This is a genomic window from Flavobacterium sp. Arc3, assembly GCF_041431375.1.
Classification (GTDB): domain Bacteria; phylum Bacteroidota; class Bacteroidia; order Flavobacteriales; family Flavobacteriaceae; genus Flavobacterium.
The window spans coordinates 1-57,671 of record NZ_JASMRI010000021.1; the positions used below are offsets into that span (position 1 = coordinate 1).

At 34.9% G+C, this 57,671-nt stretch carries 45 protein-coding genes and 2 riboswitches (1 of these 47 running past the window's edge); of the genes, 6 read left to right on the plus strand and 39 right to left on the minus strand.

Going from position 1 to position 57,671, the window contains the following annotated elements:
• Positions 1-120: transposase (locus tag QO200_RS14515; protein ID WP_371541448.1), on the plus strand; the 120-nt coding region annotated here is incomplete at its 5' end.
• 174 nt (positions 121-294) lie between these two features.
• On the opposite strand, the gene queA is transcribed toward QO200_RS14515, so the two are convergent.
• The 10 genes from queA to QO200_RS14565 form a co-directional block, all read right to left on the minus strand.
• Positions 295-1,344, minus strand: coding sequence for a tRNA preQ1(34) S-adenosylmethionine ribosyltransferase-isomerase QueA (gene queA, locus QO200_RS14520; RefSeq protein ID WP_371541273.1), 1,050 nt, complete (start codon positions 1,342-1,344; stop codon positions 295-297).
• A gap of 184 nt (positions 1,345-1,528) precedes the next feature.
• Positions 1,529-2,758, minus strand: coding sequence for a 3-phosphoshikimate 1-carboxyvinyltransferase (gene aroA / locus QO200_RS14525; RefSeq protein WP_371541275.1), 1,230 nt, complete (start codon positions 2,756-2,758; stop codon positions 1,529-1,531).
• 99 nt (positions 2,759-2,857) lie between these two features.
• Complete coding sequence (locus QO200_RS14530) at positions 2,858-3,184, minus strand: nucleotide pyrophosphohydrolase (protein ID WP_016988618.1); 327 nt, start codon at positions 3,182-3,184, stop codon at positions 2,858-2,860.
• 1 nt (position 3,185) lies between these two features.
• Entirely contained in the window at positions 3,186-3,638 is a 453-nt protein-coding gene (dtd, locus tag QO200_RS14535; protein WP_371541278.1) for a D-aminoacyl-tRNA deacylase, read from the minus strand.
• 37 nt (positions 3,639-3,675) lie between these two features.
• Positions 3,676-4,653 carry a ribosome small subunit-dependent GTPase A gene (rsgA, locus tag QO200_RS14540; RefSeq protein ID WP_371541281.1) on the minus strand — a complete coding sequence of 326 codons (978 nt, stop codon included), beginning with the start codon at positions 4,651-4,653 and terminating at the stop codon, positions 3,676-3,678.
• Positions 4,654-4,840: 187 nt separating this feature from the next.
• On the minus strand, positions 4,841-5,923 hold the full coding sequence (locus QO200_RS14545) for a chorismate mutase (protein WP_371541283.1): 1,083 nt from the start codon (positions 5,921-5,923) through the stop codon (positions 4,841-4,843).
• Positions 5,924-5,991: 68 nt separating this feature from the next.
• Positions 5,992-6,849, minus strand: coding sequence for a prephenate dehydrogenase (locus tag QO200_RS14550; RefSeq protein WP_371541286.1), 858 nt, complete (start codon positions 6,847-6,849; stop codon positions 5,992-5,994).
• Entirely contained in the window at positions 6,850-7,998 is a 1,149-nt protein-coding gene (locus tag QO200_RS14555; protein ID WP_371541288.1) for a pyridoxal phosphate-dependent aminotransferase, read from the minus strand.
• A gap of 92 nt (positions 7,999-8,090) precedes the next feature.
• Positions 8,091-8,918, minus strand: coding sequence for a prephenate dehydratase (locus QO200_RS14560; RefSeq protein WP_371541290.1), 828 nt, complete (start codon positions 8,916-8,918; stop codon positions 8,091-8,093).
• A gap of 390 nt (positions 8,919-9,308) precedes the next feature.
• The gene (locus QO200_RS14565; protein ID WP_371541292.1) at positions 9,309-10,562 is read right to left on the minus strand and encodes a dicarboxylate/amino acid:cation symporter; all 1,254 of its coding nucleotides are present in this window, start codon (positions 10,560-10,562) and stop codon (positions 9,309-9,311) included.
• Positions 10,563-10,724: 162 nt separating this feature from the next.
• Here QO200_RS14565 and gldA point away from each other — a divergent pair, with 162 nt between their 5' ends.
• Positions 10,725-11,624, plus strand: a complete 900-nt coding sequence (gldA, locus tag QO200_RS14570) for a gliding motility-associated ABC transporter ATP-binding subunit GldA (RefSeq protein WP_371541295.1) — start codon at positions 10,725-10,727, stop codon at positions 11,622-11,624.
• A gap of 113 nt (positions 11,625-11,737) precedes the next feature.
• Here gldA and QO200_RS14575 read toward each other — a convergent pair whose 3' ends face one another.
• From QO200_RS14575 to QO200_RS14640, 14 genes are all read right to left on the minus strand, one after another.
• Positions 11,738-12,343, minus strand: coding sequence for a hypothetical protein (locus QO200_RS14575; RefSeq protein ID WP_371541298.1), 606 nt, complete (start codon positions 12,341-12,343; stop codon positions 11,738-11,740).
• A gap of 107 nt (positions 12,344-12,450) precedes the next feature.
• Positions 12,451-13,872, minus strand: coding sequence for an aspartate aminotransferase family protein (locus tag QO200_RS14580; protein WP_371541300.1), 1,422 nt, complete (start codon positions 13,870-13,872; stop codon positions 12,451-12,453).
• Positions 13,873-13,956: 84 nt separating this feature from the next.
• The gene (locus tag QO200_RS14585; RefSeq protein WP_371541302.1) at positions 13,957-17,034 is read right to left on the minus strand and encodes a T9SS type B sorting domain-containing protein; all 3,078 of its coding nucleotides are present in this window, start codon (positions 17,032-17,034) and stop codon (positions 13,957-13,959) included.
• Positions 17,035-17,238: 204 nt separating this feature from the next.
• Positions 17,239-18,195 (minus strand): methylenetetrahydrofolate reductase [NAD(P)H], encoded by a 957-nt coding sequence (gene metF / locus QO200_RS14590; RefSeq protein ID WP_371541304.1) that lies wholly within the window; start codon positions 18,193-18,195, stop codon positions 17,239-17,241.
• Between the two features lie 98 nt (positions 18,196-18,293).
• Complete coding sequence (locus QO200_RS14595; RefSeq protein ID WP_371541306.1) at positions 18,294-21,401, minus strand: vitamin B12 dependent-methionine synthase activation domain-containing protein; 3,108 nt, start codon at positions 21,399-21,401, stop codon at positions 18,294-18,296.
• 383 nt (positions 21,402-21,784) lie between these two features.
• Complete coding sequence (locus QO200_RS14600; protein WP_371541309.1) at positions 21,785-22,786, minus strand: homocysteine S-methyltransferase family protein; 1,002 nt, start codon at positions 22,784-22,786, stop codon at positions 21,785-21,787.
• 271 nt (positions 22,787-23,057) lie between these two features.
• Positions 23,058-23,178: riboswitch (SAM riboswitch) on the minus strand.
• 93 nt (positions 23,179-23,271) lie between these two features.
• Positions 23,272-24,324 carry an NAD(P)/FAD-dependent oxidoreductase gene (locus QO200_RS14605; protein ID WP_371541312.1) on the minus strand — a complete coding sequence of 351 codons (1,053 nt, stop codon included), beginning with the start codon at positions 24,322-24,324 and terminating at the stop codon, positions 23,272-23,274.
• 205 nt (positions 24,325-24,529) lie between these two features.
• Complete coding sequence (locus QO200_RS14610) at positions 24,530-25,120, minus strand: bifunctional precorrin-2 dehydrogenase/sirohydrochlorin ferrochelatase (RefSeq protein WP_371541315.1); 591 nt, start codon at positions 25,118-25,120, stop codon at positions 24,530-24,532.
• Complete coding sequence (gene cobA, locus QO200_RS14615) at positions 25,107-25,901, minus strand: uroporphyrinogen-III C-methyltransferase (protein WP_371541318.1); 795 nt, start codon at positions 25,899-25,901, stop codon at positions 25,107-25,109. The genes QO200_RS14610 and cobA overlap by 14 nt, the downstream gene beginning before the upstream one ends.
• Positions 25,894-27,984, minus strand: coding sequence for a nitrite reductase (locus QO200_RS14620; RefSeq protein ID WP_371541321.1), 2,091 nt, complete (start codon positions 27,982-27,984; stop codon positions 25,894-25,896). The genes cobA and QO200_RS14620 overlap by 8 nt, the downstream gene beginning before the upstream one ends.
• 166 nt (positions 27,985-28,150) lie before the next feature.
• Complete coding sequence (locus QO200_RS14625) at positions 28,151-29,395, minus strand: sulfate adenylyltransferase subunit 1 (RefSeq protein ID WP_371541323.1); 1,245 nt, start codon at positions 29,393-29,395, stop codon at positions 28,151-28,153.
• Between the two features lie 120 nt (positions 29,396-29,515).
• Positions 29,516-30,319, minus strand: a complete 804-nt coding sequence (locus QO200_RS14630) for a DUF2490 domain-containing protein (protein ID WP_371541325.1) — start codon at positions 30,317-30,319, stop codon at positions 29,516-29,518.
• Positions 30,249-31,148 (minus strand): sulfate adenylyltransferase subunit CysD, encoded by a 900-nt coding sequence (cysD, locus tag QO200_RS14635; RefSeq protein ID WP_371541328.1) that lies wholly within the window; start codon positions 31,146-31,148, stop codon positions 30,249-30,251. Before cysD ends, QO200_RS14630 begins: the two co-directional genes overlap by 71 nt.
• 114 nt (positions 31,149-31,262) lie before the next feature.
• Positions 31,263-31,964: a phosphoadenylyl-sulfate reductase gene (locus tag QO200_RS14640; RefSeq protein ID WP_371541331.1), complete on the minus strand. Its 702-nt coding sequence runs from the start codon at positions 31,962-31,964 to the stop codon at positions 31,263-31,265.
• 327 nt (positions 31,965-32,291) lie between these two features.
• Here QO200_RS14640 and QO200_RS14645 point away from each other — a divergent pair, with 327 nt between their 5' ends.
• Positions 32,292-33,080, plus strand: coding sequence for a sulfite exporter TauE/SafE family protein (locus tag QO200_RS14645; protein WP_371541333.1), 789 nt, complete (start codon positions 32,292-32,294; stop codon positions 33,078-33,080).
• A 93-nt stretch (positions 33,081-33,173) separates the two neighbouring features.
• Here QO200_RS14645 and QO200_RS14650 read toward each other — a convergent pair whose 3' ends face one another.
• From QO200_RS14650 to QO200_RS14690, 9 genes are all read right to left on the minus strand, one after another.
• Positions 33,174-33,584 (minus strand): Rrf2 family transcriptional regulator, encoded by a 411-nt coding sequence (locus QO200_RS14650; protein WP_371541335.1) that lies wholly within the window; start codon positions 33,582-33,584, stop codon positions 33,174-33,176.
• Between the two features lie 123 nt (positions 33,585-33,707).
• Positions 33,708-34,556: a GIY-YIG nuclease family protein gene (locus tag QO200_RS14655; RefSeq protein WP_371541336.1), complete on the minus strand. Its 849-nt coding sequence runs from the start codon at positions 34,554-34,556 to the stop codon at positions 33,708-33,710.
• A gap of 131 nt (positions 34,557-34,687) precedes the next feature.
• The gene (locus QO200_RS14660) at positions 34,688-35,860 is read right to left on the minus strand and encodes a PLP-dependent aspartate aminotransferase family protein (protein ID WP_371541339.1); all 1,173 of its coding nucleotides are present in this window, start codon (positions 35,858-35,860) and stop codon (positions 34,688-34,690) included.
• Positions 35,861-35,946: 86 nt separating this feature from the next.
• On the minus strand, positions 35,947-36,381 hold the full coding sequence (locus tag QO200_RS14665) for an OsmC family protein (protein ID WP_371541342.1): 435 nt from the start codon (positions 36,379-36,381) through the stop codon (positions 35,947-35,949).
• A 116-nt stretch (positions 36,382-36,497) separates the two neighbouring features.
• Positions 36,498-39,884 carry a bifunctional aspartate kinase/homoserine dehydrogenase I gene (gene thrA, locus QO200_RS14670; protein ID WP_371541345.1) on the minus strand — a complete coding sequence of 1,129 codons (3,387 nt, stop codon included), beginning with the start codon at positions 39,882-39,884 and terminating at the stop codon, positions 36,498-36,500.
• 80 nt (positions 39,885-39,964) lie between these two features.
• Positions 39,965-40,073: riboswitch (SAM riboswitch) on the minus strand.
• 180 nt (positions 40,074-40,253) lie between these two features.
• Positions 40,254-40,457, minus strand: a complete 204-nt coding sequence (locus QO200_RS14675; RefSeq protein WP_371541348.1) for a hypothetical protein — start codon at positions 40,455-40,457, stop codon at positions 40,254-40,256.
• A 545-nt stretch (positions 40,458-41,002) separates the two neighbouring features.
• Positions 41,003-42,277 (minus strand): O-acetylhomoserine aminocarboxypropyltransferase/cysteine synthase family protein, encoded by a 1,275-nt coding sequence (locus QO200_RS14680; protein WP_371541351.1) that lies wholly within the window; start codon positions 42,275-42,277, stop codon positions 41,003-41,005.
• Between the two features lie 572 nt (positions 42,278-42,849).
• Positions 42,850-43,047 carry a hypothetical protein gene (locus QO200_RS14685; RefSeq protein WP_371541354.1) on the minus strand — a complete coding sequence of 66 codons (198 nt, stop codon included), beginning with the start codon at positions 43,045-43,047 and terminating at the stop codon, positions 42,850-42,852.
• 208 nt (positions 43,048-43,255) lie between these two features.
• Positions 43,256-43,561, minus strand: coding sequence for a hypothetical protein (locus tag QO200_RS14690; protein WP_371541356.1), 306 nt, complete (start codon positions 43,559-43,561; stop codon positions 43,256-43,258).
• A 654-nt stretch (positions 43,562-44,215) separates the two neighbouring features.
• On the opposite strand from QO200_RS14690, the gene metK reads away from it, so the two are divergent.
• Positions 44,216-45,466, plus strand: a complete 1,251-nt coding sequence (gene metK, locus QO200_RS14695; protein ID WP_371541358.1) for a methionine adenosyltransferase — start codon at positions 44,216-44,218, stop codon at positions 45,464-45,466.
• A gap of 251 nt (positions 45,467-45,717) precedes the next feature.
• Here the strand turns inward: metK and QO200_RS14700 are convergent, their stop codons facing one another.
• Together QO200_RS14700 and QO200_RS14705 are read right to left on the minus strand one after the other, a co-directional pair.
• On the minus strand, positions 45,718-48,453 hold the full coding sequence (locus QO200_RS14700) for a carboxypeptidase-like regulatory domain-containing protein (protein ID WP_371541360.1): 2,736 nt from the start codon (positions 48,451-48,453) through the stop codon (positions 45,718-45,720).
• 56 nt (positions 48,454-48,509) lie between these two features.
• Positions 48,510-49,388 (minus strand): GLPGLI family protein, encoded by an 879-nt coding sequence (locus tag QO200_RS14705; protein ID WP_371541363.1) that lies wholly within the window; start codon positions 49,386-49,388, stop codon positions 48,510-48,512.
• Between the two features lie 121 nt (positions 49,389-49,509).
• Here QO200_RS14705 and QO200_RS14710 point away from each other — a divergent pair, with 121 nt between their 5' ends.
• Together QO200_RS14710 and QO200_RS14715 are read left to right on the plus strand one after the other, a co-directional pair.
• Positions 49,510-50,301 (plus strand): hypothetical protein, encoded by a 792-nt coding sequence (locus QO200_RS14710; protein ID WP_371541366.1) that lies wholly within the window; start codon positions 49,510-49,512, stop codon positions 50,299-50,301.
• On the plus strand, positions 50,301-50,915 hold the full coding sequence (locus tag QO200_RS14715; protein WP_091088809.1) for a deoxynucleoside kinase: 615 nt from the start codon (positions 50,301-50,303) through the stop codon (positions 50,913-50,915). Before QO200_RS14710 ends, QO200_RS14715 begins: the two co-directional genes overlap by 1 nt.
• Positions 50,916-51,036: 121 nt before the next feature.
• Here the strand turns inward: QO200_RS14715 and QO200_RS14720 are convergent, their stop codons facing one another.
• The 4 genes from QO200_RS14720 to QO200_RS14735 all read right to left on the minus strand — a co-directional run.
• Positions 51,037-53,496, minus strand: a complete 2,460-nt coding sequence (locus tag QO200_RS14720; protein WP_371541368.1) for a sodium-translocating pyrophosphatase — start codon at positions 53,494-53,496, stop codon at positions 51,037-51,039.
• A 112-nt stretch (positions 53,497-53,608) separates the two neighbouring features.
• Positions 53,609-54,142, minus strand: a complete 534-nt coding sequence (locus tag QO200_RS14725) for an inorganic diphosphatase (RefSeq protein ID WP_371541370.1) — start codon at positions 54,140-54,142, stop codon at positions 53,609-53,611.
• A 408-nt stretch (positions 54,143-54,550) separates the two neighbouring features.
• Positions 54,551-57,037: a DUF5686 family protein gene (locus QO200_RS14730; protein WP_371541372.1), complete on the minus strand. Its 2,487-nt coding sequence runs from the start codon at positions 57,035-57,037 to the stop codon at positions 54,551-54,553.
• A gap of 71 nt (positions 57,038-57,108) precedes the next feature.
• Positions 57,109-57,671 carry the 3' portion of a pyruvate dehydrogenase complex E1 component subunit beta gene (locus QO200_RS14735; protein ID WP_371541374.1) on the minus strand. 415 nt of this gene lie beyond the right edge of the window, so the window shows 563 of its 978 coding nt (coding positions 416-978); the start codon falls outside the window, past its right edge — the gene reads right to left on this strand; the stop codon is at positions 57,109-57,111.

A 57,671-nucleotide genomic window follows, 5' to 3' on the forward strand; every position in this document is an offset into this window, starting at 1 on the left:
AGGAGCACAAACGCTTCAGCTGAATCTTTCAATGCTAAAATAAAAGCATTTAGATCTCAGTTTAGAGGTGTTCGAAATGTGGAATTCTTTCTTTTTAGGCTAACTAATATTTATGACTAATTTTTATCGCTCCACAGGTTTTCGACTTGATCCGTGGAAATCCTTTTTTATAATGTAGCGCTAGCGAAATTGTAAAAAAGATTGTAACAAATAGCCCACCCTTTTGGGGCACGCGCAAAAAAAATCTCGCCATTACTGACGAGATTTGTATAGAGAATCTGAAACTAGTTCAGATTAAATAATCAACATTGCATCACCATAAGAATAGAATTTGTAACCTTCTTTGATTGCTTCTTCATAGGCTCTTTTCATTAAATCATGTCCACAAAATGCAGAAACCATCATTAATAAAGTAGATTTTGGCGTGTGAAAGTTGGTGATCATACAAGTAGGAATTGTAAATTCGTGAGGAGGAAAGACAAATTTGTTTGTCCAACCGTCAAAAGGATTTAGTGTTCCATGTGAAGAAACCGAGCTTTCTACAGCACGCATTGATGTCGTACCTACAGTACAAATACGTTTTTTATGCACTTTTGCATCGTTAACAATATCACAGGCTTCTTGAGTAATCTTTAATTCCTCAGAGTCCATTTTGTGTTTTGATAAATCTTCAACCTCAACAGGATTGAATGTCCCCAAACCAACGTGTAGTGTAACTTCGGCAAATTTAATTCCTTTGATTTCCAGTTTTTTCAATAAATGTTTAGAGAAGTGCAATCCTGCAGTAGGCGCCGCTACAGCTCCTTCTTCTTTTGCATAAATCGTTTGGTAACGCTCTGCATCTTCTGGAGTAACGTCTCTGCTTATGTATTTTGGAATTGGAGTTTCTCCAAGTTCCGTCAATTTTTTTCTAAATTCTTCATAGGAACCATCGTAAAGGAAACGCAATGTTCTTCCACGAGAAGTAGTATTATCAATAACCTCAGCGACTAATGAATCATCGTCACCGAAATACAATTTGTTTCCGATTCTGATTTTACGTGCTGGATCTACTAAAACATCCCAAAGACGTTGTTCAGCGTTTAATTCTCTAAGTAAAAAAACTTCGATTCTCGCACCCGTTTTTTCTTTGTTTCCGTACAAACGTGCTGGAAAAACTTTAGTATTATTCAAAATTAAAACATCGCCATCGTCAAAATAATCGATAACATCTTTGAACGTTTTATGTTCGATAGTTTGTTTCTTGCGATCAATAACCATTAAGCGAGCTTCATCTCTGTGTTCAGACGGAAATTCTGCCAACAATTCCTTAGGTAAATCAAATTGAAAATGTGATAATTTCATCTTTATATTTTTGTTTAAAAGTTTCGAATATAAGGCCTACTTATTTAGCCGTATAGTAAAACTTATTTAAGAATGCAAATATACGACTGTGAGATAGGCGTTGTCAAGTGTTTTGCGATTTAATTTAGATACAAAATTGCAAAGTGACAAAGCGACAAGTGTTTACCCCCGTAAACATTGATAATTACGCTGTTATTTCAGCAACATTAAAACCTAAATTTTTCAAATCTTCCCAAAAATCAGGGTATGATTTTGAAACAACTTCGGCATTTTCGATTATTATTGGCACTTTTAGCGCCAAAGGAGCAAATGCCATTGCCATTCTATGGTCATTATAAGTCGCAATTTTGATATTAGGATTGATAGAACTTGAAGCCACGAGCGTCAAAGTATCGTTTGTTACCGAAATAGTGGCGCCCAATTTTGTAAGCTCAATTCTAAGTGCTTCTAGTCTGTCTGTTTCTTTAATTTTTAAAGTATGTAGTCCTGTAAGATGACAACCAATTCCTAAACCAAGACAAGTCACAACAATAGTTTGTGCGATATCTGGAGTGTTGTTTAACTCAAGGTTTAACGTTTCAGGTTTAAAGTTAATATCCTTTGTAAGTGTTAACGAGCTATTTTCGAATCGAGAATCAACACCCATCTGTTTGTAGATTTCCACCAAAGCAGAATCTCCTTGCAGGCTATTTTCTTTGTAACTACTTATAGTAACTGAAGCTGTATCGGCAAGGGCTACCAAACTAAAAAAGTAAGATGCAGAACTCCAGTCGGATTCAACCACCATTTCTTTAGCTACTACTTGCTGTTTTGGATATACTTTGATCACATTTCCTTCAAAGCTCGTTTTAATATCTAAATCATTCAACAATGCCAAAGTCATCTTGATGTACGGTATAGAAGTTATCTCTCCAACCAAATTTATTTCGATTCCGTTTTCTAATTTTGGCGCTACTAACATTAGAGCCGAAATATATTGACTGCTTACATTTGCTGCAATATTTACCTTAGAAGCTGTAATTTTTTGTCCTTTGATTCGAATAGGCGGATAGCCCACTTCTTTTTCATAGGAGATTATTGCACCCAGTTGTTCTAACGCTTCTACTAAAACTTTTATTGGGCGCTCTTGCATTCTGGCCGAGCCAGTCAAAACAACTTCACGTCCCTCGTTTACTGCGAAGAAAGCGGTAAGAAATCGCATCGCAGTTCCTGCATGATGAATATCTACGATTTCTTCATTTCCTTTTAACGCTTTTTGCATCACTTCACTATCATCAGAGTTAGATGTGTTTGCTAAAGTAATATTAGGAAACAAAGCTTGTAGCAATAACAACCGATTGGTTTCACTTTTTGAACCAGTTACGGCGATTTGCGCTTTTAAATTAGAATGGGTGGTTTTTAACAGTAAATTCATGTTGTACTTATGAGTGATGAGGAATGAATTAGGATCTTTATAATTCAAGCTCGCAATTTACTACTCCTCAATTATAATTCATAATTTATAAATCACAAATTATTTCAGCTTTTCATTGTTTTTGTGACGATCTTTATCTCGCACCGATTTAAAATCCATTTTCTTATCGAAAGCAGCTTGTAAATCGATTCCGGTTTGATTTGCAAGACACAAAACCACAAAAACAACATCGGCTAATTCCTCGCCAAGATCTTTGTTTTTATCACTTTCTTTCTCTGATTGTTCTCCGTAACGTCGGGCAATGATGCGTGCCACTTCACCTACTTCCTCGGTAAGTTGCGCCATATTGGTCAGTTCATTGAAATATCGAACGCCGTGTTCTTTAATCCAATTGTCTACGTCTAGTTGGGAATCTTTTAAGTTCATGTTATTCTCTATTTTTGCTGTCTATAATAATCGTGACTGGTCCATCATTTAAAAGACTCACTTTCATGTCAGCCCCAAAAACACCAGTTTGAATTTTCTTTTCTAATTCTTTTTCCAACTGCTTAACAAAATTCTCATACAACGGAACTGAAATATCGGGTTTTGCTGCTTTGATATAAGAAGGGCGATTTCCTTTTTTAGTAGCGGCATGAAGTGTAAATTGACTCACTACAATTATATCACCGTCTATGTCTTTTACCGATAGATTCATCACCTGATTCTCATCTTCAAAAATTCGGATTTTAGTGATTTTCCCAACTAACCAGTCAATATCTTCTTGACTATCGCTGTTTTCAATTCCTATCAGTATCAATACCCCTTTTTGAATATCAGCTACTACTTTATTTTCAATGGCTACAGATGCGGAGGAAACTCTTTGGAGAACTACTTTCAAATTAATGGTGAATTATAAATTATGAATAGTTGGATTACTATTTTCTATTTTCGTCACTGATTGCTCGATCTTCATTATGAATGTCAGTACGATAATTTTCATCATCCCCTTCCAGCAGTTTAAGGTAGCTATTGTAACGTGACCAAGCTATTTCATCTCTTTCTAATGCTTCTTTCACAGCACACTTTGGTTCGTCTTTATGCAAACAATTGTTGAACTTACATTGCTCTTTCAGTTTGAAAAACTCAGGAAAATACCCGCTAATTTCTGCAGGCTCCATATCTACAACTCCAAAACCTTTAATTCCGGGTGTGTCGATAATTCTGGCATCAAAAGACAAATCATACATTTCGGCAAAAGTCGTTGTATGCTGCCCTTGTTTACTAGCTTCAGATATTGTCTTTGTTTTTAAGTGCAGCGAAGGCTCCATAGCATTAACTAAAGTCGATTTCCCAACTCCAGAATGCCCTGAGAACATACTCACTTTACCTATCATCATTTCTTTCAACTTCTCTATCCCTTTCATTTCAGTTGAGGAAACACGAAGGCATTTGTACCCAATTTCCTGATACACATGCTGCATGTACAATTGTTCATCTAAGGTTGCCTCGTCAAAAGTGTCAATTTTATTAAACACTAAAATAGTTTCTATGCCGTAAGCCTCGGCAGTTACTAAAAACCGATCGATAAAATTGAAAGTCGTAGGCGGGTTGTTTATAGTAACCAAAAGGAAAACGCGATCAATATTAGACGCAATAATATGCATCTGATGAGATAAGTTCACTGATTTTCGAACGATATAATTCTTTCTTTCGTGAATATTATGAATCGTCCCTGTTACGGTATCCGAAGATTCTTCTAGTTCATAATCCACAATATCCCCTACAGCTATAGGATTGGTGCTTTTAATTCCTTTGATTCGGAATTTCCCTTTCATACGGCATTCAATAAAATCGCCTTGTTCTGATTTTACGGTGTACCAACTTCCTGTAGATTTATATACGAGTCCTGTCATTTTTATTATTTACGATATTCAGCGTTCAATATGTCTTCAAGCACCTATTAAATGCTTTGCAAAGATAATTCTTTGTTTCACGTTTAAAGTATGAAGTGTAAAGTTTTTGCCCCCGTATAATTATAGATAAAAAAATCCCCACAATTTTTAAAAAAAGTGGGGATCCATTTGCTATAATCAAATAAAATTATGCGTTCAATACTTTGTCTTGATGACCAATACTTTCCTGATGGATTGCTTTGAACATTCTAAGAACAAACTCTTCAGTTAATCCTTTTTTCTCCCCTTCAAGAATCATTTTTCCAAGAATTTCATTCCAACGTTGATTTTGCAAAACAGCAACGTTAGCATCTTTTTTCACTTGACCAATTTCGTCAGCTACTTTCATTCTTTTTCCTAATAATTCTAACAAATTAGCATCAAGAACATCGATGTTTGCTCTTAACTTTGTCATTTTATTTGTAAAATCATCCGAAGCGTCATTTACTTTTCTAACTTTCAAATCTTTGAAAATTTGTTTTAAAGCGTCTGGAGTTACTTGTTGAGCAGCGTCACTCCAAGCATTATCTGGATCAATATGTGTTTCAATGATCATACCATCATAATTCAAGTCTAATGCCTCTTGCGTTACTTCAAGAATCATTTCACGGTTTCCTGTGATGTGAGATGGATCAATGATTAAAGGTAAATCAGGGAATTTATTTTGCAATTCAATAGCAATTTGCCATTCTGGAATATTTCTGTATTTTGTTTTTTCGTAAGTAGAAAACCCTCTATGAATTACTCCTAGGTTTTTAATTCCTGCATTATATAAACGCTCTACTCCACCTAACCATAAAGCCATATCTGGATTTACTGGGTTTTTGATTAAAACGATTTTGTCAGTTCCTTTCAATGTATCTGCAATTTCCTGAACTGCAAATGGATTTGCTGTTGTACGAGCACCAACCCATAAAACATCAATATCATGCTCCAAAGCTAATTTACAATGTGCCGAAGTTGCTACCTCAGTCCCCATCAATAAACCAGTTTCTGCTTTTGCTTTTTGCAACCATTTCAATCCTATTTCTCCAACACCTTCAAATCCTCCTGGACGTGTTCTTGGTTTCCATATACCTGCTCTAAAAACACTAACGTCTGAGTCTTTCAATTCATGAGCAATTTTCAATACTTGATCTTCTGTTTCAGCACTACAAGGTCCTGCAATCACAAATGGATGAGTTAAATTAAATTCATTCAACCAATTTCTCATTTCTTTCTTGTTTTCCATCTTTCTAATTATTTATTTTATTATTTTTTTAATGTGTTGTTCTTGTTTTATTTAATCCTGCGTATTTATTATTTTTTAACGGTCATGCCGTTTAATATTTCTTTAATCTTATTTACACTTTCCATTTCGTCAAAAATAGCGTTGTATTCTTCTTTTACTAACAAGTCTTTAAACTGTGTCAAATTAGCTATATATCCTTCTAGCGCTTCTACCACTTCTACCTTGTTCTGTTTAAAAATTGGTGTCCACATCGCTGGTGAGCTTTTAGCTAAACGCACTGTGCTTTCAAATCCAGAACCCGCCATATCAAAAATATCTTGCTCGTCTTTCTCTTTATTTATTACTGTTTTCCCAAGCATAAACGAACTTATATGTGACAAATGCGACACATAAGCAATGTGTTTGTCATGCGATTTGGGATCCATATAGCGAATTCTCATTCCCATTGCTTTAAAAAGGTCCAATGCTTTCTCTTGTAATTTAAAAGCAGTGCGCTCTACCTCACAAATTATATTTGTCTTGCCATCGAATAAATTCGGAATCGCTGCTGATGGACCTGAAAATTCTGTTCCTGCGATCGGATGCGTTGCAATAAAGTTTCTTCTTTTTGGATGATTGGCTACTGCTTCGCAAATAGGTGCTTTTGTAGAACCCACTTCAAATACAATAGATTTTTCCCCAATAGCATCTAATACAATAGGCAAAAGACTTATGGCCACATCCACAGGAACCGAAACAATTACAAAATCAGCATTTGATAAATCTTCAATTTGCGCCTCTGCATCAATAACCCCTAAATCGAGTGCTTGTTTAACATGCCCTTCATTAGTATCAATTCCGTAAACAGTCGCAGTTGGATGTAAAGCTTTAATATCTAATGCCATCGAACCGCCTATTAATCCTATTCCTATTATGTAAATTTTCATTTAGTTAAATCTATCAATTGCTTCTTGTACTTTTTCTACTTTTACACATAATGCAAAACGAATGTATCCTTCTCCGTTACTACCAAAAATAGTTCCCGGGGTAATAAAAATATATTTCTCATGTAAAATCTGATCAATAAACTTTTCTGACGATACTATTCCTTCTGGTAATTTAGCCCATACAAATAAACCAACGCCTTCTTTGTATACTTTACAACCTAATTTTTCGGCTAACTGTTCCGTCAAAATACGGCGTTCCTTATAGATTACGTTCATCGAGTCAAACCAAGACTTATCGCTATTCAAGGCCGCAATTGCTCCTTTTTGTATTCCAAAAAACATACCGCTGTCCATATTGCTTTTCACTTTCAGAATAGCGTCAATGGCTTCTGCATTTCCTAAAACCATTCCTACTCTCCAACCTGCCATGTTAAAGGTTTTACTCAAAGAGTTAAGTTCTAATGCAACGTCTTTAGCTCCTGCCACCTGCAACAAACTCATTGGTTTATCATTCAAAACAAAACTATAAGGATTGTCATTAATCAACAATATTTCATGTTTTTTGGCGAAAGCCACTAACTTTTCAAATAAAGCGATACTTCCTCTAGCACCTGTTGGCATATGAGGATAACCAATCCACATGATTTTCACCTTAGTTAAATCTAATTTTTCTAAAGCCTCAAAATCAGGTTCCCAGTTTGTATTCTCTTTCAAATCATAATAAACAGGTACCGCTCCTACTAAATTTGTTACTGAAGTGTACGTTGGGTATCCCGGATTCGGAATCAAAACTTCATCTCCTTCATTTAAAAAAGCCAATGAAATATGCATGATTCCTTCTTTAGAACCCATTAAAGGCAAAATTTCAGTGTTCGAATTCAAGGCGACATCATAATTATTCATATAGAAATCAGCCATACTTTTTCTCAGTTCCGGTAATCCCTGATAACTCTGGTATTGATGTGCGTTTTCATCGTCCATCGCCAATTTTACAGCATCAATAACAGATTGTGACGGATGTAAATCTGGACTTCCAATCCCCATATTGATAATCGGTTTTCCTTCTGAAGCTAATTGTCGAACTTCTCTCAATTTAGAAGAGAAATAGTATTCTTCAATTATGTCTAAACGTTTTGCTGCTTGAATCATCTTCTTATTTGTATTTTTCCTCTTACAACCCATTTCTGGAAAAGGACACTTTATATTTTATTTCTTATCGTTTATCTTCTATCCTTTTAAGATTATGGCTTCGTATTCTTATACTCACCTAACACTTTAAAGTATTCGGCCATAATTTGTAATAGTGATTTAGCCTTTGCATAATCCTCATATTTTTCAAAAGTAACATCTACAAAAAAGGAGTACTTCCAAGGCGTTTCAATTTTTGGTAACGATTGTATTTTTGTTAAATTCATTTTACAATCACTCATCACATTAAGTACTGCTGCTAAACTTCCTCTTTTATGATCCAATTCAAATTTCAAAGAAGCTCTATTTACTTCTTCTTTTGGAACAAATGAATTCTCTTTATTTATGATAACAAAACGAGTCATGTTATTTTTTATAGTCTGAATTGCTGGAGCAAGAATTTCCAAATCATACATTACCGAAGCCGCATTACTACCAATTGCCGCTATACCCTTTAATTGTTTCTCCTGAATTCGACGAGCCGTTTCTGCCGTATCTTTATCTTCAACTAACTTTATATTTGGATACTTTTTTAAGAAATCCATACATTGTAACAAGGCCATCGGATGCGAATGCACCTCTGTAATATCTTCTACTTTTTGTCCTTTAAGCGCCATCAAATTTTGAGTAATATTCAAATAATGCTCGCCTATTATATGCAAATTATGTTTATCTATCAAAGCGAAATTAGGAATAATAGGTCCCGCAATTGAATTCTCTATTGCCATAACCGCCTGCTCTGATTTGCCTGATATTAAGCTATCTACTAATTCTTCAAATGACAAACACTCGTCTACTATCACATTATTCTTGTAATATTCTTGAGCCACCTGATGATGAAAAGAACCTTTTATACCTTGTATTGCAATTTTAGCATTCATATAACAAACTTTTAAGCAAAAAAAAATCCCGATTTTCATCGGGATTGTATATTTATAATTATCAATTTAATTTTCTAATTAAATAACCATACGACAATCCCTACCCTCTTTCCAGAAGAAATAATAAGTATTGCTAAAATAAAATCGGTTATTTAACATTGTGCTTTGTATTGTGTGTGTATTAATTCTATGCGAATGTATAAATTATTTCGAGCCCACCAAAAAAAAATCCAGATTTCACCAAACAAAAAAGAAATTCTCTCTAAAACTACTTTTAAATTACACAATAGTCAATAAACACAATATAAAATAACTTTTAAGCAACTGCATACAAAGACGTTCCGTAACAAAAACAACTGCTTTTGTTTGAAATAAATTTTCAAAAACAGATTACGCAGTCAAAGTATTCGAAAGCCAATTTTTTCCTTCGGAAATTCGAGTAATCAACATCGCCGAAACTACGTCGCCATTAGCATTCAATAGTGTCGCTATCGGATCTACTAATGTTCCTACAATCATCGCTGCTGGTAAAGCCTGCTCCATTGGAAAACCGTAAATAGTAATAGCAAGAATCTCGCCTATGTATCCCCCATTTGGAATTCCACCCTCAACTACTGAAACAATTATTGTAATCCCTAATGCAATTACTAAATTATGTGGATCGGTAAAGTCTTTTCCAAACATAGCAAAAATCACGGCAATCTTTATAATAGAGGACATACTAGAACCATCTTTATGTAAAGGCGCTCCTAGTGGCACTGCAATATTCCTGATATGTGTTGGTACGTTCATTTTCTCCGTTGCTTCCAGGTTAGCCGGAATAGTGGCAATACTACTGCAAGTTCCTAAAGCGGTTAATGAGGGTGTAATATTATTACTCCAAAAAACTTTCAATCCATTTGTCCCACCAGCTATAAACGCATAGAGACTAAAGAAAACTACAAAGTAAAAAGTACAAACTGCATAATAAAGACCCAACGGCTTCGCATAAGCGCCAAACAATTGCGGACCAAAAATCCCCACTTGATAAGCGAAATAAGCACCTAATCCTACTGGCGCCGTTTTCATTATCAGATGCAGCAATTGTTTCATTACCTCATCCCCTGAACTTAGGAAACTTCTAAAGCTGGCTCCTTTCTCTCCAGAACGCAAACTGGCAAACCCTATCAAAAACGAAAATATAATTAATGCCAACATACTTTTTCGAGACAGCAACTCATAAAAATCATTGGCAGTAAGCAATTGCGTAATTTGAGATCCTGGACTCGCACTCTGAATACTTTCTAATGGAATCTTAGAAATAATAATATCCTGATGAATAGGAAAAAGCAATACCCCAATCATCATCAAAATTGCAGATACAACAACTGTACTTAAAAAAACCCCTATAACAATAACAAAGAGTTTTCCTAATTTTTCTGATTTCTCAAGACTTGCAATAGAGGAAGCGATAGTGAAGAAAATCAATGGAATAATTGCGGTAAAAAGTAAATTCAAAAATATATCTCCTAACGGCTTTATAATTTCAACCTCTTCACCAAAAACGAGTCCCAAAACACTCCCTGCTGTAATCCCACAAAGAAGCCATATGATACTACTATACGTTTTAAACAAACTACTTGACCCGCCACTTACCTTGCTCATATTACATACAATTTTTAAATTTTTATAAATATATTAATCTAATTAACAAAAACAGTCCGAATCCACAAAAACTCCGCTCTATCAATACAATTTCACATATTGTAATACGAAAAACAATAAATCACAATTTTTTCTATTTACTTTTGCAACAAATACTATGTCATGTCAATAGAAGTAAATAATATATCTAAAAGTTATGGTGCCCAAAAAGCATTAGACAACATTTCATTCTCCGTTAAAAAGGGGGAAATAGTGGGTTTCTTGGGTCCGAACGGAGCAGGAAAATCAACTTTAATGAAAATATTGACTACTTATATTGCAGCAGATAAAGGTTCTGCCTTAGTAAATGGTCATGATGTAAACTCTGATCAAAAAGCGGTACAGCTTTCTATTGGTTATTTACCGGAACACAATCCATTGTATTTGGATTTGTATGTACGGGAATATCTATCTTTTAACGCCGACATTTATAAAGTTCCTAAATCCCGCATTGAAGAAGTACTAAAAATGACTGGCTTAACTACGGAAAGCCATAAAAAAATAGGACAATTATCTAAAGGATATCGTCAACGCGTGGGACTTGCTAACGCTTTACTGCATAATCCAGATGTTTTGATTCTTGATGAACCCACAACTGGTTTAGACCCAAATCAATTAATCGAAATTCGTAATGTTATCAAAAATGCGGGTAAAGACAAAACTGTTTTTCTTTCTACGCACATCATGCAGGAAGTGGAGGCAATCTGCGACCGCGTTATCATTATCAATAATGGTAAAATCGTAGCTGATAAAAAATTGGATAATTTAATTTCTGAAAATAAGGAACAGCTTATCGAAGTGGAATTTGATTATAAAATAGAGGAACAGGCTATTGCCAAAATTGAAAACCTTACTTCCTATAAAAACACGCATGACATGATTTGGGAGTTGACTTTCACAACCGACAAAGACATGCGCCCTGCAGTTTTTGATTTTGCTGCCGCAAATGGCTTAAAGACACTGCAACTCAATCAGAAAAATAAAAATCTAGAGGCAATTTTCAGGGAGATTACTAAGAACTAGCAAGCGATTGATTTTTTAGTGGTCAATCTCAATTTATGGATAAAAAAGGAAGCTCGTTTAAATAAATTTTAAACGCGCTTCCTTTTTTATGTTTGTACGAAATAAAACGAAAATTATGATTTTGGCAAAGCTGCACCTACAGCAATATCACAACGATGCCCTTCTTTTCCGTGCGCTGGATTCATACCTGCAGCAGTTACAGGATTAGCGGCTGCAGTTGACAGTAAAGTCGGCAATGCCGGTTGAACAGTATATTCCGGTGAAGCTGCAGTCGAATTTTCGCTTACAGTAGTGGTAGGTGATGCTATTTTTGAATTTAATGGAGCTCCCACCGCTATATCACAACGATGATTCGTTTGTCCATGTGGTGGATTCATTCCCTTCGCAGTAACACTTTGTGAAGTAGTAGCAGCTTGTGTAGACGGAACAGAAGCTGGCTGGACAGAGGGCGCTCCTGTTCCAGCTGTGTTTAACGGCGCTCCAACAGCTATATCACAACGGTGATTTAACTCTCCATGTGGAGGGTTGATTCCCGCGGGAGTCGACGTAGCCATTCCTGAAGTACCATTTTGTGTTCCGGAAGACTGCGTTGACTGGCCTTTTTGTTGCCAAAAAGGAATTTCATTTACAGCATTAGCTTTAACCGCAGCGGTGTCGTCGTTTTTACAGGAAGTAACTGTTATAGCAGTCGCTAAAAGAGTATAGTATAGGTATTTCATTTTGATTTTTTATGAGGAAGATAAATCAAATATAAGATTTTAATACTAAGTTCCCAAGGAACTACATCCATTCCAACTGCTAGACAGTTTACTAAAAATAGGATTCCTTATGGCAATCTCTCTTTGGAAATCAATAAAACACTTTCGTTCATTTCCGCTATCACAATTTGGACATCATTTTCATTTGTTCTCCAATTTACAAACGAAGCGCGAATTCCCTTTCGGTTTTCGTAAACTGTTGGCGTCATAAATACTTTACCTCTATCGTTAAGATTAGCTAAAAAAGAATTTACATTTTCCTGATTATGGTCTCCCGCCAAAGTAAAACAAACGTTATTTAGATGAGTTGGAGCTAGTAATTCAAAATTTTCGTTTTCACTAATAAAAGCATCAAATCGCAATGCCATTGTCACACTATTCTCTATAATATCCTGATACCCTTGTTTCCCGTAGGCCAATAATGAAAACCAAACAGGCAATGCTTTTAACCGTCGGGAATTTTCAGGCAATAAATTTAGATAACTAAAGTTTTCCATTGGATTTCCCAAATACGGTGCATTTGAATTTTGAAAAGTTTCAATTTGTATATTTCTATGATCCTCTTTAACCAAATAAAACGCACTTTCATAGGGCACATTCAACCATTTATGACAGTCAACAGTAATGGAGTCTGAGTTTTCCCAGCCACTCACTAAATGTTTGTATTTAGTAGAACATGCAGCAAACCCTCCAAAAGCAGCATCAATATGCCACCAGAAATTATATTTTTCTTTTAGTTTAGTTATTGCAGTGAAATCATCAAAATCAGCTGTATTTACGGTTCCCGCACTAGAAATCAAAATGAAAGGTTGTCCGTTTAAGTTTGCGATATTTTTTTCTAAATCATCAATATCAATTGCTTCCCTATTTCCTTCGATCGTTTTTATCTTGGTGAAATTTTGACTTCCTATTCCCAGCATCGAAAGGCATTTAATAGAAGAGGAATGTGGAGTTGCTGAAAGAATATTTATGGGTTCAGTAATTCCATTTTTAGCAAAATCTTTTCCTAGTTGTTTTCCTAACCATTGTCTGGCAACAGCCAAACAAGTAAAGTTAGACATGGTCGCACCAGTGACGAATCCACCCATAAAAGTTTTTGGTAAGTCTAATAATTGCAACAGCAAATTAATTGTTTCAATTTCTATCAAAGCTGAGACACCGCCTTGCGCATTTGTCGCTTGTGTATTTTGGTCATAAATAGTAGTCAGCCAATCACCAACGATAGATGCTGGTGTAGCACCTCCAGTGACAAGCCCCCAATATCGTGGACCCGTTTGCGAAACCATTAAAGGGGCCAGACGTTGATTGAACTCTTCCAAAGTCGGCAATGCCCCCAAACCAAAATCGTCAAGATTCCTATTTGTTGTTATTCTGTTTTTATTTGAAGTCGAAATAGTATCAATTGATTCCAGAAAATCAACTCCTTGCTGTTTTACTTTTTCAAGAATGTTTTTGATTTCATTTAAATCTTGTTGCAGAATAGGATTCATTATATTCGAAATTAAAAAATTTTACAAGTCCGAATGTAATGAATTATCTGAAGTTACTTAGATGAAAACAGCAATAACTCATCCTTACCTTTTCATTGTAAAATGTCCTTTATATACTTTTCCACTGGCTCTTTTAACAACAAACCAATAATCTGTAGCGGGAAGCTCGTATCCATTATACGTTCCGTCCCATGAAGAAGTTGCATTTAATTGTTTTAAAAACTTTCCGTATCTATCAAATATTTTCACATCAATAGATGGCTCCGATGCCGAAAACTTAATAGCCCAAGTATCATTGTACCCATCGGCGTTTGGAGTGAAGTATTTCGGGTAATTCAAAATAAAAACTTCTTGATTTACGATTCCACATTCGTTTTTATCACGAACATACACCGTATAATCTCCGCTATATAAATCAGTAAAAGTGTTGCTATCCTGATAGTTTATTCCATCGATTGAATATTCGTAATCTCCAATACTAGCATCTGTTAAGGCAACCACAATTACATTATCTGCATCAGTCCAATCTTGCGTTTCAACATTTGCTATTGTAGCGACATTCGATAAAAACACATTAAAGTTTTTTGTTGACGAACAGCTACTGCTTCCGTGACCTTGACTAACCGTAACCGAATACGACCCCACAGTTTGAATAATTATTGATGACGTCGTTTCACCCGTTGACCATAAATAACTATCAAAACCAGATCCTGCATCAACAGTAACACTACTATTTTGACATAAAACCACATTGTCCTCAATTGCAATAACTGGATTACTCACTAGCGACAAACTCAACTTAGCCACTTGATAACATTTGTCATTAGAATCGATTCTGACAAAAATCTCTGTATTCCCCAATGGTAAATTATAACTTGCAAACGAAGTTATTTGTGACAACACCTCCTGATTTTCGGCTCCGGACAACGTACTATAGTAGCTTAAAGCACAGTTTGTACAAGTCGTTATTCCCGAATCATAATCGCTTAAATCGATAACTTCATTACTATCGCTTAACGCATCACAAAGAATATCGCTAACATCATTTACTGGAACAGTTGGAGACACAATCGAAACCGTAACGGCTAATCTATTTATACTTTCACAACCATTTATTGTTTGGGACACATAATAAGTAAGTCCGTTTAAAAGCTTTGTAGTTACTGGCAACACAGTTCCATTCGTGGACCCATCATACCATCTAACATTTGTACCTATAACTGTCAAACTAGCAATTGTTGCTTTTTGAGTTGTACAGAAATCTTGTAAAGCAGCTCCCGTGGGTGCTGGAGTATTTTGAATAGCTATCACAACGGGAACTCTTAAACTCTCGCAAGTGCTAACAGATTGCGAAGCATAATAAGTTCCCGTTTGTAATATTGTACTTCCTACTAGCAGATTACCATTTGCAAAAGCATCATACCATTTTATAGCTGTTCCCGTTATCGCAATATCATTTAGCGTTGCATTTTGTTGCACGCAAAATTGCTGTGGACTCGTTGCCACAGCAAGAGGCTCTGTATTAATAAATGCTTTTATTTCGGCTGAATTTGCAACAAGCGAAACACAACCCAAAGCATTTTTAATGACCACTTCATACGTTCCCGCATTCAAACCATTCATTGAATTTGCAGTAAACCAAGTGTTTCCATTATCATAACTATATAATGCAGCACTATCAGAAACGGCAATTGTTCCGGTTGCTGTAAAACAATCTGGTTGCGTAATTACTACTGTTGGCGTTGGTGGATATCCTGGTGGAACAAAAATTTCGACCGCAATCACAGGAGTTTCGCAGCCATAGCTATTTCTGGATTTTAAATTGTAGATACCCGCAACTAATCCTACTTTAGAATTCACTGTAGTCCAAGCTGCACCATTATCAAAACTATATTCATAATCCACATTCGTAAAAGTAATCGTACCAAATGGATCTACGCAAATAACAGGCTGAATAACTGTTACCGTTGCCGTTCCAGAATTCGGAACTATTGTGTCAATATGTACTGGTATCGCGGTCGAAACACAGTTGGCTGTTCCTTTTGCAGTTACCGAATAATCTCCCCCTGCCAGCCCAGAAAATACGGCACTCGATTGATAATTTGTTCCATCGATACTATAAGTGGTATTCCTTGAACTATCTACAGTTATTGTTCCTGTTGGCAGTGCGCAACTTGGTTGTAATGTAGTAATTGAAGGATTCAACGGACTTGCGGCAACAGTGACAGTCACTGTATTTGAGCTTACTCTACAGGAGGCTGATGAAATATTTGTTCGTTGAGCAGTAGTCATTCTATATAAATAAGTGCCCGCACTGTTAAAAACCGCATTATAAGTCAAGGAAGTTGCAGCAGTTACGTCTGTCCATGTTGTTCCGTTATCTGGACTTACTTGCCATTGATAAGCTGGATCCGAATATACCGATGTTCCAACATTACCAATTAGTGTGTATGTCGCAACATCATTATCGCAGACAGTTAGATCTGTACTGTTGTTGTTTTGCACCATAGCCGAAACTATTGGACCACAAGCTCTAAATGTAATATCGTCTAAAGCCAAATCATTTCCTGGTGCTGCACCAACTGCATTGTTTAGCATTGTAATTACTACTTCGGAATCAGTTCCCGTCGTAAAATAGAATCCAGACTGTTTCCAAGTACTTGAAGAGGTTACAGCGAGCGATCCCGTGTTATAGGTTACAAGTACCGTTCCTGATGTTGTACTAACGGTAAAAGTAACATTGGGGTTAGGAGAAGTAAACGTCATCACATTCATTAACCAGGCTGAGAATTCATAAGTTGTACCAGGACATAAATTAGTCACCGTTTTGGTATAAAAAATTCCGGCTGTAGCCAAGGTAGAGGCATTAACCACCATCATATATCCGTTGGTATTGCCAGTATGATCTGTAATAATATGCCAAGCTGTATCTCTTAATCCGGTGGTTGTATTGACGATAGTGTAGTAACCCTCATCTAATTTTCCTGAAGCAGAATAGGTATAGGCTGTAATCGCAGATCCCAACGCACCGCCGCGTCCCGTTCCTGATCCAAAATCGATATTTACAACTGGATCACCTAAACTACCAGTACACAATTGTGCGCGCAAATGAGAGGTCAAAAAAAGTGTAATTATAACTATAAAAAGGAGTCTCTGTTTCAAAACGTATTAATTTTAGAGTAATAATACATTTTTGACTACTGTTTTTGTAAAAAACTCAGCGAAACCCCGATACTATTCAGCGAATCGCCTTTTTCGACTTTCGAGAAATAGCATTAATGAAAAAGCCCCATTTGCTTTTAAACAAATGAGGCCTAATAAATTGAAACAAACTAAAAAAATCAGTCCGTTTTGTTTGCAATACCTTTAAAAAACTTGGCTTGCTATTTGTCTAATATTTTCTGATTTTCCCATAGAATAATAATGCAATACAGGAACTCCCGCTGCTTTTAACTCAAGTGATTGTTGAATTGCCCATTCGATTCCTACTTGTTTCACATCACCATTTGTTTTACATTTATCAACAGCATCAATTAAATCTTCTGGTAAGTCAATACGGAAAATTTGTGGCAAAATCTGTAAATGTCGTTGTACTGCAAGTGGTTTGATTCCGGGAATAATAGGAACTGTGATTCCCATTTCACGTGCTTTGGCAACAAACTCAAAATATTTTGAATTATCAAAAAACATTTGAGTAACCACATAATCAGCACCAGCATCTACCTTTTCTTTTAGCCTTTTTAAATCGGAAATCAATGACGGAGATTCCAAGTGTTTCTCTGGATATCCCGCCACACCAATACAAAAATCAGCTTTGTTATCTACATGCATAACATCATGCAAATACTTCCCTTCATTCAATTGATAAATTTGCTGAACTAAATCAACTGCAAAATTATTCCCTCCTGCTTTTGCCACAAAAGACTGTTCGTCTTTCATCGCATCACCGCGCAATGCCATCACATTATTAATTCCTAAATAGTGACAATCAACCAATAAATACTCAGTTTCTTCTTTAGTGAATCCACCACAAAGTACATGAGGTACCGTATCAACATTGTATTTATGCTTAATCGAAGCACAAATACCCAATGTTCCAGGACGCATTCTCGTTAGTTTTTTATCTAATAAACCGTTTCCTTTATCGACATAAATATACTCCTCGCGAGATGTAGTTACATCAATAAATGGCGGTTTGAAATCCATTAATGGATCAATATTATCGTATAATTCTTGAATACCTTTTCCTTTTTGAGGCGGAATGATTTCAAAAGAGAATAATGTTTCTCCTTTTGCGTCTTCTATATGCTGCGTTACTTTCATTTTTTTTAGTTTGAAGTTTAAGGTTTAAGGTTTAAGGTTCTCTCGAACAACTTTAAACTTTAAACTTTAAACAAATTTCAACTTGAAACAAGATTCTTCTAGTCTGCTATATTCGGACTCAGCCATTTTGTTGCCATGTCAGTAGAAATACTTCTACGTTTAGCGTAATCGATTACTTGGTCTTCTTTTATTTTCCCAAGTCCGAAATATTTACTTTGCGGATTCCCAAAATAATATCCAGAAACTGATGACGCTGGCCACATCGCCATACTTTCTGTCAAGGTTACCCCTATTTCTTTTTCGACATTTAGTAATTTCCAAATTGTTGGTTTTTCTAAATGGTCCGGACAAGCAGGATATCCTGGCGCAGGACGAATTCCTTTGTACTCCTCAGCAATCATAGCTTCGGTACTTATGTTCTCATCTGATGCGTATCCCCAAACTTCTTTACGAACTTTTTCGTGTAAATATTCGGCGAAAGCTTCTGCAAAACGGTCGGCTAAAGCTTTAACCATAATCGAATTATAATCGTCTAAATCTTTTTCGAATTCAGCTGCCCATTCATCCACACCAAAACCAGTGGTGACACAAAATGCCCCCATATAATCCACCTTTCCATTGTCTTTTGGAGCAATAAAATCAGACAACGCAATATTTGGTGCTCCTTTCGTTTTTTGAGATTGCTGACGCAGCGTCAAGAAGAGCCCCCTAACCCCCGAAGGGGGAACCTCCAAGTTTGTCTTCAATTCTTTTCTAACACTTTCTATAGTATTATTAATATCAGTCAAAACTTGTTTGTTCGTATATCTTACAACTTTAAAACCTTTTGATATCAACCAATCTGTTCTATATTGATCGTGCTCTTTTTGTTCAATAGTATCATGGACTCCACCATCAACTTCAATAACTAACTTTTTCTCTAAACACACAAAATCAACTATGTACTCCCCAATTATATGTTGTCTTCTGAATTTTAAGTCCTCAATTCCTTTGTTTGATAAAACATTCCAAAGCATTTTCTCTGCCTCTGTTGGTCTGTTTCTCATTTCTTTGGCGCGTTCTTTCAAAACATCGTACAAAGCTGGACTTGCTGTTTCCCATGTTTGCTTTTCCTCAATATGAGTAGCTCCCCCTTCGGGGGCGGGGGGGGCTTCGTACAACTCAATATCATCATCGTTAATTTGATTCGCAGGGAAAATTCCGTAGATTCCTTTAGCTGTTAGTTTCTTTTCTTTCAAAATAACGGTTAACATTTCTTGTGCATCTGCAAAAACCGAAGTCGCTTGCTCTCCCACTACTTCATCTGTCAAAATCGCTGGATATTTTCCAAACAATTCCCAAGTTCTAAAAAATGGCGTCCAGTCAATGTAAGGAACCAATACGTCTAATTCTACTTCGATGACTTGTTCACCCAATACATTTGGTTTCACAGGAGTAAAATTCTCCCAATCCAATTGCAATTTATTTTTACGAGCTTGTTCAATAGTCAAGAAATTTTTGTCGCGCGAACGGTTCAAAAAAGTTTCTCGAAACGCATCATATTCTGCTCTTATATCACTCGCATATAATTTTTTATCCTTGTTCAACAAACTTCCAGCAACCGTTACGGCTCTCGAAGCATCATTAACATGAATTACTGTTTCTCTATATTGAGGTGCGATTTTCACGGCAGTATGCGCACGCGATGTCGTTGCTCCACCGATCATCACCGGAATTTTCATTCCTCTTTTATCCAATTCTTTCGCTAGAAACACCATCTCATCTAGCGACGGCGTGATTAATCCGCTCAATCCTATAATATCAACGTTGTGTTCTATTGCTGCTGCTATTATTTTCTCTGGAGCAACCATAACCCCTAAATCTACAATCTCATAGTTATTACAAGCTAACACTACGGAAACAATATTTTTACCTATATCATGTACATCTCCTTTTACCGTTGCCATCAAGATTTTACCATTCCCTTGTTTGTCACCAGCCTGTTTACTCTCTTCTATAAAAGGCAAAAGGTAAGCCACAGCTTTCTTCATCACACGTGCTGATTTCACCACTTGTGGTAAAAACATTTTTCCTGATCCAAATAAATCCCCAACCACATTCATTCCCGTCATCAAATTAATTTCGATAACTTCGATCGGTTTTGCAGCCGCCAGTCGGGCTTCTTCAATATCTAAAAGAATAAATTCATCCACTCCCTTTACCAATGAATGCGTCAATCGTTCCTGAATAGTTCCCGAGCGCCATTCCTGAATTGCCTTTTCATTACTCTTTACATCTCCTTTTACATTTTCAGCAAAATCCAATAGTCTTTCAGTAGCATCGTCTCTTCTATTTAGAATTACATCCTCAACGCGTTCCAATAAATCTTTTGGGATATCATCATAAATGGTCAACATCTCTGGATTTACGATTCCCATCGTCATTCCGTTTTGAATTGCATGATACAAGAAAACGGAGTGCATCGCTTCCCTAACCGTATCATTTCCTCTAAATGAGAATGAAACATTACTTACTCCGCCACTAATATGTGCATGAGGTAAATTTTCACGAACCCATTTTGTTCCTCTAAAGAAATCCAAAGCATTCAAGCGATGTTCTTCCATCCCAGTCGCAACTGGAAATATATTTAAATCGAAAATAATATCCTGTGGAGGAAAACCAACTTTATTTACCAAAATATCATACGAGCGCTGGCAAATTTCAACTCGACGATCGTAATTATCAGCCTGTCCTGTTTCATCAAAAGCCATGATAATTGCAGCGGCACCGTAACGTTTAATCAATTTGGCATGATGAATAAATTGCTCTTCTCCTTCTTTTAACGAAATTGAGTTTACGACACTTTTTCCTTGCACAACTTTAAGTCCTGCCTCTATAATATCCCATTTTGAGCTATCAATCATGATAGGCACACGCGAAATATCTGGTTCAGCAGCAATTAAATTCAGGAATTTCGTCATGGCATATTCGCCATCCAGCATTCCTTCATCCATATTAATATCGATGATTTGTGCGCCACCTTCCACTTGCTCCTTTGCGATGCTCAGTGCCTCTTCGTATTTTTCTTCCTTGATTAATCTCAAGAATTTTCTAGAACCCGTAACATTGGTACGTTCCCCAATATTCACAAATACGCTATCTGGCGTAATGATTAAAGGTTCTAATCCCGATAATACCAAGTTTCTTCTAGTTTCTGCTTGTGCCATTTTATATTTTTATTTGTCCTACACGATCTTAAAAATTATGTAGGTATAACTTTTTAATTCTTATTGTTCTGGGCGTGCCCCAAAAGGGTCGGGCTATTCGCTGCAAGTCCTCGCTCTTCCTTCGTCAGGCTGTGGGCTTTTCACTGCTATCCCTCACGCGATTTTGTTCTAATAACAATACTCTTTTTCTCATTTTTGTCTTTCCGACGAAGGAGGAATCTCATTATCTGAATCACTTGGTGTGATTTCTCCTTCGTCGAAATGACAAAATCAACTAATTTTATTTTTTTAAAGAACGTTTTACTCTCTTTGCGGGCACAAGCGAGACGCTTGCGCTAGTAGGTGACTATAATATAGACGCGACAAATCGCGTCTTTACGTTTTTACATTGTTGCTGTTGATACTCTTGGCTTATAATCCTTGGCAATATCTGCAATTAACCTGATGTGTTCTGGGGTTGTACCGCAACATCCACCTATGATGTTTACCAAATTATCGTCGAGATATGTTTTTATTTGTGATTGCATTTCGGCTGGTGTTTCGTCATATTCTCCAAAGGCATTTGGCAATCCTGCATTAGGATGTGCCGATACATTGAAAGCAGTATTTTGCGACAATGTTTGTAAGTATGGTTTTAACAAATCAGCTCCAAGAGCACAATTAAATCCTACACTCAACAATGGAATGTGTGAAACCGAAACCAAGAACGCTTCTACCGTTTGTCCAGAAAGTGTTCTTCCTGACGCATCAGTAATTGTTCCTGAAACCATGATGGGAATATCGATATTGCGTTCGTCTTTTACTTCTTCGATTGCAAAAAGTGCTGCTTTTGCATTTAAAGTATCGAAAATAGTTTCGACCAATAATAGATCACTTCCGCCGTCAATTAAGGCTTCTACTTGTTGCTTGTACGCAATACGCAAATCATCAAAAGTTACTGCTCTATATCCTGGGTCATTTACGTCTGGTGACATACTTGCCGTTCTGTTTGTTGGTCCTATTGAACCAGCTACAAAACGAGGTTTGTCCGGATTTTTAGCTGTCCATTCATCGGCTACTTCACGGGCAATTTTGGCCGATTCGTAGTTCAATTCATAAACAATGTCTTCTAGATGATAATCGGCCATTCCGATGGTGGTTCCTGAGAAAGTATTGGTTTCAACAATATCAGCTCCTGCCTCAAAATAAGCAGCATGCACCGCTTTTATAGCTTGTGGTTGTGTGAGTGATAATAAATCGTTGTTTCCTTTTAAGGAATGTGGAAAATCTTTGAAACGCTCTCCTCGAAAATCTTCTTCGGAGAAATTGTAGCGTTGCAACATAGTTCCCATGGCTCCATCGAGAATGAGTATGTTTTTTTTAATGGCTTCTTGAATGCTTGACATAACTTTTTATTTCTTGTAAACCACAATGTGAATTGGGATCTATACTTTTGATTATTAATTCCAAAAGTTCACTATTGTTTCTCTTTAGCCCTGATGGGAGCGGCATCCTTTTTATCCTGAATTTAGTTCAGGATCCTGAACTAAATTCAGGATAAAAAGATATAGCGTACAGCAGGAAAGATGATGGCAAAAAAGCACCAATCATTCGCTCTAAAAAAAATATCGATATGTTGTCAAGAAAAGGTTTGAGAAATACTGTGGAAGTATTCTTGTGTTATCTATCTTAGATGCTGAAATATATTCAGCATAAAGTAGAATGTAGCACCTTCTTTATAAGATAAAGGGTTGCTAAGGTTTCATCGGGTCTTTCCCTCCGCCTTTCGTGATAACTGTCAATAAATATAGGAACACTACAAAGAAAAGACATAGCGCTAATACTTGCAAGTATTAACGCTATATTTTTTTATTGGTTTTTATTCGAATTGTTACACAATGGCTTTAACCACTGCTTTTGGAGCTTCTTTACGAGTTCCGTCAAATCCGTCAACACCTGAAACTGTAGTATATTTCAACACATAACGTTTCCCTGGATTGATAATTTGGTAAGCTGCCTGACACATTAATGTCGCTTCGTGAAAACCACAAAGGATTAATTTTAGTTTACCTGGATAGGTATTCACATCTCCGATAGCAAAAATACCTGGAATATTAGTTTGGTAATCTAAAGCATTATTTACTTTGATTGCATTTTTCTCTATTTCTAATCCCCAGTTTCCAATAGGACCTAATTTTGGCGTAAGACCAAAAAGTGGAATAAAGTAATCTGTAGGAATGGTTCTTTGTGCTCCATTTTCATCGATAACAATCGACTCGATGTGCTCTGCTCCATTTAATCCTACTACCTCAGCCGGTGTAATCATACGAATTTTTCCTGAATCTTTTAGCTCCTGTACTTTTTCAACAGAGTCTAATGCGCCACGGAATTCGTTACGACGGTGAATCAATGTCACCTCTGATGCTACATCTGTCAGGAAAATACTCCAGTCAAGCGCTGAATCTCCTCCACCTGCAATCACAACTCTTTTATCTCTAAACTCTTCTGGATCTTTGATAAAGTATTTAATTCCTTTATTTTCATAGAAAGCGATTCCGTCGATAAGTGGTTTTCTAGGTTCAAAACTTCCTAAACCACCTGCAATAGCAACTACTTTAGCATGAAACTCAGTCCCTTCGTTTGAAGTTACAATAAAGCTTCCGTCTTCTTGTTTTACGATTGTTTCAGCACGCTCTCCTAAGGTAAATCCTGGCTCAAATTGTTTGATTTGTTCCATTAAATTATTTACTAAATCTCCCGCTAGTACTTCAGGAAACCCTGGAATATCGTAGATAGGTTTTTTAGGATATAATTCAGATAGCTGCCCACCTGCTTGTGGCAAAGCATCTAATATATGGCATTTTAATTTTAATAATCCTGCTTCAAAAACGGCAAATAAACCAGTTGGTCCGGCTCCTATTATTAGGATATCTGTTTCAATCATGTTCAATACTTTTATTCCTCCCACAGCCCCCTCCAATCCCGATAGCTATCAGGAGGGGGAGACTGGGAAGAGTTTCTTTTGTTATACTTGTTCTTACTTATTATTTTGTTCACAAAGGAACGAATGATTCGCTCAAAAATAAATGATAAATATCATTCGAACACTATGTTCTATTTTCTTTATTCTCTTCTCTAATTTCTTTGCTCTATTCTCTGTATTCTTTATTTTTCAACGAAGCTGTGATCTCATTCATCTTTTGTACTTTCTCTTCGAAATCACCTTTTAAGGTTTTGCGATATTCATTGAGATTTTCTACCATTTTATTAATATCCTCAGGAATCACTTCTTCAAAAAACTCCCTTAATCTTTTCGCTGTTGTCGGCGATTTTCCATTTGTTGAAATGGCAATTTTCACGTTTCCTTTAGTTACAATTCCACCTAAATAATAATCACAAAGTGGCGGTGTATCGGCAATATTACAAATTAAATATCTTTCTCTACATAAATCATAAATCCTTTTATTCACTTCAAGATCATCGGTACAAGCAATAACCATATGCCTTTTCTTTAGCATCTTTTTCTTGAATTTCTTCATGGTCAACTTTACCGAATCATGCTTATTGACCAACTCAACTAATTCTGGTAAAAACCTTGGTGCAACAACCTCAACATTTGCATTAGGGCTGGATTTCAGCATGAATGTCAATTTTTCTAAACCTACATTTCCACCTCCTACAATCAATACATTAAGATTGTTGAGTTTTAGAAATACGGGGTATAATTCATTCCTTTCCATATATTACATGTTTGTTGCTAATGGATTTTAATTCTTTATAAAATCCGTTGCTTTTCTTACTATCAGCTACTACTTCTCCAATTACGATAATGGCTGGAGAACTTAAATTCTTGTCGGCAACTACTTGCTGAATCGAATTTATTGTTCCTATTCCAATTTTTTCCTCTGGAGTGGTTCCGTTTTGAATAATTGCTACGGGCGTTTCTCCCTTAGATTCATTTTGAAAAATAGACACAATCTGGTCTAACTTACTCATCCCCATCAAAACAACAACTGTTGCTGATGATTGAGCCGCCAAAGCCACATCTGTTGATAGTTTTCGCGCCGAAGTTGTCCCTGTTATTACCCAAAAACTCTCCGAAACACCTCTTTTTGTCAAGGAAATCCCTTGAGAAGCAGGTACGGCGATAGCCGATGAAATTCCAGGAACAACAAATGTAGGAATTCCAAAACTTTCTACATAGTCTATTTCTTCACTTCCTCTACCAAAAATAAAAGGATCCCCCCCTTTAAGACGAACGACATGGCCATAAGTTAAGGCATTATCTACAATTAGTTGGTTGATTTGGTCTTGCGTGTAAGCGTGGCATCCTTTTCTTTTTCCAACAAATATTTTCAATGCGCGTTTAGGAGCATAGCTCAACAACTCTTCATTAGCCAAAGCATCGTATAAAACCACATTGGCTTCAGCAAGTGCTTTTGCTCCTTTTATAGTAAGCAAATCTGGATCTCCAGGCCCCGCTCCTACTAAAGTTACTATTGGTTTTACTGTTTTATGCATTAGCTAAGTCTTTTGCTCTGTAGGTTTCTATATTTTGAAAGAAAGCAATTGCTTCCTGTATGTATTTTTTGGCGAAAGCCTCAGAAGGTTCATTTTGATTAATTTGGTATACTAAGTCTTTAAAAGTTGAATCTAAAGCTATTTTTTTAGTTTCAACAAAAACAGTATCAAACAAATTGATGATTCCTGCATGGTGGTTTGTTTTTTGGTTTTCAGCCAATAACAAAGCTTTAGCACCATTTACAAAACCTGCATACGCCAAGTAAATAGCATCAGCCCAATTTTTATCTTCGAAAGCTTCTTGTGCAAAAGTCAATTTATCTTTGGCTTCCAAAATTAAAGTTGCTACTAGGTCAATTACAACTCCAGCACATTCCCCTACTCCAACCGCTTTTACATAATTGTCAGCATTTCCCCAATCGATAAAATCTTCGTCGGTAAGATTAGTAACATCCGCCAAAGGTTTTAAGAATTCGTAGAAATACTTTTCGCCTTGAGCGTCATAATAATCTAAGAAAGACTTTCCGTTAGCATTCGCTTCAAAATCATTTAAGATATAACGTAATGCATCAGGTCCTCTCCGACTTGGAATCTTGATTACTTTATCAGAAAAACGTCCTTTTCCATCTCCTAAAATTCCGCCTCCAAGCAATACTTGTAAAGCCGGAGCCACTAATTTACCTGAGTTGATAGACATTCCTTGAAAACCAATTGAAGACATGTTGTGTTGTCCACAAGCGTTCATACAACCACTAATTTTGATTGTGATTTCTCTATTCTCTTTATATTGCGGAAATTCTAATTTTAATACTCTTTCTAATTCCTCAGCAATTCCGGTACTACTTGCAATTCCAAGATTACAGGTATCTGTTCCTGGACATGCGGTGATATCGTTAATTGTATCGTAACCCAAAGTCACGAAGTCTAATTTGGCTAGTTCTTGGTAGAAGAATGGTAAATTTTCCTCTTTTATATTTCTAAGAACAATATTTTGCTTTAATGAAAAACGCAATTCATTTGCTCCATAATTTTTAATTAATTCGGCCAACGCTCTCGCTTTATCTGTATAAAAATCTCCTAAAAGGACTTTAATACCTATCGCAACATAACCCGCTTGTTTTTGAGCAATCACATTCGATTGTTTCCAAGCTTCATAAGCAGCTGTATCGTCAATAGTTACTGCAGGTACTTCTAATAAAGTAGCTGGAATTGCACCGTCAAAAGCAGTAGTATCAATTTCGTATGATTGGTATGACAATGCTTTTTTCTCTTCATCAACTAGACGTAAAAACTCATCTCTTCCAATATCCTTAATTAGGAATTTCATACGTGCTTTTAAACGTTTGGCTCTTTCACCATGACGATCAAAAACTCTTAACACCCCTTCTGTTGTTGGGATGATTTGGTTCACCGGAATAAATTCTGATAATAATTCAGCGTGATGTGGTTGAGAACCTAATCCTCCACCAAGCATTACTTTGAAACCGCGTTCCCCGTTTACAATCTTTGGAATAAATCCTAAATCATGCAAATAACTTAAGGCCGTATCTTTATCAGAAGAAGAAAATGACATTTTGAATTTACGTCCCATTTCTTGACAAATAGGATTTCTCAAGAAAAACTGAAACATAGCGTGCGCATAAGGCGACACGTCAAAAGGTTCGTCAACATCAACACCAGCCAATTCACTTGCCGTAATGTTTCTTACCGTATTCCCGCAAGCTTCACGTAATGTAATATCGTCTTTGGCAAGGTTTGCCCAAAGTTCTGGCGTTCTATCTAAACTCACATAGTGAATTTGGATATCCTGACGCGTAGTAATATGCAAACGCCCTGTTGAATACTCATCAGAAACTTTAGTAATACGCACTAATTGTTCACTAGTCACTTTACCAAAAGGCAATTTGATACGAATCATTTGCACGCCTTCTTGACGCTGACCGTAAACTCCACGCGCTAAACGCAGACTACGAAAACGCTCATCGTCAATTTTACCGTCTTTGAATAAGGCGATTTTTCTTTCTAAGTCGATTATCTCTTTTTCAACAATCGGATTCTCTATTTCGGTTCTAAAACTTTCCATACCTATTTACTGTTATCCTCCCCCCGGCCCCCTCCGAAGGAGGGGGAGCCAGTGAGGAGCTTTATTGTGTTATATTCTGGTTATAAACTTCATAGCCACAAAGTTTATCTACAAACATTTTCTACAATCTCTCCCTCCCCTTTGGGGAGGACTGGGGTGGGGATTCCTATCGTATAAACCCTACTCCTGCTGTTGTATTGGTTGCTGCATCGATTAAGATAAAAGCACCATTTGATTTATTGTCGTTGTAAGCATCAAAATAGATTGCTTTGCTTAACTTGATATTTACTTCTCCTATTTCGTTAATTGCTAATTGAGACGCTTCTGTAGTTCCTGAAAAATCAGTTGCAATTACATTTTTCACGCTGTCAATTTTAGCCAAAACTCTGTTGGTATTATGTTGTACAAAATATTTTGCCCCTGGAACCAACTTTTTACTGTCCATCCAACACACTGTTGTATTGATGTCTTTTTCAACTTTAGGCAATTCAGATGATTTTACAATCATATCTCCTCTTGTCACATTGATATCATTTTCTAATTCGATAGTAATAGAAGAACCCACTGAAGCTTCATCAAATTGTTGATCAAAAAAGTGGATGTTAGTTACTTTAGATTCGGTTAAAGAAGGTAAAACAGTTACAGCATCTCCTACTTTAATATTATTCCCATAAAGTTTACCAGCATACCCTCTAAAATCGTGGTACTCTTCTGTTTTTGGTCGAATAACAGTTTGAACTGGAAAACGTGCTTTTCCTTTTTCGTAAACATCTGCAGGATCCAAAGCTTCAAGGTGTTCTAGGATTGTTTGTCCTTCGTACCATGGCATTCCACCTAATGATTCCACTACATTATCACCTGTCAAAGCACTCAACGGAATGTAACTTACGTTTTGCTCTTTGAAAGTACTTTTCGCGTTCAATGCTTCAAAGTCGGCTTTGATTTTATTATATACTTCTTCTGAATAATCAACCAAGTCCATTTTATTAACAGCAACAATTACCTCTTTTACACGCAATAAATTATTGATAAAAAAGTGACGGTAGGTTTGTTCAATAACACCTTTACGCGCATCAATTAAAATGATCGATACTTGTGAAGTTGAAGCTCCTGTAACCATGTTACGAGTGTATTCTACGTGACCTGGAGTATCTGCAATGATGTAACTTTTCTTTGCAGTAGAAAAATAAATATGCGCTACATCAATTGTAATTCCTTGTTCTCTCTCAGCAACTAATCCGTCAGTAGCCAAAGAAAAATCTAAATAATCATATCCTTTTTGCTTACTGCTTTTTTCTATTGCTTCCAGTTTGTCTGTCGTCAAAGATTGTGTATCGTATAATAATCTTCCGATTAATGTACTTTTTCCGTCATCTACACTTCCTGCTGTTGCTATTTTTAAAACTTCCATTTTATATGTTTTGTTTCAGGATTTCAAGTTTAAGGTTTCAAGTTTTGTTGAATGCCTCTATACAAACTTTTAAATCTGAATGTTTTTATTTTTATTTCTATACAGAACACGTACTCTGTATTATATTTTAACCTTGTGAATGAAACTGAATCGTATAATATCTCTATTGAAATAATCTACACCATTTGATCTTTCTTGAAAACTATTCAAATAACCTAATTCTAAAGCAACTGCTGGACTCACTCCCACTTGTACTGCTGCATAAACTCGGTTTTGATCGAATGTGTTTTTGATAATTTTGTTTCCGCCATTAATCATTATTTCATCGTATAAAATTGCTTTTAGATATTGCTTTTCCTTCTTCCAAAAAGTATAATCTCCTTGGATTCGATATCTAAATCTGAGATAGAACGTGGTTCCATCTTCAAGCATTAATTTACTCGCATTGTGAACAAACCGTTCTTCTAATAGATATCTATGATTTAAATTCACTTTACCTAAACTCTGTTTTACTGTTACATCTTGCTGAAAACGATATTCAGGAATATGAAACCCAGTTTTAACCTCAGGATCTTGTGTTGCTACCGAGAAATAAGCAAAACCAGCTCCTAACTCTACCTTATCTGTTACCTTATCTCTAAGTTGAACGCGGCCTACAAATATATTTTCCGCTACGGGATTTATAAAAATCCTATTATCAATCTCAGTATGAACAGACCATTTTGTATTTAATTCCAGCTGATTATAATATCGTGTCCAGAGCAAACTTTGTTTGTCAACGTTTTTCTCTGTTTGTGCAATTAAACCAGTACTAAAAAGAAATACACCCAAAAAGATTCTCAAGAACTGCATCCTAAAAGTATCCTTGTTGTTTTCTTTTCTCCATCGCTGCCTCAGAACGTTTATCGTCAATTCTAGCTCCACGCTCAGAAATTGTAGACATTCTAATTTCACCAACTACTTCTGATATTGTTGCAGCATGAGAGTCAACTGCCGCTGTACAACTCATATCTCCTACTGTTCTAAAACGAACAATACGTTCTTCAATTTCTTCATTTTCTTCTTGGTAAACAAAAGGAGAGTGTGACCAAATCATTCCGTCTCTCAAGAATACTTTACGTTTGTGAGAGAAGTAAATTGATGGGATTTCGATTTGTTCTTGCTCGATATAACTCCACACATCTAATTCTGTCCAGTTTGAAATAGGAAAAACACGTACGTTTTGCCCATTTTCAATTTTCCCGTTCAATAAATCAAACAATTCAGGACGTTGGTTTTTTTCATCCCATTGACCAAAATCATCACGAACAGAAAAAATACGCTCTTTAGCTCTTGCTTTTTCTTCATCTCTACGCGCACCACCAATACAAGCATCAAACTTGAATTCGTCAATCGCATCTAAAAGAGTTGTAGTTTGCAAACTGTTTCTACTAGAATATTTTCCTGTTTCCTCAACTACTTTTCCTTCGTCAATAGCGTCTTGTACATTACGAACAATTAATTCTAAACCTAATTCTTTAACCAATCGGTCCCTAAATTCGATTGTTTCAGGGAAATTATGCCCTGTATCTACGTGCAATAATGGAAAAGGAATTTTAGCTGGGAAGAATGCTTTTTGCGCTAATCTCACCAAAGTAATTGAATCTTTACCTCCAGAAAAAAGCAATACTGGCTTATCAAATTGAGAAATAACTTCTCTAAAAATGTATATCGCTTCGCTTTCTAATGCGTTTGTTTTTAATATTGAACTCATATTTTTAGTTTAAAAGTTTAAAGTTTAAAGTTTAAGGTTGTTGCGACCTAAACTAAACCCTCTCTACTATTTATAATTTCTATTCTCTTTATTCTTTTTTCTATTCTCTTGAATTTACCCTTGGTGCAAACCACATTCTTTGTGACTTGATTCCCACCACCATCTTCCAGCTCTGATGTCTTCTCCCTCGGCTATTGCTCTGGTACAAGGAGCGCAACCGATGCTTACAAATCCTTTTTTATGTAATGCATTTTGCGGTACATTATTTTTTTCTAAATAATCTTCTACTTCTTTCAAAGTCCACTTTAGTAAAGGGTTGAATTTGATTATTTCAAACTTCGCATCGTATTCAAAAAGATCTAAATCATTTCTGCTTTCAGATTGCTCGGCTCTTAAACCAGTAATCCAAACTGAATTTCCTTTTAAAGCTTTAGTCAATGGCGCTACTTTTCTAATAAAACAGCACTCTTTTCTATTTTCAACCGACTCGTAGAAGCTATTTGGTCCTTTTGCATTCAATAGATTTTGAACATCGGTCGCTTCAGGAAAATATACTTCAATGTGTTTTTTGTATTTCTTTAATGTCTTATGAAAAACATCGTAGGTTTCTTGAAACAAACGGCCTGTATCTAAAGTGAAGATGTTAATTGCCGTATCACTTTTAGCAATTAAAGCTGTTATCACTTGGTCTTCTTGACCAAAAGAAGTCGAAAACACTACTTTATCTTTATATTCATTGGCCAAAAAAGCAAAAGTTTCTTCAATTGAGAAGTCCTTTGTTTTTTCTATTAATGCATGTACTATAGTTGCGCTCATTTTTCTTTTTTATTTTACAAAATCCATTATCCTATCGGTTTAGTAGATTACTACGCAAAAGTACTACTTATTTCCAAACTACAAAACAAAAAATTACTTTTCTGCACCCAAAAGCAATAGCACCTTAACTACTCAACAAAAGCATATTAGTCCCCCGAGGCATAAAATTATTAAATAAAATATTTATCTTAATTCCATTATTGTTATTCCTAAATAAAATCATGAAATTCTAATAATTGTTTAATTTTTAAAATATATTTCAATTAGTCTACTTCCCCTATAGGATAATTATAAAATAGTTATTAATTTTGACCAAAAATTATTTGTATGGATTTTCAAATAGGATTAGTCATCGCAGGTTTAACCGTAGGTTTCATTGTTGGCTTAACTGGTGTAGGAGGTGGATCTTTGATGACACCTATATTATTATGGTTTGGTATTCCTCCAACAACAGCTGTTGGCACGGATCTATTGTATGCGGCATTTACCAAAATGGGTGGTATTTATGTGCATCATAAAAAAAAGAATATTAATTGGACCATTACGGGTTGGCTATCCTTAGGGAGTGTCCCTGCGGCATTATTAACTTTGTGGATTTTACATAGTATCAAAACAGACATTACTGCTTTAAATGCAGTAATTAAATATAGTCTGGGTTGGGCACTACTTTTAACCTCGATAGCAGTTTTGTTCAAAAAGAAACTATTGATTATTTCTCAGAAACATTCTGGTGACAAATTTCATAGCGAGAGTAAAACACAAAATATACTAACCGTTGCAATAGGTGTACTACTAGGCGCAACTGTAACACTAACGTCTATAGGCGCAGGAGCTTTAGGTACGGTAACTTTATTTTTCCTATACCCTCTTTTAGCAACTCCCAGATTAGTTGGTACTGAGATTGCTCATGCTGTTCCTTTAACACTTGTAGCAGGTTTAGGACATGCCACAATGGGAAATTTAGACTTGGGCTTGCTAGGACAGTTATTAATAGGGTCACTTCCTGGAATATACGTAGGGAGTATGCTAAGTGGAAAAGTGCCTGACTTATTTCTTAGAAATGCCATTGCGATGATGTTGTTTTTTGTAGGCTACAAACTAGTTTTCATAGGTTAAACTTCCAGTTATTAATTCAAAAAAAAATACCCTTTCATTGTCTATCCAATGAAAGGGTATTTTTTTATCTGCGAATTACTTTAATCGGATTGACTAAAAAGCGATATCAGCAAGTGTGTTGTTTTCTAATATTTTTAATGTATTGTCACGTACTTCAGTCATTAATTTGCGAACTGCACAGGCAACCTCATCTTTACAATCATCACATTTTTCATAAAAGTTATGACTTGCACAGGGCAACAAAGCAATTGGACCTTCGAGAATACGGTACACTTTGGCCATATTAATCTCTTTCGGGTCTTTTATCAAATAATAACCGCCTCCTTTTCCTTTTTTGGCACCCAAAAAACCAGAATGACGCAAAAGCAACAAAATACTTTCCAAAAATTTCACGGAAATATTTTCGCTTTTTGCAATATCAGCAATAGCAACTGGCGTTTGATCTTCTTGGCGAGCCAAAAAAGTCAACGCTTTAATTCCGTATTTTGTTTTCTTTGAAAGCATGGTAAAGATTTTTAATTCATTTTTGAAGGATAAGGATTTTTGATATAAAAAACCCAATTAACTATTCAATAACAACAAAAATATGCTATTTTGAATCTAATTTACATAAAAAAGATTCTTACTTTAAATAGTTGTTTCAAAATCTTTCAAAGACCTTCCGTCTGCAAGTTTCCATTCCGTTTGTCCATTCGCACTTCTACCCATCAAAATTGCAGCAGCTGTAGATGGACTACTAAATATATAATCTTCTACAAATTCATAATAATCGCCTTTATTAACAAGTAAACCTTCATCAATGAGCTTTTGTCTATTTTTCACAAGACTTGCACTTAAAGAATTTGTAATTACATACGCAGCTTTAGAACCTTTGAATATCAAAAAACCATCAGATGTTGGCTCTCCTTGTCCTTCAGCACCTCGCGCTGCCTTAATAAAGAAAAAGTTTTGCTTTTGCTGAACCTTCACTACTCTTTTATCATCAAATACTTTATGCCCTAATGTATTAACTAGAATTTTGACATATCCAATAAACTCTTCCATTTCTGCTCTATCAGATTCTGAAATAGATGATTGTGTCGGAATCATTGAATTTTCAACTTTATAACGTTTAGAGTTTATTGCAATATCGTGAAGTCTATTTTCCAAATACTTGATGTGAGCTTTATTAAGGTTGTCATCCTTAGAAATAAAAACAATAGCTTCATTCCAGAATTCCTTTCCGCTTAAATGTTGTTTTAACCTACTAAAAACAGATTCAGCTTCTCCAATATAAACCAAATCATTATCCTCTTCGTCTTTTCCAAAAAGTAAATAAACTCCAGTGTTATTCAAATCATCTCTATCTGAACATTCTTTAATGTTAATTCTTGGTATTTTATAAGCTTTCCCTGTCCAATTAGAAAGTTCACAACTCATACGTCCATTTGAATCTCCATCAATCAAAAATATTTTTATTGTCTTTCCTAGTGCCATATATATTTTAAAAAAAACTAAGATAATACTTTAAAACTCAAACAAAACTTTCATTTTAATAATCTCAAATATAAACACAAAACCCACAGCTATAAACTGTGGGTTTTAAATATATGCTATAAGAAAAACGTTTAAGAAAGTGCCTGCTCTAAATCAGCAATTACATCTTTTACAGTTTCCAGTCCTACAGAAACACGTACTAAACCATCTGTAATACTTACCGCTAATCTCTCATCAACTGATAACTTACTATGTGTTGTTGATGCCGGATGTGTAACAATGGTTCTGGTATCTCCCAAGTTTGGTGACAACGAACATAATTTTATTTTATCCAAAAAGTTACGTCCTGCTTCAAGTCCTCCTTTTATTTCAAAAGCGACAATGCTGCCACCCAACTTCATTTGCTTTTGGGCAATTTCATATTGTGGATGTGATTTCAAGAAAGGATATTTCACCTTATTCACATTTGGATGCTGTTCTAAAAACTCAGCAACCTTCAAGGCGTTTTCGCAATGTCTGTCCAAACGAATTGCTAATGTCTCTAAGCTTTTTGATAAAACCCACGCATTAAATGGGGATAAAGAAGGTCCCGTAAGTCGGGAAAACAAATAGATTTTATGAATCAACTCGGGATTACCAACCGTTACTCCGCCTAAAACTCGTCCTTGACCATCCATTAACTTTGTAGCAGAATGCACGACCAAATGCGCTCCCCATTTTATAGGTTGTTGCAAATAAGGAGTCGCAAAACAATTATCAATTACTAATATCAAATTGTGCTTTTTGGCAATATTCCCTAGCAATTCCAGATCTATAATATCGACTGCGGGATTCGTTGGCGATTCAGCAAAAAGAATCTTTGTATTGGGTGTAGTGAAACTTTCAATGGTTTCAGGCTTATTGATATCAAAATACGAGGTTTCAATATTCCACTTTGGAAAATAATTGACAAACAACGAATGCGTCGCCCCAAAAACACTACTTGACGAAACGATATGATCGCCAGATTTCAATAATGCAGCCATGGTTGAATATACGGCAGCCATTCCAGAGGCAAAGGCAAAACCAGCAGTTGCGCCTTCCATCTTGCATACTTTTTCTACAAACTCGTTGGTGTTTGGGTTGCTGTAACGGCTATAAATATTTCTATCTTTCTCTTCTGCAAATGAAGCACGCATGTCTTCGGCATCTTCAAACACAAAACTAGAAGTTAAGTATAATGGAACGGAGTGCTCTAAATATTGGGTGCGTTCTAATTGGGTACGGATGGCTTCGGTTTCAAAACCAAATTCTGAATTATTCATTCTCTTTTGTTTAAAGTTTAAAGTTTAAAGTTGTTCGAAATTAGTATTTCAACACTCCCTCCCTCTTCAAACGATTAATTTTATTTTTAGATTTTACCTAATTCCACTCCATTCAAAACTACTTTATAATGGATGGTTGCCGTTGGTTCTAAAGTTTTAGAAACCGAGCAGTATTTATCGAAAGAAAGTTGAGCAGCTTTGGCAGCTTTGTCTTCTTTTATATTTCCTTCTAAATAAAAGACCAAGTAAATGTCTTTAAAAGGTTTTGCTTCACCAACCTGAATACGTTCTCCCTCTACCTCAGCTTTAAATGAAGTGATTTCTTGACGTTGTTTTTTTAGAATCGAAATCATATCAATAGCGCTACATCCTGCAACTCCCATTAATACTAATTCCATTGGACTTGATCCTTGATCATCGCCACCAAATTCTGGACGGCTATCTACATTTACTATATGGCCACGTTCGTTTTTTAATTCGAAATGGAAATTGTCGTTTACTCTGTTTAATGTAATTTTCATATTGTATTTTTTGAACGTTGCTCCCGCTTTTTTTGAACGCGGATGATGCGGATTTAAAAACGATTACAACGGATTTTTTAATTATTTTTCTGAATACTCAGCAACTGAATACTTTTCTACCCTTTATCCGACAATCTCAAGATATCTCCAAAAACACCTCTTGCTGTAACTGCTGATCCCGCTCCGGCTCCTTGAATAACAATTGGACGGTCTCCGTAAGATTCTGTGTATATTTCGAAAAAAGAATCAGAACCTTTCAAGCCTCCCAAAGCAGTATCCGAAGGTACGGAAACTAATTTTACTTCCAAAATTCCTTTGTCATGTTGTAAATCTCCAGACAATTCCCCGATGTATCTCAAAACGTGATTTGGTTTTTGGTCTGCTTTTATCTTATCATAAATAGGATCAAATTCCTTTAATTTAGTCAAGAAATCTGCCGCACTTCCTTCACGTAAGTGTTCTGGAATTAAATTCTGAATATCAACTTCCTCAAACTCATTTTGCAAGTCTAATTCTCTCGCTAATATAAGTAGTTTTCGGCCTACATCATTCCCACATAAATCCTCTCTTGGATCTGGCTCTGTAAAACCACTATCAATTGCTTCTTTCAATATTTCGCTAAACAGAACATCTTTGGAAGAGAAATTATTGAATAAATAGCTTAACGTTCCTGAGAAAACGCCTTTTATTTTAGTGATATTTTCACCAGAAAGATGCAATAATTTAATAGTATCAATTAATGGTAAACCCGCACCTACATTGGTTTCATATAAATAATTCTTCTGATTATCAGCTAATGATTTACGTAGCTTTTTATAAAAACCATAACTTAAAGTATTCGCTATTTTATTTGAAGAAATTAAATCAAAACTGCTTTCAACTAACGGAATGTAATTCTCGACAAAATCAGCACTCGCCGTGTTATCAATTGCAATTAAATTTTCTAGATGATTCGCTTCTGCAAAAGCAATAATATCGCTTAATGTATACGCTGACCCCTTAGCTTGAATTTCGTTTTTCCAGTTAGCCGAAACTCCGTTTTTATTCAACAGCACATTTCGAGAATTGGCAATAGCAAAAATATTCAACTTAACATCTTTCCTTTTTTCGATTGCTTCCGCCGATTCTAAAATTTGATTGATTAAGGTTCCGCCAACTAATCCATGCCCAAAAATGGCAATATTGATTTTCTTCGCAACCCCAAATATCTCCCCATGAATAACATTCAGCGCTTTGTTAAGTTCTGATTTTTTAACCACTAAACTCACATTCTTACCCGTAACGGTATTATTGAATAAAATAGGAACAATTTTGTTTTTTATCAAAGCCGTATAAGGCTTATGAAACGTACTAAGATCTTGGCCTATTATTGAAATTACCGATACGTTGTCGACAACTGTAATCTTGTTGACATCCTTAGAATAGAAATCATTTTCGAATTCTTTTTCTAATTCGATCATAGCTTTTGTTGCTTTATCAGCAGCAACCACAAGTCCTATTCCTCTTTCTGAAGAACCTTGAGAAATAATACTTACGCTAATATCATTGTCACCCATCACCTTGAAAATACGCGCATCCACTCCTGTTTTTCCAAGTAATCCTCTTCCTTCTAAATTTACCAAAGAAACATTTTCTAAAACAGATAATGTTTTAATTCCGCTGACATTAGAATTTGAAGTAATTAAAGTTCCATTATTTTCGTGATTGAAAGTATTTAAAATACGAAGCGGAATATTTTTCTCTAATAAAGGAATAATTGTTTTTGCATGCAAAATATTCACACCAAAATTAGCAATTTCATTTGCTTCATTATAAGACAAAGATTCAATCTTTTTAGCATCTAAAACCAACTCGGGATTAGCAGTGTAAATTCCATCAACATGAGTGAAATTTTGCAATTCTTCGGCATTGATATAATTAGCGACTAATGACGCCGTATAATTACTTCCGTTTCTACCTAAAGTAGTGGTTTCGTGTTTCGCATTCGAACCAATAAAACCAGTAATCACTAGTATTGAATCTTTATTCTCTTTGAAAATTTGAATGATATTTTTCTTAGAAACAGCGTCCAAAGGTTGTGCATCCCCAAAATTGGAGTCGGTTATGATTAAATCTCTTGTATCTGCTAGTTTTGCAGTAACGCCTCTTTCATTCAATAAAAAAACCAATAATTTAGCCGAAAGTACTTCGCCATGTGCTAAAATTTGGTCTTGAATCTTTGGGCTATAATCACCAATCAAGCTAACGCCTTCAAAAAGTTTATCTAATTTATCAAATTCAGTCGAAAAATCAACGGCCTCAAAACCATCTTTTTGATAGGTTTTAAAACTTTCCAATAGCGGTTTGTAATTTCCGTTTTTGGCTGCAATAGTAAGAATGTCGTCCAGCTCATCCGTTGCTTTTCCTCTTGCCGAAACGACGATTGCAATTTTCTCGTCTTGTTTTATTTTTTCCTCTATAATATCTAAAACTGTGTCGATACCTTCACCGTTTGCTAAAGATTTACCGCCAAATTTAACTATTTTCATTTGTTTTTTATTTTTGAAAACAACTTCTAACAAATTGTCTAATTGTTCGTATTCCATCAAAAAAGCATCGTGCCCATGTTGTGAGTCAATCTCACTATAAAATACATTATTTTTAAATTTTTTAATCTCATTGTACGTATCTCTATTCTCCTTTGCTGTAAAAAACAAATCTGAATTAATTCCTACAATGTATATATTAGCACCCACTTTTGAGATAACTGATTCTAAAGACTCATGATTCCTAGTTATATCAATCGTTTTCAATAATTGGTTCATCATTTTATATGCCGAAAGCTGAAACCTTTTTTCTAATTTTTCTCCATGGTAATTCAGCCAACTTTCTACTTTGAACGTTTCTAGTTGTTCATTGAGATCTCTATTAAATTTTTCTTTGAAAGATTCAGGCGTGCGGTAGCACAACATGGCGTGAACACGAGCGTCTTCAATAGGTTTTTTAGAGTTATTTAGGATTTGCTCTTGCAAATAACAATTAGCAATCAACCAGTCAGTCGCTTTCCAATCTGTAGCTATGGGAATGAAGTTTTGTGCCAGTTTAGGTTCTAGAGCCAAAATTTCCCAAGCAATTCCACCACCAACAGAACCGCCGATAAGAGCAAATAAAGAATCAATCTTTAAAAACCGAAGTCCTTCGATGAAAATCCTTGCGATATCTCTTGCAATAAAATCTCTGTAATTCTCTATAGTCGCTGAATTGAATCCGTTACCAGGAACATCAAAAGAAACAATTGTATATTTCCTAGTATCGATGGTTCTATCGACACCCACAATATCATTCCACCAACCCGATTCGCCAATTACTTGTGAGTTTCCGGTCAAGGCATGATTAATTAAGATAATGGGAGCGGTATGCGAAGCAGCGCCAAAAACCTGATAACTTAAGTTTAGGCTAGCATAAAAAGCACCATTGTGCGTGGTGAAATTTTGTATGGTAATATGTGTTGGGTTATTTTCCAATGTCAAATCTTTTATTAATTTTGATTTGTATTTGGAAATATTAGAAAGAAAAAACTAGGTAAATACTAGAGAAATTCTTGTTGTTATCTTTCCACTTTAGGGAGTGGTAGAATGCAGCACCTTCTTCGATTTCTCGAAGGGTTGCTAAGGCTTCATCGGGTCTAATCCCTCATCCTTTCTTTATAACATTTCAATACGTGTGTGAACTTATTACTGCAAATTAACTACATATTTTTATAACAACCAAACTTTTACCATTCTGATTATTAGCGAAAAATATATTTAACAAAAAAAACGCGAAACATTGCTGAACATAACAATTCAGGAATTCCTCGCGTGTAAATCACTATAAAGACAGCTCGCTATCAATTAGATAAAAAGAGTATCGTTTTCCTTTGAATACATCAAAAACTGTAATGAATTTGGTGATTTATTTAAATCATTAGCATTGGTGTCGTTGATACCAAATCTTGGATGAACTAAATCATCTACCGTGATTTTTATACTATTTTTTTTAGTTTTTAAGTTCCTTAAAAAACTTACCGCTCTGGTAATTCTACTAATTGCCCCCATGTGTCTACTTGTTTAATTGTTGCTATGTTTATTCTTGCTTGTTTGTTACTCTTTATTCTCTTTTAAATACCATAAAAAAACCCTTTTGGATAAATACCAAAAGGGTTAAAGTTATAGTAACTTATACTTTTGGCATATCAACATATTTTTACAAATAAGGTAATCACTAGTGATCTATTATTTCTAAAAATATGTTTTTCCATGCTAATTATCTTTAAATTCTAAATTGTTTTAATAAAAAAGCCTTCCAAAAGAAATAGGAAGGCTGATGCTTAATTATAGCTATAATATAAGGCAATCATTTCCTTGCAGATGATTCCGAAATAGTTTTAAAATTTACAATAATGATTAAATTCATCTTTGGTATTTTCTTGCAACAAATTTCAGTTTTTTTTTGCTAGTTCCCTAATGACTATCAACATTTTAACTCATTTTTAATACAAATATTATAATCTTACAAACTGAGATTGTAATACTATAAAACTCATCTTAATTTTGGATAAAAAAGCAGTGTTTAAACGATATAAAATATACTTTATAAATTCTTACAATAACTCAAAAACTGCTTTTAAGTCTGCTTTTAAATCTTCAATATCTTCTAAACCTACAGAAAGACGAATCAAATCTTTAGAAACTCCTGAAGCTAACTGTTGTTCATCAGATAATTGTTGATGCGTTGTACTTGCTGGATGAATAATTAATGATTTTGTATCTCCAATATTTGCGAGTAGCGAAAATAGTTTGGTATCATCCGCTACTTTTTTTGCCGCTTCAAAACCTCCTTTTAGACCAAAGGTTACTAATCCGTTTTGTCCTTTTGGCAAATAACGTTTAGCCAGATCATAATATTTACTCGACTGTAAACCTGGATAATTCACCCACTCCACTTGCTCTTGACTTTCTAGCCATTGTGCTAATGCTAATCCGTTCTCACTATGTCTTTTTACACGTACGGCCAATGTTTCTAAACCTTGAATAATTTGGAACGCATTAAACGGACTCAAAGCAGCTCCATAATCACGTAGTCCTTCAATTCTTACTCTTGCAATAAAAGCAGCGTTTCCTAAAGCTTCATGATAAACCAAGCCATGATAGCCAGCATTAGGGGTTGTAAATTCCGGAAAACGACCACTACTCCAATCAAAAGTTCCTGCATCAACAATAACTCCTCCTAAAGAAGTTCCGTTACCTGAGATATATTTTGTTAAAGAATGAATAACAATATTCGCTCCGTGCGCTATTGGATTTAGTAAATATGGAGAAGCAACTGTATTATCTACAATCAAAGGAACTTTCAACGCTTTTGCTTCAGCAGAAATAGCTTCAATATCTAATACATCTAACTTTGGGTTCCCCAAACTTTCGATAAAAAACACTTTGGTATTCTCATTCGCTGCCTTAGCAAAATTAGCTGGATCAGAAGGGTCTACAAAAGTGGTTGTAATTCCTAGTCGCGGCAAAGTAGTTTGTAATAAGTTAAACGTTCCTCCATACAAACTGCTAGATGCTACAATATGATCACCCGTTTTTAACAACACTAACAAAGCGGTTGTAATCGCCGCTGTTCCAGAAGCAGTAACAACAGCACCTACACCACCTTCTAATGCTGCTAAACGTTGTTCTAGAATGTCATTAGTAGGATTATTAAGTCTCGTGTAAATGTAGCCCGCTTCAGAAAGCCCGAATAAATTAGCCGCATGCTCTGAATTATCAAAAACATACGATGATGTTTGGTAAATGGGAACCGCTCGAGTTCCTGCGTGTTTTGTTACATCATGTCCAGCATGCAATGCGTTTGTTTCAAATTTATTAGTACTCATAATTTTAGTTTTTTGATTTTATTGTTATTTATTAAATAAAAACCCTTTTAGATAGGTATCCAAAAGGGCTTTAAGCTGTCTTATAAACTTATACTTTTGGATTACCTGAAACAAATACACATCATGGCTTTTGCACAAATCATAGATTTGACAATTGACGGATTAACTTGTTTAAAATTTAGATTGATCATTTTATCTTATTATTTATTCTAAAAGAAGTTCTTCTTTAGTTTTCAAAAAAAAAAGCTTCCCTTTTTGAGGGAAGCTTTTGCTATATTTAAGATTTTAAATTGAAGCAATAGTCTACCCTAAGGAATGAACCTTCATGGCTTTTGACATATTACAAACATTTAATTTCATGGTTTCCTTTTTTTGTTGAAACAAATTTGCTGACAATAATTTATATATCCTAATATATTTTAAAAAATAACAAATAAAATATTTTCTGTTAAAACCCCACTAATCAATAATTTAAACAAACGTTAAACCACCCACAAAAATTGACAGCTGTTCTTAATGCTAAATTAACTTTAGATCCCATTGAATTTCTTAAATATAGGATAATCTTTAAATTATATGAACAGAACTTCATTTTCTCGAGAATACATTTGAAGCATTAAGGAAATTGAAGTGTTTTTAGACCTAGGAGAATTTGTTGTTTTGGTTTGAATTCTTGGGTGCACTAATTCGTGAATTGACTCCACTTTTTCTTCTTTTTTTACCCTGAATCTAAAATCTGACTTTGACAAAGCTGGTTTTGATGTTTTCATGATATTCCTTTTTAGCAGTTTGCTTTTTCATTTTCCTCTATCGTACGTACTAAAGCATCAGTTGCTCAAGTACTACATACCCCTTTCTAACCCATTTGATTGCCAGCACTAAACAACCGCTAAAAAAGACAAGAATAAAATACGCCTATTTTACCCTCTTAGGAACACCTTGAAAAATCTTTCATTAAGCGTCCCTTACTATCTAATTTTACTTAAAGCAGGCTTTAACAATTTTCATGTTTATTTTAACCACTCTTCTAATCTGTCTATCGCTTAATCGTTTATTATTGTATGCCTTAATCAGTCGTTTTTTCAAAGATTCCCATTTCTCTTTCATATAGGGATACAATGATATTGATCGTTGATCACCTTTTAATGCATTCAAATAATGCTTATTGTATTCCTTAACGTAATTATTATAGTCATCAAGGTATCTATCCCATTTATTACTTACGGTAACTTCGTTCTCTTTTCCTGTTTTTTCAAGTAATAAAACCTTTTGAATTGCTTTCATAATAAATTATTTTTTTGGATTGATAAATTATTTTTAACTCCTCGCTTACGTTTAGGATATGCAAGATTACCTTTCTTAATTCTAGCTATATAAACTAAAAAAACATATGCTTTTTTTAATTATAAAGTCTTTGAATCCCTACATTTAAGCTTTAACAAATTTAACAAACAGTAGTAACGAAGTGAAACATACTCGTTTAAAAGCCACAAAATCAGATATTTTACACTTTAAACAAGCCATTCTTAAGAAAAAAGTCATAAAAACTTCTGAATTCGAATCCCCGTAAAAACAATACTAAAGTAGTTTTATGATTTCAATCATAAGTAAATAGTATGTCATTAAATTATTATATAAAAGTAAACTAATCAACCGTATTTCTACTCTGTTACCTAAATAGATTTTTAGTTGATTAAAAAATAACAACACTTTCCTACTTAAAAAAAACTTAAGTTTAATTTGCAATTCAAAATGGTTTCATACCTTTGCACTCAATTACAAGAGGAAAAATTTGAACTGATTGCAACCTCTTCATAATGAAACGAATTCATTATGGATGCTGAAAAATTTTCAGTAGAAAAAATGCTAAAGCAGAAACTCTCCTTTAGTATTTCCCGCAATTATTTTTCCTCCCTTAATTTTAAATTTATATTTATTATGGCATATTTATTTACGTCAGAATCTGTAAGTGAGGGGCACCCAGACAAAATTGCAGATCAAATTTCAGACGCATTAATTGATAATTTTTTGGCATTTGACGCTGACTCAAAAGTAGCGTGTGAAACTTTAGTAACAACGGGACAAGTAATATTGGCCGGTGAAGTAAAGTCAAATACCTACCTTGATGTTCAACAAATCGCTCGTGATGTAATCAAAAAAATTGGTTACACTAAAAGCGAATACATGTTTGAAGCCAATTCTTGCGGTATTCTTTCTGCTATTCACGAACAATCAGCAGATATAAACCAAGGTGTTGACAGAGCGAACCCTGAAGACCAAGGAGCTGGTGACCAAGGAATGATGTTTGGTTATGCCACAAATGAAACTGAAAACTTCATGCCTTTGGCATTGGATTTATCTCATAAATTATTACAAGAATTAGCTATTCTTAGACGTGAAAATAATGAAATTACTTATTTACGCCCAGATGCTAAATCACAGGTAACATTAGAATACAGTGATGATAACAAACCTACACGTATTGATACCATTGTAATTTCTACTCAACATGATGATTTTGATGAGGAATCAGTTATGCTAGCTAAAATTAAAAGCGATCTAGTGTCGATTTTAATTCCAAGAATTATCGCTAAAAACCCTGCTCACGCACATTTATTTAATGATGCTATTCAATATCATATTAACCCAACTGGTAAATTTGTGATTGGAGGACCTCATGGAGATACTGGATTAACAGGAAGAAAAATCATTGTGGACACTTACGGAGGAAAAGGAGCTCACGGTGGTGGTGCTTTCTCTGGAAAAGACCCAAGTAAAGTAGATCGAAGTGCCGCTTATGCTACACGTCATATTGCTAAAAATTTAGTTGCCGCAGGTGTCGCTGACGAAATTTTAGTTCAGGTTTCTTATGCTATTGGTGTAGCGAAGCCAATGGGAATCTTCATTGAAACTTACGGAACTTCAAAACTTAACTTAAGAGACGGAGAAATTGCCAAGAAAGTAGAAGAAATCTTTGATATGCGTCCTTACTTTATTGAGCAACGCTTAAAACTAAGAAACCCTATCTATAGCGAAACTGCTGCTTACGGACACATGGGACGTACGCCACAAATAGTTACTAAAACCTTTTTTGCTCCAGGAGGATTAACAAAAACGGTTGACGTTGAGTTATTCACATGGGAAAAATTAGATTTTGTTGACCAAGTGAAAGATGCTTTTGGATTGTAATTCAAAAAATATAATTTATTTCTTTAAACGGCTATCTGAAAAGGTAGCCGTTTTTTTGTACAAATATTTAATAAATAGAAATAGCGCATCACACTTGAAATTCACCCGTTCATTATTTAGTAAAAATAATATTAAAAAAAGAGGCTGTCTAATAAAAGACAGCCCTTTGTAATTGAATAGGTAACGTCCACAAACGCTAAAAAAACGGCTCAACTTAATTGAACTGGTTTTCCATGTAGAAACGGTTCATTTTATAAATTATATTTTAACGAAAACACAACGTATCTAGGCTGAACTATATACTGCGATGATCTATATCCCGTTTGACTAAAGCTATCATCATTTATAGTTTTAGTATTTAATAAATTTGTCGCAGCGAGTGTATATTCCATTTTAGCATCTTTTTTACGGTAACTAAAGCTAGAGTTTAAAAACTCATACTTATTATTTATTGTCCCTTCAGTATTTGAATAGGTATATTTATTATAATCCGCAGTTAATGAAAATGCTTTTAGGAAGAAATAATCTAATTTTACAAATGGTTGTTTTGTTTTGAAAGTTGTATTTTGATAATCGTTTAATGTCAATGAATACCCTAGTTCTAAATTAGGCCAAATTTTAAATTGAGTTCCCAGTGAACCTTTATACGTCTGAGAAAAAGATTCTGTTGTTTGTACAAAATCAATTAAAGGATCTGAAGGGTCTTCTGGATTTGCTCTTAAACTATTATATTTAGACCAATTTAAATTTAAGTTAACAGAGGCTTTGTAATACTTAAGAAATGACCGCTGATACCCTAGCATCCCATTAACACTCTCGTTTTCAAAATTAGCATTTACTTTTTCACTCACTTGATTTATTCCATTAAAATAGGCTCTATTTACAACCGGATCAGTTGTCTTACTATAATTTACATTTCCAAAAACAGTCGTGAAATTGAATAAATTATATTTAAAATACCTTAGAGCGTGCGTTTCTTGTAATGCATTTTCCAACAGTCTATTCCCTCTATTGAAGGAGTTGAAATTTGAAAAGACATATCCCTGAACAAATGAATTAATATCATTGAATACATTCGTCTTTCTAAAATTATACGTCAATGACTCCGACTTCTTAATTTGATATTGAGCAAATAAATCAGGTAAAATTCTAGAAAAATTATCTTCTACCTTCGTACTTAACTGCTCATTAAAGGTGTTATATCTATGTACCGTTAGACCAGGGTTAAAAGTAAATTTACCAGTAATAAATTTATAATGTGCCCCTAAATAAACATCGTTAAAACCATAGGTAACATCATTTCTATATTCATCATTGTTCAAAATCGATTGATCTCCATTATCTAAAATCTGGAAAATTAACGAATTGTAAGCCTGATAAGAGTTAGTATTTCCCAAAGTAAAATTCAGATTGCTTTTAGCCGTCAACGAGTAATAATAATCTGCTTTTACATCTAATTTATTTGTTTTTACAAATCGATCTTGATTTATATTAAAACTACTCTGATTTGAATCAAAACCTAAAAACGGAAAAGGATCATTTTGTAAATCAGGATTATAAAATGGATCTTCATCCTGATATAAATGTTGCATCTCAAATGCCCAAGTACTTTTTTTATTTTGAGTCCAAAACATATTTACACTCTGATTCAACGCTATAGGACCTTGCTTTTTGAAAGACTTTATACTATTACTCTGAATCAGATCTCCAGAAGAATCATAGGTGACCGAATTTGTCAGCAAATCATTGTCTTCTGTTTGATTTGATTTTCGTAACGATACATCATAATCAAATTGAAAATTCACATTTGGTTTAAACTTTGATCCAAATTTAAAAATAGCCAAATTATTTCTCAAATTAGACAAATCAGATCTATTTTCGTTTGTTTTTATCTCAGTAGAATTGGGCTGAAATATTCCGATTTTTGTCTGTGTATTAGTAAGTGTTTTATTAGAAGAAAGAACACCAAAACCACTAATATTCCAACTTTTAGAAATCTGTTGCGTTATGTTTATAGCCCCAAATTTATTTTCAATATTTTGCGCTTTATCATCCCTTTGGGTAGAAATCCCTAAATCATTACTTGAAACATTAAAGTTTGTTCCTCCCCTACCAATTGTGTTTCTCGAACCACCTGTCAATCTAAAATAATCTCTATTAGAAAATGGCACATCTCCTACATTATTGAAATTAGTAATAACATTAACACTTGTTTTTGGACTATAGTAAAACAGCTTGGGGTTAATAATAAAACGATCTACAAAATCCGTCCCCGCAGAAATATCACCAAACCAAAATCTCTTTTTACCTGATTTTAGTTTAATATTAATAGCAACATCATCATTATTGTTTTCTAATCCTTTCAATTGATTTACCTCAGAAAAATTTCTAAGAACCTGAATTTTATCAACTGCACCGGCGGGTATATTTCTAGACCCTAATTTAGTATCACCCTCAAAGAACTTCTTGCCGTCAACCAGCATCTGAGTAACTTTTTTCCCCTCTACCTCTATTTCTCCATCAGCATTTACTTCTACACCAGGCAACCTTTTAAGAATGTCTTCTAACTTCCTTTCAGTCCCTGTTTTAAATGAGTCTGCATTATAAACAATGGTATCCCCTTTTATAGAAACCGGCATTTCTCGAACAATCTCTACACCATCTAACTCAATCCCTCCTTCTTGAAGAACAATTGTTTTAACTATGTTTTCTGTAGAAGTAACAATCTCGACTTCTTTATTTTGCATCCCTAAGAAACTAATCTTAAGACTGTAGGTCGTATTAGGTTTCAAATTTAGAGAAAACTTCCCTTTGTCATTTGTGATTGCATAGGCATCCATTGCTTTTGTAACACCATTTACAGCCATGACATTTGCCATTTCAAGTCCTACCGATTTAGAATCATTAATAAATCCCTCCAACTTTATAGATTGGGAATAAAAAATAGAAGTAATAAAAAGAAATACAATTTGTATTGTTGTTTTCATGCAGAGCAAGTATAAAGGAATAATTTAATTAGATAAAACTCAAATTCTAAACATTATTAATGTCTCATTTGCATACCTCCACGACCTTGGTTCATTTCACGCATTTCTTGCATTTTTTTAACCACCGTGTCGTCAAATTCGTTTTGAGAAATCTCTTTTCCTTTAGTTGGTGCCTTTATAACTACTTTTGCTTTAGAGTTTAGTACAATTTTCGAACATAAAATAACGGTTTTACCATCATTAACTTCTAAAATTAAACCTGGCAATCCCCAATAATTTTCAGGACCTTGATTTACTGGAATCTCAGGCGTATACCAAGCTGTAATAACAAGCTCCTTAGGCATTTCTACATTATCCAAAAAATTCGTTTTCTTTTCACCGTCAGCAGGCTTTTCAGCTTCTGAATCCTCTTTTTTACGTCTAAAATTTCTAAAATCAGTTTTACTAGCTGGTCTTACAGTTGTCGCTTTAAAGCAATTGTACCCCCCAATAACTCTAGTTTCGCCTTCCATTTTCCACTGATAATTTACTAGGGAATCCTTTACTAGGAATTCTTTTCCCATAAATTCTTTATCGACAGCATACAGTTTTTCTTTTACATTTTTATATAAAGTACCGCCGCCACCAGTCATTGAAGCCATCATTCTCATTCCGCCCCCTTGACCCGCACCCGGAGTTTCTAATTTTTCTTCTTCTTTATAAATGGAAGCCGATTTGTCAAAATTTAAAATAAATGTTTTTTCAAACATACTCTTCATACGTTCTTCCATCGATTTTTGCATCTCAGGAGTAATTTCCCTATTCCCTCCAAAATTTGACTTAAAATCAGCCGTACTCGTTTTAGATTCATATACAGCCATCCCCTGAAACTCTTGGGCTTGCAAACTTAAACAGCTAAATGCACTAAGTGCTAAAACCAAAATTACTTTCTTCATGAGTTTAAATTTTTTAAAAATTATTAGGATAAGACTCTAATTTATATTTTTGTTACAAACCTATTATAATTAAATTAAGACTTCTATAATTATAAAAGGTTTAATCGTAATTTAGCTATATATGAAAAAAATAATTCTCTTCATTGCTTTAGTATCAACTTGGTCAGCGATTAGCCAAAACACCAAACTTGAAATTAGCATTACAGACACCATTAATATCCGTGTTGATGATTTTATTGGATACGACCAATTCGATTTCTATTACTATATAAAGGATAACGTTTTACACAAAACTAATAACAAGGAATCACTCGAATATAAGAACACCTCCCTTGGAAAAATAGCAAAAGTAGATATTAAAAACCCACTAAAAATCGTCCTTTTCTATGAGAATTTCAATATCGTTGTCTTACTTGATAATCAATTAAATGAAATTCAAAAAATAAATTTTTCAGAAAACATAAACCCTATAGCAGTATCTGCAACAGGAATTGCCGCACAAAACAGGCTTTGGATTTACAATAGTTTAAATCAACAGATTGGACTTTTTGATTACATACAAAATGACTATAAAGCAATATCCACCTCTTTTCCAGAAAGCATAAAATACTACCAAACGGATTTCAATACCTTCTATTGGATAGACAACAAAAACAATTGGTATTCTTGCGACGCCTTCGGAAAAATAAAAACTAAAGGCAAAATACTTGATTTCGATATTATTGAAGTCATTAACGATAATCAATTTATCTACTCTAAAAACAACAAGCTGTATTTCGAAGACTTGGATAAAAATCAAAAATATGAAATTGACATTTCAGAAAAAACGTTTAAAAAATTCAGTTACAAAGACCAAATTTTATCTATTTTTACATCGAAGGGAATTATAAATTATAAAATCACAACACCGTAATGCACATAGCAGTAGCAGGAAACATCGGATCAGGAAAAACGACACTCACGCGTTTATTGGCAAAACATTTTAAATGGGAACCTCATTATGAAGATGTCGTTGACAATCCATACCTCGATGATTTCTATCACCAAATGGAACGCTGGTCATTTAATTTGCAGATTTACTTCTTAAATAGTCGCTTCCGCCAAGTAATTCAAATACGCGAAAGCGGAAAGAAAATCATTCAAGACCGGACGATTTATGAAGATGCCCACATATTTGCTCCCAATCTTTATTCAATGGGTTTAATGACAAATCGAGATTTTCAGAATTATTCTTCTCTTTTTGAATTAATGGAATCAACCGTGAAAGCTCCTGATTTATTAATTTATTTAAGAAGTTCAATTCCTAATCTAGTAGGTCAAATACATAAAAGAGGTCGTGAGTACGAAAACTCAATCTCTATTGACTACTTAAGCCGATTAAACGAACGTTATGAGGCTTGGGTTCATACCTACGATCGTGGAAAATTATTAATTATTGATGTAGATAACATTAATTTTGTAGATAATCCAGAAGATTTAGGAATGATTTTAAACAAGATCAATGCAGAATTAAACGGATTATTCTAGTCCTTCTCTTCCCTCTTTATAATTAAAAGAAGAACAAACAAGTTATAAATAAAAATGCCTCACAATCGCGAGGCATTTTTATTTGTAAACCATTGTCACAATATGACAATGTATCTATAGACTATTTTAAGAGATCAATTTTTGCCTGAACTTCAGCATCAGTCCCTTCAAAAACTTGTGTCTGCACTTTACCGTTTACAGTAGTTGTAATTGTCCCTACAACAGCACCGTTGACATTTGTTTTCTCAATAGTCACTTGTTTAGAAACTTCTTTCATCATAGGAACCGCTTTCAGATGCTCACAAGATTCATTCGTACAGCCTTTAGCCATACATTCTTCTTTCGTCATTGAAGTACAAGCACCAGTTGTAATACAACAACTCACTTTGTCAGTCATAGTATCACTTCCATTCCCTAAAATTGGCGCCATCACTAAACCTATCAAACAAGTTAATTTTATTAAAATATTCATCGAAGGTCCAGACGTATCCTTGAAAGGATCTCCAACGGTATCTCCAGTTACGGCTGCCTTGTGGGCATCAGAACCTTTATAAGTCATCTCACCGTTAATCATTACCCCTGCTTCAAAAGATTTTTTGGCATTATCCCAAGCGCCACCAGCATTGTTTTGAAAAACAGCCCAAAGCACACCTGAAACAGTAACTCCAGCCATATATCCTCCAAGCATCTCTGCTATTAATTGATTGTTATCTCCATAAACCAGTTTACCAAGAAGCACAATAGCTATAGGAAAACCAATCGTCAAGACTCCAGGTAGCATCATTTCGCGTAAAGCGGCTTTAGTGGAAATATCTACACATTTTGCATATTCAGGCTTACCAGTACCTTCCATAATTCCAGGAATCTCCTTGAACTGGCGGCGTACTTCATACACCATATCCATCGCAGCTTTACCAACAGAGTTCATCGCTAATGCGGAAAAAACAACAGGAATCATTCCCCCTACGAATAACATCGCTAGAACAGGCGCTTTAAAAATATTAATCCCGTCAATTCCAGTAAACGTGACATAAGCCGCAAACAATGCCAGCGAAGTTAATGCTGCCGAAGCGATTGCAAATCCTTTTCCAGTTGCTGCTGTTGTATTCCCTACAGAGTCCAAAATATCAGTACGTGTACGTACTTCTTTTGGCAATTCACTCATTTCGGCAATTCCACCTGCGTTGTCAGATATCGGTCCAAAAGCATCAATAGCTAATTGCATCGCTGTAGTAGCCATCATCGCTGAAGCGGCTAATGCCACTCCGTAAAATCCTGCAAGCGCATATGATGTCCAAATTGCCGCAGCAAATAATAAAACAGTAGGAAATGTAGAAATCATTCCTGTAGCTAAACCTGCAATTACATTAGTTCCCGCTCCAGTACTTGATTTTTGAACAATAGCCATAACTGGCTTAGTTCCCAATCCTGTATAATATTCGGTTACGGAAGAAATAACGGCTCCCACTACCAGTCCAACTATTGTAGCATAGAAAACTCTCATAGACGAAATGTCTTGCATTCCTTCACCAAAGAATTCCATTTTCATATTGGCTGGCAACATATATTGTACTAAGAAATAACAAGAGATTGCTGTTAAACCTATGGAAACCCAATTCCCAATGTTTAATGCTTTTTGTACTTGCGCTTCTTTAGCATTTTCATCCGAAATTTTAACTAACATGGTTCCTATAATTGAAAATAGGATTCCAAAACCGGCAATCGCCATTGGCAATAAAATAGGTCCAATACCTCCAAAGGCATCGTCTATACTTCCTCCCATGTCCTTTATAACGTAGTTACCAAGAACCATAGCTGCTAAAACAGTAGCTACGTATGAACCAAATAAATCTGCTCCCATTCCAGCAACATCACCTACATTATCTCCCACGTTATCAGCAATTGTAGCTGGATTACGAGGGTCGTCTTCTGGAATTCCAGCTTCTACTTTCCCTACTAAATCAGCTCCAACATCGGCAGCTTTTGTATAAATCCCACCTCCCACACGAGCAAATAACGCAATAGACTCCGCTCCTAAAGAAAAACCTGCTAATGTTTCTAACACTATGGTCATATCTTCAGTGGAAGTCCATGCTCCATTCATATAAAAATTAAAAAAGAATATAAAAAACCCCGTTAACCCAAGCACTGCTAATCCCGCAACACCTAATCCCATAACTGTTCCACCTCCAAAAGAGACTTTTAAAGCTTGAGGTAAACTAGTACGAGCTGCTTGAGTTGTTCTAACATTTGTTTTAGTCGCAATTTTCATCCCCATATTTCCAGCCAATGCTGAGAAGAATGCACCAAAAATAAATGCAACTACTATTAGTAAGTGCGTCTTTACACCATCTATTTGAGTAATACCAGCTAAAACAATACTCGCTATAACCACGAAAATTGCTAATAACCTATATTCCGCCTTTAAAAATGCTAATGCACCTTCGTAAATATAATCTGAAATCTCCTTCATCTTACCATCTCCAGGGTCTTGCTTTAATACCCAAGATCTTTTAATCCACATGAACAGAAGTCCTACAATTGCCATGACTATTGGCAAATAAATCATAATTGTATTCATAAATTTGGTTTTTTGGTTGTTGGTTAATAATCAATGTAGTACAAAAACGAATGTAAACAAAAAAGCAACACTCTTAACAGAATGTTGCTTTTTTTGTAAAATATAAGGCTATTTATAACTTAATACTAAATAATCCTTCTGGTTTATTCTCAATTTGATTAAAACGATCGGTACATATTTTAATGATGTCATATGCTGCATCAACATCTCCCCATCCACCTACATCAACTTTTTTGTTTTCAAGATCTTTGTATACTTGGAAGAAATGTTCTATCTCTTTCAATAAATGCGGATTCATATCTGACAAATTATTCAATGAATTCCATATTGGATCAGAAACTGGTACACAAATTACTTTTTCATCTGGTCCTTTATCATCTGCCATATGAAAAACTCCAATAGGTTTTACTTCCATAACACATCCAGGAAAAGTTGGCTCATTTACTAAAACCAATACATCTAGTGGATCACCATCTAGCGCAAGAGTTTCAGGAATAAATCCGTAATCAGCTGGATACATCATTGATGAAAACAACATTCTGTCGAAACGCATTCTTTTTATTTCGAAATCGTATTCATATTTATTTCTACTTCCTCTTGGGATTTCGATAAGTACATCGAAAGTTTTTATTTTGTCTGCAGTCATTTTATTTTTTTCTTTTCTATAATTATAGGAACAAAAATAAGCAAACCATCTGTTTTAACAATAAAAAATTGCTCTTATCTACACATTAAATAGCAAAGAAACTAATATTGAATCACAATTGTCTTATTTCTTTTTTTGAGATAACGATACCACTATAAAAAAGTGACGCTACCGAAGTATCAAATCCTTGCGGAACTCTTGTAATACTAGACATTACAGGTTTTTAAAATTTCACATTGAAAATAGAGTATACATCGAAAGATAGTCCATTGCCTATCGCGAGTGATAATTTTGTTACTCTTCCGAAGGAAACCGCAACCTTTTTATTAGACAATTATTATTTGTCTAATAAAAAGATATAATGTGCAGCTATATTAACTCCTACTTTTGAAACAAATTCAACATAAATTAAAAATAAAAACCAAAAGATCCTTTTACAGAAAAGCGCTGTGTATCTGGTGTGTTTAAATAATTTCCTCTCCATGCAAAATCGATACGGAATACTTTGAAGATATTCCCAATACCTGCATTGTATTCCCAATATACGTTTTCAGGAGCCTTGTATTGTAGACCTGAAGCATTAATGGCTCGATTAGCATCTGATATAGTTCCATAAACTCCTTTTACTCCAATGATTTCTCTCCAATTCAGTTTTCGCATAAATGGAATTCTAGAGAAAATACGTCCTCCAAAATTATGATCCCATTGTATTGTTGCATACTCATCTGACACAAACTCGTAGAAATCAAGGTTGCTAAAGGTATTGTCGATAGTAAAATAAGTTTGATTCCCAGGAATAACACTCATCAAACCTAGAGGAATCGTACCAAAGGTTTTACCCATCTCAACAGTCACATTTGATCGTCCTAACGGCCCAATGATGATAGGCTGTTTATAGTATAATTGTAATTTTTCATATTTAAAATCACTATCCAACAGCCCTTTAAATCCATGACTGTAATTCACAAAAAAACGACTAAAAGGACTATCCACATTGTCTCTCTCTACTGCGTACCCAATCGTTTTTCGATTTGGTGTATATTCAATCTGAAAACTTACCTCTGATTGTTTTACAACGCTTTTTGTAGTAGTTTGCCCAGCATCTGTATAGTAATCCAAACTAAATGTTGGCGAAGCAGATTCTAATGTTCGATAAGAAAAACCTGTTTGAAAGGTTAGATTTTTAACTGGTTCGATTTCGACAGCAACATTACTCAGATTTATGTTGGTCAATTTCCCATTACTCCCTGATGAAAATAAAGAAGAAGAGGCAAAGCTTCGACCTAAAACATCATTTGTAGTGGTTAAACTAGCGCCTATTTGTTCTACATCCCGCCTATTTCCAGCTGATAGAATAACTCTACTTTTCTTGTCAACCATCCACTTTCCAGACAGGCCGTACTTGAATTTATTATCTTTAAAACCGTAAGCTGTATACCCTTGCAATCTCCAAGTATCATTTGTACCAAAATAAGTTCGTCCTCCCGCTCTTAATCGAACTCCTTCTACTTCATTGTAACCAAAAGTGGAAAAAATAGGTCCGTAATCAAAATTTCCATAATTAACATACCCACTCGCAAGAACAGTAACTAAACTTGTTATTTGCTTGAACTTCTTAACCGTCTGTAATGTATCAAGCATTCTATAAACGCCCAGTTCATCCTTACTCAAATTCTCATAACGATTTTTACGCCAGTATTGATCTGATTTATTGTAGATCGAATCCTTAGCATAAGCAACTTCTTCCTTGTAAAAAGAAGAAGGCTTTTCTTTATTGAATTCATGATTCCCGTAGAAAGAAGTACGCTTTCCGTAAACTCCTTTTGAGTCTTCCTTTTTATTTACTGCAAAATCCGACATCAAATAATCTCGTGTTAACAGAAAAACAGAATCATTTACAACATCAAATTCTTGCTCTAAATAAATATCCTTAACCCAGTTAATATTGGCACTTTTAGTAACTGCCATATTAATTTTCTTAATAGCAAAAGTGGTGTCATTCACCCAAAAATCACCTTTAAATGTCAATTCATTCTTACGTCTTGGGTAGAATACAATGTTATAGCACCATTTGTTATTAATATATGCGCTATCTCTCAAGACATAATTGTAAACATCAATTCCAGTTGTAGAAATAGGACTTGTAAAACTTTTATCAAAAAAAGTAAGGTGATTATCATAAACATTATAATCTGAATATAAATCTTTCACAAAAGACAGCAACTGTTGATTCCCTTTAAAACCAGAGCTTTTGTTTGCTTTTACTTTTTCTTTTACTTTCTTCAGCTTATTATCTCCATAAATATCCGACAAGGTTTCGTTTATGAAAATAGGCAAATACGTTTTTCCTGTTACTCTGGAAGTATCGACGTGATCAAAAATAAATTCCATTCCTCTGAATAGCTTATTTTTCATAAAAGCACTGTCAATTGTGTTCATGTCAAACTCAATCTTCTCATACCTTTCCATTTGGTATTGGTCAAAAAGATACAGTCCGTTTTTACGTTTTCTCTCCCATATTTTTCTAAGAATATCCAGCGCAGGATTATCCTTTTTTGATGTTTTACCGGTAAAAATAACCACTTCATTTAAGCTTTCGGCTTCTTTCAACAAGACCTTAAAATTATAGCTAATCGCTTTCTCCAAAGTTATCTCCCGATCAGAAAACCCAACAGAAGTAACCACCAAAGTCGTATACGTTTTAGCCGATTCAATATAAAAGCGACCATCTTCATTAGCCACGGTACCCTCACTAGATTCTTTGAACGCTATATTTGCAAAAGGAACTGGCTGATCTGATTGATCCACGATAATACCGCTAACTTTTGTTTGAGCAAAAACAGCGCTAGTTATCATCAATAAAAGTAAGACAGTAAATAAAAAATTCTTTTTCATAATTCTAATTAAAACAAAAAACTTCATCAAACGAACGAATGATGAAGCTTTCATAACATGTTTAGTATATATTATTTATACATTACTTTTTTAACTGCTTTAATAACGTCATCCGCATTTGGTAACCATTCTTTCAACAAGACTGGAGAATAAGGCGCTGGCGTATCAGCAGTAGTAATTCTTTGTATTGGTGCATCAAGAAAGTCAAAAGCACGTTCTTGTACAATATAAGTAATTTCAGAAGCAACACTTGCAAAAGGCCAAGCCTCTTCAAGAACCACTAGTCTATTTGTTTTTTTAACTGATTTTAATATAGTGTCATAATCCATAGGACGCACTGTTCTCAAATCGACAATTTCACAAGAAATCCCCTCTTTAGCTAATTCTTCAGCAGCGATATGAGCCTCTTTGATAATTTTACCAAAAGAAACGATAGTAACATCTGTTCCTTCACGTTTGATATCAGCAACTCCTATTGGAATAGTATATTCACCATCTGGAACTTCTCCTTTATCACCATACATTTGCTCTGATTCCATGAAAATCACAGGATCATTATCACGAATAGCTGATTTTAAAAGCCCTTTAGCATCATAAACCGTAGATGGAACTACCACTTTAAGACCAGGTGTAT

Bases quoted from the DNA above. Each gene is read 5' to 3' on its own strand.
- queA (WP_371541273.1), bottom strand. From the start codon at position 1,344: ATGAAATTATCACATTTTCAATTTGATTTACCTAAGGAATTGTTGGCA.
- aroA (WP_371541275.1), bottom strand. From the start codon at position 2,758: ATGAATTTACTGTTAAAAACCACCCATTCTAATTTAAAAGCGCAAATC.
- QO200_RS14530 (WP_016988618.1), bottom strand. From the start codon at position 3,184: ATGAACTTAAAAGATTCCCAACTAGACGTAGACAATTGGATTAAAGAA.
- rsgA (WP_371541281.1), bottom strand. From the start codon at position 4,653: ATGACAGGACTCGTATATAAATCTACAGGAAGTTGGTACACCGTAAAA.
- QO200_RS14545 (WP_371541283.1), bottom strand. From the start codon at position 5,923: ATGGAAAACAAGAAAGAAATGAGAAATTGGTTGAATGAATTTAATTTA.
- QO200_RS14550 (WP_371541286.1), bottom strand. From the start codon at position 6,849: ATGAAAATTTACATAATAGGAATAGGATTAATAGGCGGTTCGATGGCA.
- QO200_RS14555 (WP_371541288.1), bottom strand. From the start codon at position 7,998: ATGATTCAAGCAGCAAAACGTTTAGACATAATTGAAGAATACTATTTC.
- QO200_RS14560 (WP_371541290.1), bottom strand. From the start codon at position 8,918: ATGAATGCTAAAATTGCAATACAAGGTATAAAAGGTTCTTTTCATCAT.
- QO200_RS14565 (WP_371541292.1), bottom strand. From the start codon at position 10,562: ATGAGCAAGGTAAGTGGCGGGTCAAGTAGTTTGTTTAAAACGTATAGT.
- gldA (WP_371541295.1), top strand. From the start codon at position 10,725: ATGTCAATAGAAGTAAATAATATATCTAAAAGTTATGGTGCCCAAAAA.
- QO200_RS14575 (WP_371541298.1), bottom strand. From the start codon at position 12,343: ATGAAATACCTATACTATACTCTTTTAGCGACTGCTATAACAGTTACT.
- QO200_RS14580 (WP_371541300.1), bottom strand. From the start codon at position 13,872: ATGAATCCTATTCTGCAACAAGATTTAAATGAAATCAAAAACATTCTT.
- metF (WP_371541304.1), bottom strand. From the start codon at position 18,195: ATGAAAGTAACGCAGCATATAGAAGACGCAAAAGGAGAAACATTATTC.
- QO200_RS14595 (WP_371541306.1), bottom strand. From the start codon at position 21,401: ATGGCACAAGCAGAAACTAGAAGAAACTTGGTATTATCGGGATTAGAA.
- QO200_RS14600 (WP_371541309.1), bottom strand. From the start codon at position 22,786: ATGTCAAGCATTCAAGAAGCCATTAAAAAAAACATACTCATTCTCGAT.
- QO200_RS14605 (WP_371541312.1), bottom strand. From the start codon at position 24,324: ATGATTGAAACAGATATCCTAATAATAGGAGCCGGACCAACTGGTTTA.
- QO200_RS14610 (WP_371541315.1), bottom strand. From the start codon at position 25,120: ATGGAAAGGAATGAATTATACCCCGTATTTCTAAAACTCAACAATCTT.
- cobA (WP_371541318.1), bottom strand. From the start codon at position 25,901: ATGCATAAAACAGTAAAACCAATAGTAACTTTAGTAGGAGCGGGGCCT.
- QO200_RS14620 (WP_371541321.1), bottom strand. From the start codon at position 27,984: ATGGAAAGTTTTAGAACCGAAATAGAGAATCCGATTGTTGAAAAAGAG.
- QO200_RS14625 (WP_371541323.1), bottom strand. From the start codon at position 29,395: ATGGAAGTTTTAAAAATAGCAACAGCAGGAAGTGTAGATGACGGAAAA.
- cysD (WP_371541328.1), bottom strand. From the start codon at position 31,148: ATGAGTTCAATATTAAAAACAAACGCATTAGAAAGCGAAGCGATATAC.
- QO200_RS14640 (WP_371541331.1), bottom strand. From the start codon at position 31,964: ATGAGCGCAACTATAGTACATGCATTAATAGAAAAAACAAAGGACTTC.
- QO200_RS14645 (WP_371541333.1), top strand. From the start codon at position 32,292: ATGGATTTTCAAATAGGATTAGTCATCGCAGGTTTAACCGTAGGTTTC.
- QO200_RS14650 (WP_371541335.1), bottom strand. From the start codon at position 33,584: ATGCTTTCAAAGAAAACAAAATACGGAATTAAAGCGTTGACTTTTTTG.
- QO200_RS14655 (WP_371541336.1), bottom strand. From the start codon at position 34,556: ATGGCACTAGGAAAGACAATAAAAATATTTTTGATTGATGGAGATTCA.
- QO200_RS14660 (WP_371541339.1), bottom strand. From the start codon at position 35,860: ATGAATAATTCAGAATTTGGTTTTGAAACCGAAGCCATCCGTACCCAA.
- QO200_RS14665 (WP_371541342.1), bottom strand. From the start codon at position 36,381: ATGAAAATTACATTAAACAGAGTAAACGACAATTTCCATTTCGAATTA.
- QO200_RS14675 (WP_371541348.1), bottom strand. From the start codon at position 40,457: ATGGGGGCAATTAGTAGAATTACCAGAGCGGTAAGTTTTTTAAGGAAC.
- QO200_RS14680 (WP_371541351.1), bottom strand. From the start codon at position 42,277: ATGAGTACTAATAAATTTGAAACAAACGCATTGCATGCTGGACATGAT.
- QO200_RS14685 (WP_371541354.1), bottom strand. From the start codon at position 43,047: ATGAAAACATCAAAACCAGCTTTGTCAAAGTCAGATTTTAGATTCAGG.
- QO200_RS14690 (WP_371541356.1), bottom strand. From the start codon at position 43,561: ATGAAAGCAATTCAAAAGGTTTTATTACTTGAAAAAACAGGAAAAGAG.
- metK (WP_371541358.1), top strand. From the start codon at position 44,216: ATGGCATATTTATTTACGTCAGAATCTGTAAGTGAGGGGCACCCAGAC.
- QO200_RS14700 (WP_371541360.1), bottom strand. From the start codon at position 48,453: ATGAAAACAACAATACAAATTGTATTTCTTTTTATTACTTCTATTTTT.
- QO200_RS14705 (WP_371541363.1), bottom strand. From the start codon at position 49,388: ATGAAGAAAGTAATTTTGGTTTTAGCACTTAGTGCATTTAGCTGTTTA.
- QO200_RS14710 (WP_371541366.1), top strand. From the start codon at position 49,510: ATGAAAAAAATAATTCTCTTCATTGCTTTAGTATCAACTTGGTCAGCG.
- QO200_RS14715 (WP_091088809.1), top strand. From the start codon at position 50,301: ATGCACATAGCAGTAGCAGGAAACATCGGATCAGGAAAAACGACACTC.
- QO200_RS14720 (WP_371541368.1), bottom strand. From the start codon at position 53,496: ATGAATACAATTATGATTTATTTGCCAATAGTCATGGCAATTGTAGGA.
- QO200_RS14725 (WP_371541370.1), bottom strand. From the start codon at position 54,142: ATGACTGCAGACAAAATAAAAACTTTCGATGTACTTATCGAAATCCCA.
- QO200_RS14730 (WP_371541372.1), bottom strand. From the start codon at position 57,037: ATGAAAAAGAATTTTTTATTTACTGTCTTACTTTTATTGATGATAACT.